General features: G+C 70.8%; 56 protein-coding genes, 1 tRNA gene and 1 pseudogene (2 of these 58 running past the window's edge). 32 read left to right on the forward strand and 26 right to left on the reverse strand.

The window, feature by feature from the left end:
- Together C8E83_RS16700 and C8E83_RS16705 are read left to right on the forward strand one after the other, a co-directional pair.
- Positions 1-815: pseudogene (locus C8E83_RS16700) on the forward strand (NAD(P)-dependent oxidoreductase) (its annotated part extends 73 nt beyond the left edge of the window); the annotation flags it as partial.
- Positions 816-952: 137 nt separating this feature from the next.
- On the forward strand, positions 953-2,218 hold the full coding sequence (locus tag C8E83_RS16705) for an FAD-binding protein (protein ID WP_121371228.1): 1,266 nt from the start codon (positions 953-955) through the stop codon (positions 2,216-2,218).
- Positions 2,219-2,322: 104 nt separating this feature from the next.
- Here the strand turns inward: C8E83_RS16705 and C8E83_RS16710 are convergent, their stop codons facing one another.
- Positions 2,323-3,750, reverse strand: a complete 1,428-nt coding sequence (locus C8E83_RS16710; protein WP_245981768.1) for an MATE family efflux transporter — start codon at positions 3,748-3,750, stop codon at positions 2,323-2,325.
- A 93-nt stretch (positions 3,751-3,843) separates the two neighbouring features.
- Complete coding sequence (locus C8E83_RS16715; RefSeq protein WP_121371230.1) at positions 3,844-4,290, reverse strand: MarR family winged helix-turn-helix transcriptional regulator; 447 nt, start codon at positions 4,288-4,290, stop codon at positions 3,844-3,846.
- Between the two features lie 172 nt (positions 4,291-4,462).
- Here C8E83_RS16715 and folE point away from each other — a divergent pair, with 172 nt between their 5' ends.
- The 4 genes from folE to C8E83_RS16735 all read left to right on the forward strand — a co-directional run bounded on the left by folE (position 4,463) and on the right by C8E83_RS16735 (position 8,222).
- Positions 4,463-5,116 carry a GTP cyclohydrolase I gene (gene folE / locus C8E83_RS16720; protein WP_121371231.1) on the forward strand — a complete coding sequence of 218 codons (654 nt, stop codon included), beginning with the start codon at positions 4,463-4,465 and terminating at the stop codon, positions 5,114-5,116.
- On the forward strand, positions 5,113-6,039 hold the full coding sequence (gene folP / locus C8E83_RS16725; RefSeq protein ID WP_245981770.1) for a dihydropteroate synthase: 927 nt from the start codon (positions 5,113-5,115) through the stop codon (positions 6,037-6,039). Before folE ends, folP begins: the two co-directional genes overlap by 4 nt.
- Positions 6,036-6,806: a pyrimidine reductase family protein gene (locus C8E83_RS16730; protein WP_121371232.1), complete on the forward strand. Its 771-nt coding sequence runs from the start codon at positions 6,036-6,038 to the stop codon at positions 6,804-6,806. Before folP ends, C8E83_RS16730 begins: the two co-directional genes overlap by 4 nt.
- 93 nt (positions 6,807-6,899) lie before the next feature.
- Positions 6,900-8,222 (forward strand): CDP-alcohol phosphatidyltransferase family protein, encoded by a 1,323-nt coding sequence (locus C8E83_RS16735; RefSeq protein ID WP_121371233.1) that lies wholly within the window; start codon positions 6,900-6,902, stop codon positions 8,220-8,222.
- A gap of 56 nt (positions 8,223-8,278) precedes the next feature.
- Here C8E83_RS16735 and C8E83_RS16740 read toward each other — a convergent pair whose 3' ends face one another.
- Positions 8,279-8,659, reverse strand: a complete 381-nt coding sequence (locus tag C8E83_RS16740; protein WP_121371234.1) for a hypothetical protein — start codon at positions 8,657-8,659, stop codon at positions 8,279-8,281.
- A 213-nt stretch (positions 8,660-8,872) separates the two neighbouring features.
- Between C8E83_RS16740 and C8E83_RS16745 the strand changes: the two genes are divergently transcribed.
- From C8E83_RS16745 to C8E83_RS16780, 8 genes are all read left to right on the forward strand, one after another.
- The gene (locus C8E83_RS16745) at positions 8,873-9,844 is read left to right on the forward strand and encodes an FAD:protein FMN transferase (protein ID WP_211331717.1); all 972 of its coding nucleotides are present in this window, start codon (positions 8,873-8,875) and stop codon (positions 9,842-9,844) included.
- A 16-nt stretch (positions 9,845-9,860) separates the two neighbouring features.
- Positions 9,861-10,463 carry a ferric reductase-like transmembrane domain-containing protein gene (locus C8E83_RS16750; protein WP_121371235.1) on the forward strand — a complete coding sequence of 201 codons (603 nt, stop codon included), beginning with the start codon at positions 9,861-9,863 and terminating at the stop codon, positions 10,461-10,463.
- Complete coding sequence (locus C8E83_RS16755; RefSeq protein ID WP_121371236.1) at positions 10,460-11,746, forward strand: NADH-ubiquinone oxidoreductase-F iron-sulfur binding region domain-containing protein; 1,287 nt, start codon at positions 10,460-10,462, stop codon at positions 11,744-11,746. The genes C8E83_RS16750 and C8E83_RS16755 overlap by 4 nt, the downstream gene beginning before the upstream one ends.
- Positions 11,743-12,024, forward strand: a complete 282-nt coding sequence (locus tag C8E83_RS16760) for a ferredoxin (protein ID WP_121371237.1) — start codon at positions 11,743-11,745, stop codon at positions 12,022-12,024. The genes C8E83_RS16755 and C8E83_RS16760 overlap by 4 nt, the downstream gene beginning before the upstream one ends.
- A gap of 30 nt (positions 12,025-12,054) precedes the next feature.
- The gene (locus tag C8E83_RS16765) at positions 12,055-13,017 is read left to right on the forward strand and encodes an SDR family NAD(P)-dependent oxidoreductase (protein ID WP_121371238.1); all 963 of its coding nucleotides are present in this window, start codon (positions 12,055-12,057) and stop codon (positions 13,015-13,017) included.
- 85 nt (positions 13,018-13,102) lie between these two features.
- Positions 13,103-14,812, forward strand: a complete 1,710-nt coding sequence (locus C8E83_RS16770) for a circularly permuted type 2 ATP-grasp protein (protein WP_121371239.1) — start codon at positions 13,103-13,105, stop codon at positions 14,810-14,812.
- Complete coding sequence (locus tag C8E83_RS16775) at positions 14,806-15,735, forward strand: alpha-E domain-containing protein (RefSeq protein WP_121371240.1); 930 nt, start codon at positions 14,806-14,808, stop codon at positions 15,733-15,735. Before C8E83_RS16770 ends, C8E83_RS16775 begins: the two co-directional genes overlap by 7 nt.
- A complete protein-coding gene (locus tag C8E83_RS16780) occupies positions 15,732-16,577 on the forward strand; it encodes a transglutaminase family protein (protein WP_121371241.1) in 846 nt (281 codons plus the stop codon). The genes C8E83_RS16775 and C8E83_RS16780 overlap by 4 nt, the downstream gene beginning before the upstream one ends.
- A 77-nt stretch (positions 16,578-16,654) precedes the next feature.
- Here C8E83_RS16780 and C8E83_RS16785 read toward each other — a convergent pair whose 3' ends face one another.
- From C8E83_RS16785 to C8E83_RS16800, 4 genes are all read right to left on the reverse strand, one after another.
- Positions 16,655-17,488, reverse strand: coding sequence for an endo alpha-1,4 polygalactosaminidase (locus C8E83_RS16785; RefSeq protein WP_245981772.1), 834 nt, complete (start codon positions 17,486-17,488; stop codon positions 16,655-16,657).
- A 43-nt stretch (positions 17,489-17,531) separates the two neighbouring features.
- Entirely contained in the window at positions 17,532-17,879 is a 348-nt protein-coding gene (locus C8E83_RS16790; protein ID WP_121371242.1) for a hypothetical protein, read from the reverse strand.
- A 102-nt stretch (positions 17,880-17,981) separates the two neighbouring features.
- The gene (locus C8E83_RS16795; RefSeq protein WP_121371243.1) at positions 17,982-19,331 is read right to left on the reverse strand and encodes an MFS transporter; all 1,350 of its coding nucleotides are present in this window, start codon (positions 19,329-19,331) and stop codon (positions 17,982-17,984) included.
- The gene (locus C8E83_RS16800) at positions 19,328-19,795 is read right to left on the reverse strand and encodes a MarR family winged helix-turn-helix transcriptional regulator (RefSeq protein WP_121371244.1); all 468 of its coding nucleotides are present in this window, start codon (positions 19,793-19,795) and stop codon (positions 19,328-19,330) included. Before C8E83_RS16800 ends, C8E83_RS16795 begins: the two co-directional genes overlap by 4 nt.
- 127 nt (positions 19,796-19,922) lie before the next feature.
- On the opposite strand from C8E83_RS16800, the gene C8E83_RS16805 reads away from it, so the two are divergent.
- The 3 genes from C8E83_RS16805 to lplAB are packed head-to-tail and all read left to right on the forward strand — an operon-like array spanning position 19,923 to position 22,716.
- Positions 19,923-20,675, forward strand: a complete 753-nt coding sequence (locus C8E83_RS16805; RefSeq protein ID WP_121371245.1) for an SDR family NAD(P)-dependent oxidoreductase — start codon at positions 19,923-19,925, stop codon at positions 20,673-20,675.
- A gap of 46 nt (positions 20,676-20,721) precedes the next feature.
- Positions 20,722-21,657, forward strand: a complete 936-nt coding sequence (locus C8E83_RS16810) for an alpha/beta hydrolase (protein ID WP_121371974.1) — start codon at positions 20,722-20,724, stop codon at positions 21,655-21,657.
- Positions 21,658-21,666: 9 nt separating this feature from the next.
- Positions 21,667-22,716, forward strand: coding sequence for a lipoate-protein ligase LplAB (lplAB, locus tag C8E83_RS16815; RefSeq protein WP_121371246.1), 1,050 nt, complete (start codon positions 21,667-21,669; stop codon positions 22,714-22,716).
- Positions 22,717-22,761: 45 nt separating this feature from the next.
- On the opposite strand, the gene C8E83_RS20115 is transcribed toward lplAB, so the two are convergent.
- From C8E83_RS20115 to C8E83_RS16830, 4 genes are all read right to left on the reverse strand, one after another.
- Positions 22,762-23,214: a DUF559 domain-containing protein gene (locus tag C8E83_RS20115; protein WP_121371247.1), complete on the reverse strand. Its 453-nt coding sequence runs from the start codon at positions 23,212-23,214 to the stop codon at positions 22,762-22,764.
- Positions 23,121-23,663: a hypothetical protein gene (locus C8E83_RS19645; RefSeq protein ID WP_170159980.1), complete on the reverse strand. Its 543-nt coding sequence runs from the start codon at positions 23,661-23,663 to the stop codon at positions 23,121-23,123. The genes C8E83_RS20115 and C8E83_RS19645 overlap by 94 nt, the downstream gene beginning before the upstream one ends.
- A 169-nt stretch (positions 23,664-23,832) precedes the next feature.
- Positions 23,833-24,375, reverse strand: coding sequence for a hypothetical protein (locus tag C8E83_RS16825; RefSeq protein ID WP_121371248.1), 543 nt, complete (start codon positions 24,373-24,375; stop codon positions 23,833-23,835).
- 115 nt (positions 24,376-24,490) lie between these two features.
- On the reverse strand, positions 24,491-24,775 hold the full coding sequence (locus C8E83_RS16830; RefSeq protein ID WP_121371249.1) for a GNAT family N-acetyltransferase: 285 nt from the start codon (positions 24,773-24,775) through the stop codon (positions 24,491-24,493).
- 101 nt (positions 24,776-24,876) lie between these two features.
- Between C8E83_RS16830 and C8E83_RS16835 the strand changes: the two genes are divergently transcribed.
- Entirely contained in the window at positions 24,877-25,731 is an 855-nt protein-coding gene (locus C8E83_RS16835) for a DNA-methyltransferase (protein ID WP_121371250.1), read from the forward strand.
- A gap of 1 nt (position 25,732) precedes the next feature.
- Here the strand turns inward: C8E83_RS16835 and C8E83_RS16840 are convergent, their stop codons facing one another.
- Together C8E83_RS16840 and C8E83_RS16845 are read right to left on the reverse strand one after the other, a co-directional pair.
- Entirely contained in the window at positions 25,733-26,236 is a 504-nt protein-coding gene (locus C8E83_RS16840; RefSeq protein ID WP_121371251.1) for a flavin reductase family protein, read from the reverse strand.
- 235 nt (positions 26,237-26,471) lie between these two features.
- Entirely contained in the window at positions 26,472-28,229 is a 1,758-nt protein-coding gene (locus C8E83_RS16845) for an MDR family MFS transporter (protein ID WP_121371975.1), read from the reverse strand.
- Positions 28,230-28,445: 216 nt separating this feature from the next.
- On the opposite strand from C8E83_RS16845, the gene C8E83_RS16850 reads away from it, so the two are divergent.
- Complete coding sequence (locus C8E83_RS16850) at positions 28,446-29,393, forward strand: amidase domain-containing protein (protein ID WP_121371252.1); 948 nt, start codon at positions 28,446-28,448, stop codon at positions 29,391-29,393.
- 67 nt (positions 29,394-29,460) lie between these two features.
- Here C8E83_RS16850 and C8E83_RS16855 read toward each other — a convergent pair whose 3' ends face one another.
- The 8 genes from C8E83_RS16855 to C8E83_RS16890 form a co-directional block, all read right to left on the reverse strand.
- Positions 29,461-29,985, reverse strand: a complete 525-nt coding sequence (locus C8E83_RS16855; protein WP_121371253.1) for a hypothetical protein — start codon at positions 29,983-29,985, stop codon at positions 29,461-29,463.
- Entirely contained in the window at positions 29,982-31,343 is a 1,362-nt protein-coding gene (locus C8E83_RS16860) for a DUF58 domain-containing protein (RefSeq protein WP_147430214.1), read from the reverse strand. The genes C8E83_RS16855 and C8E83_RS16860 overlap by 4 nt, the downstream gene beginning before the upstream one ends.
- A complete protein-coding gene (locus tag C8E83_RS16865) occupies positions 31,340-32,401 on the reverse strand; it encodes an AAA family ATPase (RefSeq protein WP_245981775.1) in 1,062 nt (353 codons plus the stop codon). The genes C8E83_RS16860 and C8E83_RS16865 overlap by 4 nt, the downstream gene beginning before the upstream one ends.
- Positions 32,398-32,955 (reverse strand): hypothetical protein, encoded by a 558-nt coding sequence (locus C8E83_RS16870; RefSeq protein WP_121371255.1) that lies wholly within the window; start codon positions 32,953-32,955, stop codon positions 32,398-32,400. Before C8E83_RS16870 ends, C8E83_RS16865 begins: the two co-directional genes overlap by 4 nt.
- On the reverse strand, positions 32,937-33,659 hold the full coding sequence (locus C8E83_RS16875) for a DUF4129 domain-containing protein (RefSeq protein WP_121371256.1): 723 nt from the start codon (positions 33,657-33,659) through the stop codon (positions 32,937-32,939). The genes C8E83_RS16870 and C8E83_RS16875 overlap by 19 nt, the downstream gene beginning before the upstream one ends.
- A gap of 108 nt (positions 33,660-33,767) precedes the next feature.
- Positions 33,768-34,604 (reverse strand): ferritin-like domain-containing protein, encoded by an 837-nt coding sequence (locus C8E83_RS16880; protein ID WP_121371257.1) that lies wholly within the window; start codon positions 34,602-34,604, stop codon positions 33,768-33,770.
- 48 nt (positions 34,605-34,652) lie between these two features.
- Positions 34,653-37,001: an SDR family oxidoreductase gene (locus C8E83_RS16885; RefSeq protein ID WP_245981778.1), complete on the reverse strand. Its 2,349-nt coding sequence runs from the start codon at positions 36,999-37,001 to the stop codon at positions 34,653-34,655.
- On the reverse strand, positions 36,998-37,819 hold the full coding sequence (locus C8E83_RS16890; protein WP_121371259.1) for a hypothetical protein: 822 nt from the start codon (positions 37,817-37,819) through the stop codon (positions 36,998-37,000). The genes C8E83_RS16885 and C8E83_RS16890 overlap by 4 nt, the downstream gene beginning before the upstream one ends.
- Before the next feature lie 79 nt (positions 37,820-37,898).
- Between C8E83_RS16890 and C8E83_RS16895 the strand changes: the two genes are divergently transcribed.
- The 3 genes from C8E83_RS16895 to C8E83_RS16905 are packed head-to-tail and all read left to right on the forward strand — an operon-like array spanning position 37,899 to position 41,271.
- Positions 37,899-38,732 carry an SDR family NAD(P)-dependent oxidoreductase gene (locus tag C8E83_RS16895; RefSeq protein WP_121371260.1) on the forward strand — a complete coding sequence of 278 codons (834 nt, stop codon included), beginning with the start codon at positions 37,899-37,901 and terminating at the stop codon, positions 38,730-38,732.
- Positions 38,729-39,565: a lysophospholipid acyltransferase family protein gene (locus tag C8E83_RS16900; protein WP_245981780.1), complete on the forward strand. Its 837-nt coding sequence runs from the start codon at positions 38,729-38,731 to the stop codon at positions 39,563-39,565. Before C8E83_RS16895 ends, C8E83_RS16900 begins: the two co-directional genes overlap by 4 nt.
- Entirely contained in the window at positions 39,562-41,271 is a 1,710-nt protein-coding gene (locus C8E83_RS16905) for an FAD-binding oxidoreductase (RefSeq protein ID WP_342768938.1), read from the forward strand. Before C8E83_RS16900 ends, C8E83_RS16905 begins: the two co-directional genes overlap by 4 nt.
- Positions 41,272-41,386: 115 nt before the next feature.
- On the opposite strand, the gene pgm is transcribed toward C8E83_RS16905, so the two are convergent.
- Complete coding sequence (gene pgm / locus C8E83_RS16910) at positions 41,387-43,006, reverse strand: phosphoglucomutase (alpha-D-glucose-1,6-bisphosphate-dependent) (RefSeq protein WP_121371261.1); 1,620 nt, start codon at positions 43,004-43,006, stop codon at positions 41,387-41,389.
- A gap of 128 nt (positions 43,007-43,134) precedes the next feature.
- Between pgm and pheA the strand changes: the two genes are divergently transcribed.
- The gene (gene pheA, locus C8E83_RS16915; protein WP_121371262.1) at positions 43,135-44,118 is read left to right on the forward strand and encodes a prephenate dehydratase; all 984 of its coding nucleotides are present in this window, start codon (positions 43,135-43,137) and stop codon (positions 44,116-44,118) included.
- Between the two features lie 64 nt (positions 44,119-44,182).
- Here pheA and C8E83_RS16920 read toward each other — a convergent pair whose 3' ends face one another.
- Positions 44,183-45,229: a diacylglycerol/lipid kinase family protein gene (locus C8E83_RS16920; protein WP_121371263.1), complete on the reverse strand. Its 1,047-nt coding sequence runs from the start codon at positions 45,227-45,229 to the stop codon at positions 44,183-44,185.
- A 95-nt stretch (positions 45,230-45,324) separates the two neighbouring features.
- On the opposite strand from C8E83_RS16920, the gene serS reads away from it, so the two are divergent.
- The 4 genes from serS to C8E83_RS16940 all read left to right on the forward strand — a co-directional run bounded on the left by serS (position 45,325) and on the right by C8E83_RS16940 (position 48,575).
- Positions 45,325-46,590, forward strand: coding sequence for a serine--tRNA ligase (serS, locus tag C8E83_RS16925; RefSeq protein WP_121371264.1), 1,266 nt, complete (start codon positions 45,325-45,327; stop codon positions 46,588-46,590).
- Entirely contained in the window at positions 46,587-47,474 is an 888-nt protein-coding gene (locus C8E83_RS16930) for an HAD family hydrolase (RefSeq protein ID WP_245981782.1), read from the forward strand. The genes serS and C8E83_RS16930 overlap by 4 nt, the downstream gene beginning before the upstream one ends.
- Before the next feature lie 111 nt (positions 47,475-47,585).
- On the forward strand, positions 47,586-48,296 hold the full coding sequence (locus tag C8E83_RS16935; RefSeq protein WP_121371265.1) for a hypothetical protein: 711 nt from the start codon (positions 47,586-47,588) through the stop codon (positions 48,294-48,296).
- A gap of 194 nt (positions 48,297-48,490) precedes the next feature.
- Positions 48,491-48,575 (forward strand) — tRNA-Ser (locus tag C8E83_RS16940).
- 98 nt (positions 48,576-48,673) lie between these two features.
- On the opposite strand, the gene C8E83_RS16945 is transcribed toward C8E83_RS16940, so the two are convergent.
- The gene (locus C8E83_RS16945) at positions 48,674-49,030 is read right to left on the reverse strand and encodes a metalloregulator ArsR/SmtB family transcription factor (protein WP_121371266.1); all 357 of its coding nucleotides are present in this window, start codon (positions 49,028-49,030) and stop codon (positions 48,674-48,676) included.
- Positions 49,031-49,096: 66 nt separating this feature from the next.
- Here C8E83_RS16945 and C8E83_RS16950 point away from each other — a divergent pair, with 66 nt between their 5' ends.
- From C8E83_RS16950 to C8E83_RS16970, 5 genes are all read left to right on the forward strand, one after another.
- On the forward strand, positions 49,097-50,050 hold the full coding sequence (locus tag C8E83_RS16950) for an NAD(P)H-binding protein (protein ID WP_121371267.1): 954 nt from the start codon (positions 49,097-49,099) through the stop codon (positions 50,048-50,050).
- 40 nt (positions 50,051-50,090) lie between these two features.
- Positions 50,091-50,615: a GNAT family N-acetyltransferase gene (locus C8E83_RS16955; RefSeq protein ID WP_121371268.1), complete on the forward strand. Its 525-nt coding sequence runs from the start codon at positions 50,091-50,093 to the stop codon at positions 50,613-50,615.
- A 37-nt stretch (positions 50,616-50,652) separates the two neighbouring features.
- Positions 50,653-51,360, forward strand: coding sequence for a histidine phosphatase family protein (locus tag C8E83_RS16960; RefSeq protein ID WP_121371269.1), 708 nt, complete (start codon positions 50,653-50,655; stop codon positions 51,358-51,360).
- A gap of 68 nt (positions 51,361-51,428) precedes the next feature.
- Entirely contained in the window at positions 51,429-51,989 is a 561-nt protein-coding gene (locus tag C8E83_RS16965) for a DUF3090 domain-containing protein (RefSeq protein ID WP_121371270.1), read from the forward strand.
- On the forward strand, positions 51,989-52,807 hold the full coding sequence (locus C8E83_RS16970; RefSeq protein ID WP_121371271.1) for an SCO1664 family protein: 819 nt from the start codon (positions 51,989-51,991) through the stop codon (positions 52,805-52,807). Before C8E83_RS16965 ends, C8E83_RS16970 begins: the two co-directional genes overlap by 1 nt.
- A gap of 13 nt (positions 52,808-52,820) precedes the next feature.
- Here C8E83_RS16970 and C8E83_RS16975 read toward each other — a convergent pair whose 3' ends face one another.
- Positions 52,821-54,887, reverse strand: a complete 2,067-nt coding sequence (locus C8E83_RS16975) for a vWA domain-containing protein (protein ID WP_121371272.1) — start codon at positions 54,885-54,887, stop codon at positions 52,821-52,823.
- Positions 54,877-55,123, reverse strand: partial view of a magnesium chelatase ATPase subunit I gene (locus C8E83_RS16980; RefSeq protein ID WP_121371980.1) — the 3' end only. The gene runs 1,142 nt beyond the window's last position; 247 of the gene's 1,389 nt are visible here — the last part of the coding sequence; its start codon lies beyond the right edge, outside the window; the stop codon is at positions 54,877-54,879. The genes C8E83_RS16975 and C8E83_RS16980 overlap by 11 nt, the downstream gene beginning before the upstream one ends.

Consider the following 55,123-nt stretch of genomic DNA (forward strand, 5'->3'; position numbering starts at 1 on the left):
GCGTGGCCCGCACGCTGCTCCGCGACGGCTTCGACGTCGCGGTCTGGAACCGCACGGCCGAGAAGGCCGCTCCGCTCGCCGACGCGGGCGCAACGGTCGCGGCGACGGCGGCCGACGCCGTCGAGGGCGCCGACGTGATCCTGTCGATCGTGTTCGACGCCGACTCCGTGCTTGCCGTCCTCGACGAGGCTGGGCCGACCGTGCCCGCGAACGCCGTCTGGGCGCAGTGCTCCACCATCGGCCTCGACGGCACGAAGGCGGTCGACGCGAAGGCGCAGGAACTGGGTGTCACCCTCGTTGAGGCCATGATGCTGGGCACGAAGACCCCGGCCGAGACCGGGAAGCTCGTCATGCTCGCCGCCGGCGACGCGAAGGCGATCGAGATCGTGCAGCCCGTGCTCGACTCGATGGGCCAGAAGACCGTCGTCGCGGGCCCCTCGATCGGCGACGCCTCGGCGCTCAAGCTCGCCGCCAATGCGTGGATCGCCACGATCACCGCCGGCACCGCGCAGTCACTCGCGCTCGCCGGCGCGCTCGGGCTCGACGCGAACCTCTTCCTCGACGCGATCTCGGGCGGCGCGTCCGACAGCCCGTACGCCCACGTGAAGGGCGCGTCGATGCTCTCCGGCGACTGGCCCGCCTCGTTCGCGCTGGACGGGCTGCGGAAGGACATCGGGCTCGCGGGCGACGCGGCTCGAGGCTCCGGAGTCGACACGACGTTCCTCGACGCCATCGACGCGGTCTACGCGCGGGCGTCGGCCAAGGGCCACGGCGGCGACGACATCGCGAGCGTCTACGCGGGGTTCCGCGACTAGAGACCCGACCGCCGGCGAGCCGCCCGCGCCGCCGCTTGCCGCCCACACACGCGCCGCCCGCGCGAAGCCCGCGCATTTGTTGTTAATCACAACAATTGGTCTTCCGCAGGGGCCGGGCGTCATGGCAGAGTGCTCCCATGACGTTCACCGCCGAACACGAGTTGAACTGGGCCGGTACCTACGCGTACGGCGCGACTCGCATCCTGAACCCGACCAGCATCCCCGAGCTTCAAGATCTGGTGGCCCACCAGCCCAAGATTCGCTCGCTCGGCACCCGCCACTCGTTCAACCCCGTGGCCGACGGGCCCGGAGTGCTCGTCACCACGCTCGGCCTGCCCGGCGAGGTCGTCATCGCCGACGACCGCCGCTCCGCCGTCGTGTCGTCGGGCCTCCGCTACGCCGACGTGGCGACGGAGCTCGAGGCGGCCGGCCTGGCCCTCCACAATATGGGGTCGCTGCCGCATATCTCGGTCGGCGGTGCCACCGCCACGGGGACGCACGGATCCGGCGTCGGCAACGGCTCGCTCAGCACCGCCGTGCGGGGGATCGAGTTCGTGGGCGCCGACGGGGAGCTCCGGTGGGTGCGGCGTGGGGATCCTGAGTTCGACGGAAGCGTGATCCACCTCGGCGTTCTCGGGCCGGCGACGCGCCTCGAGCTCGACGTGCAGCCCAGCTACCGCGTGCGACAGGACGTCTACCTCGGCGTGCCGTGGGAAGCCGTCGACGGCCCGAAGCTGCGCGAGGTCATGGGGCTCGGCTACAGCGTCAGCCTCTTCATGAACTGGGGCGACGACATCACGCAGATGTGGGTGAAGTCGCGGATCCCCGACAACGAGGCCGACATCGAGGTGCCCGACGAGTACTTCGGCGCGCCGCACCACTCCGAGCGCGCGTCGTTCATCGGCAAGGAGGACAACACCACGCCCATGGATGGCTCCGTCGGCCCGTGGTCGACGCGCCTGCCGCACTTCAAGATCGAGTCGACGCCCTCGAACGGCGACGAGATCCAGGCCGAGTTCTTCGTGCCGCTCGACCGCGGGTCGGAGGCGCTCGCCGCCGTGCGCACGCTGTCCGCCCGGATCCGGCCGCTGCTGCTCGTGACCGAGCTGCGGGCGATCGCCGCCGACGACTACTGGCTGAGCGAGACGCAGGGTCAGGACTCCCTCGCGATCCACTTCACCTTCGGCAAGCACCCCGACGAGGTCGAGGCGCTTCTGCCGCAGATCGAGGGCGTGCTCGAGCCCTTCACGTCGCGCCCGCACTGGGGCAAGGTGTCGTCGCTCACCCCCGAGCAGTACCGCGCGCGCTACTCGCGGATGCCCGAGTTCCGCGCGCTGGCCGAGAAGCACGACCCGGCCGCGAAGTTCGGCGGCGGCTTCGTCGACGCGATCCTCGAGCGCTAGCCCCGCTGCTCGCCCCTCCTCATCCCAAAAACGACTCTCCCGGCCATATTTCCGGTCGGGAGAGTCGTTTTTGGGAGGGGTAGAAGCACAACCAGGGCGCAGGATCAGGCGGGCTGCTCCTCGAGCATCGCGTCCGCGCGCTCCGGCGAGCCCTCGGCGAGGCCGGCCGCGATCGACCGACGCGACGCCGCCCACATCACGATCCCGGCGACGAGGACGAGCCCCTCGCTGACAGTCAGCGCCCAGATGATGCCGTCGAGGCCGAACCAGAGGTTCGCGAGGATGACGATCGGGATGAACAGCACGCCCTGCGTGATCGACATGATGGTCGCCGGCAGCGCCCGCCCGGTGGCCTGGAACATCGAGGTGATGAGCCCGGTGAAGCCGTTGAAGACCATCGAGACGAGCTGCGCCGTGAGGATCGTGGCGCCGACGGCCAGGTAGGCGGGGTTCGACACGAAGGCGGTGAAGACCTGGTCGCGGAAGACGAAGACCACGACCGCGAACAGCAGGGTGATGGCTCCTACGGCCACGCCCGCCCCGCGCATCGACGACCGCAGCCGCGCGGCGTCGCCCTTGCCGAACGAGTAGGCGAGCAGCGGCAGCACGCCGATGGTGATGCCCATGACGAGGAACTCCGGGACCTGGGCGATCCGCACGGCGACGCCCATCGCGGCGAGCGGTCCGTCGCCGTAGTGCACGGCGAGGTTGTTGAGCACGAGCGAGGTGACGATGAGGAACGCCGACTGCAGCAGCTCGCCGATGCCCACCCCGAAGACCGGCTTCATCACGGCGGGAGACAGGGTGAACCACCGCGGAGCGAGGCTCACGTGCTCGCTGTGCCTGGTGAGCCAGAAGGCGAAGTAGGCGACGGTGATGAGGTTCGAGAGGCCGATCGAGAGCGCGGCTCCTGCGACCCCCCAGTGCAGCACCAGGATGAACAGCACGTCGAAGACGAGGTTGCCCACGGTCGACGCGATCAGGCCGATCATCACCTGGCGGCTGGCGCCCTCGGCGCGCACGAGCTGCTCGAGGCAGAAGGCGGCGGCGAGCACGGGCACGAAAGCCAGCTCGACGCCGACGAAGGCGCTGGTCGCGGGCACCGCGGCGGCGTTCGCGCCGAGCACGGCGACCAGGGGGTGCAGGAGCAGCAGCCCCACCACCGCGATGACGGCCCCGACGATCACGGCGCCCCAGAGCGAGAACGACGAGACGTGCTTGATCTTGTCGGCCTCGCGCGGGTCGTTCTCGCTGGCTCCGAGGAGGCGGGAGATGAGCGACGATCCGCCGGCTCCGAAGACGCCGCCGACGGCCATGATCAGGCCGAGGATCGGGGCGCCGAAGGTGACCGCGGCGAGGAGGGTGGCGTCGTGCAGCGAGCCGATGAAGCCGGCGTTGACGACGTTGTAGACGGCGCCGACGATCATCGCGGCGGCCATCGGCACGCAGAGGTGCACGAGGGCGCGGACGATGGGGGCGGAGGAGAGGTACCAGCGGTCGCTGCGGACCGTGTCGGAAGACGTGGTGCTCATGGTGGTGCTCCTTTCGGGCATGCCCGTCTCCGGGCAGCGCTGTGCTGCCCGGTCTGTCGGGCGGAAGATGTGGGTGTCTGGAGGGGCCGGGCGCTAGCGCGTGGGGCGCGGAAGCCGGGCCGTGATCTTCGTGAGCAGGCCGATCAGGGTCTGCCGTTCGTCGTCGTCGAGGGGGCTCAGGATCTGATCCTCGAGCTGCTGGACGAACTCGTCGAAGCCGTCGATCATCGCCGCACCCTCGGCGGTCGCGTAGACGCGCTTGCTGCGTTCGTTCCCGTCTTCGGTGCGTCGTTCGATCAGCCCGCGGGCCTCGAGCCCCGAGAGGAGGCTCGAGACGCTCGCCGGCGTCGTGCGGGTGATGGTGGCGATGTCCTTCTGGATCGAGCCGGGGTTCTGCACCAGGTAGCCGAGCGCGAAGCTCTGCTGCTGGGTGAGGTCGCGCTCCTGCGTCCAGTCGCTGCCGGCCTTCATCTGCGCCCAGCCGATCCAGCGGAGCAGGCCGAGAGCGCTGGTGAGTTCGATCTCCGGTTCGTCGTTCATGATGAGAACTCTAACTGTTAGACATCAAACTGTCAAACCTCGAACTGAATTCTTCTCCGGTGGACGAGACGGGAAAGAATGTGCCCGCGGCCAGCGTTGTGTCGGGGGCTGGGGGTACTGTTCCCCCGGATTCCCCGCATTTCCTGGGGTACACGGAGGGGTACAGACGCTCATGGCAACCGACTTCGACCGGCCGCGACTCGAGGCGGCGGTCCTCGAGATCCTGAAGGCCATCGGCGACGACCCCTCGCGTGCCGGGCTGGCGGACACTCCTCGCCGCGTCGCCGACGCCTACGAGGAGTTCTTCGCCGGGCTCCGGGTCGACGTCCCCGCCCTCCTCGGCGGCAGCGTCGTGGCGGCCTCAGAGGGCGAGCTCGGCGAGCTGGTCATCGTGCGCGACATCGAGTTCCGGTCGGTCTGCGAGCACCACCTCCTGCCCTTCCTCGGCGTCGCGCACGTCGCCTACGTGCCCGGCACGCAGATCGTCGGCCTCGGCAAGATCCCGGGGCTCGTCGACGCCCTCGCTTCCCGTCCTCAGCTGCAGGAGCGCCTCGGCGAGGAGATCGCCGACGCCCTCTCGTCCGGCGTGGGCGCGGCCGGCGTGCTCGTGGTGCTCGACGCGGTGCACGGCTGCGTCACCTCGCGGGGTGCGCGCCAGACGCACAGCTCGACGGTCACCATCGCCAGCCGGGGCGTCCTCGCCGACGCGGCGGGGCGGGCTGAGGCCATCGCGCTGATCGGTTCGGGGCAGACGCCTTCGACCTACGCCTCGGCCGTCGCGACGGCCGACGTCGCCGGTGCCGTCGCGGGCGCGGGCCGCTCGTGACCGACGAGCTGCTCGAGCCGCCGGCCACGGCGCCGCCGGGCCCGCTGCTGCCGTCCCTCCGCAGCCCGATCCGCACGATCGGCCGCCGCACCTTCGACTTCGACCGTCAGATCGCCGTCATGGCGATCGTCAACCGCACACCCGACTCGTTCTTCGACCAGGGCGCCACCTTCGCCCTCGACCGCGCCGTCGAGGCTGCAGTCAGAGCTGCCGACGCAGGAGCCGACTGGGTCGACATCGGCGGCGTCAAGTTCGCGCCCGGGCCGGAGGTCCCCTCGCACGAAGAGGCCGAGCGCGTGGTGCCCGTGGTCTCCGCGCTGGCCGCACGCAGCGACGTCGTCATCTCGGTCGACACCTTCCGCGCCGACGTCGCCGAGGCGGCCATCGCCGCCGGTGCGAGCGTCGTCAACGACACGACGGGCCTCTCCGACCCGCGTCTCGCGCCGGTCGTCGCCGACAGTGAGGCGACGCTCGTCATCACGCACTCGCTCGCCGCGCCCCGGCAGCCTCTGCCCCATCCGCACTACGACGACATCGGGCGTCAGGTCCGCGAGTTCCTGGAAGAGCGCGTGGATCGCGCCCTCGCCGCCGGCATCCCCGAGTCGCGAATCGTCGTCGACCCGGGTCATGACCTGAACAAGAGCACCGTGCAGACCCTCGAGATCACGCGCCGCCTGGGCGAGATCGTCTCCCTCGGCTTCCCCGTGCTGGCCGCGGTGTCGAACAAGGACTTCGTCGGCGAGGCCCTCGAGCGCGAGAAGCCCGAGCGACTGGCGGGCTCGCTCGCCGCGGCGACCGCCTGCGTCCTGCTCGGAGCCCGGATCGTCCGGATGCACGCCGTGCCCGAGTCGGTCGACGCGATGCGCATGGTCGAGGCAATCCTGGGGTGGCGGGCGCCGGTCAACCCCGTGCACAACGTATGAGCGAGGGCGGGTCGGTGATCCTGCGCCTCGATGGCGACGGGGGATCGCGGCGTGAGCTGACCGACGACGATCTGCGCGAGCTGTACGCCCCGGCATCGCGCGAGGTGCCCCGGCTGCGGGCGAACTTCGTGGCGAGCGTCGACGGCTCGGCGACGGCTTCGGGTCTGAGCGGTGCGCTCGGCGGGCCCGCCGATCATCGCGTGTTCGCGGTCCTGCGCGAGCTGTGCGACGTGATCGTCGTGGCCAGCGGCACCGTTCGGGCCGAGGGGTACGCGGGGCCGCTCGTCGAGGGCGATGCGGCCGGGCGGAGGGTCGCGCAGGGTCTGCCCGCGCATCCTGCGATCGCTGTCGTCAGCGGCACGCTGTCGATGGACCCGGGGTCGGAGTTCTTCGCGACCGCTCCCGTCCGCCCGCTCGTGCTCACCTGCGACGCGGCGCCCTTCGATCGCCGCGAGGCGCTCGCCGAGGTCGCCGACGTCGTCTCGTGCGGCACCGACACCGTCGAGCCTCGCCGTCTCGTCTCCGAGCTGCTGGCCCGGGGCCTGGCGCAGATGCACTGCGAGGGCGGCCCGTCGCTGCTCGGGTCGCTGATCGAGGCCGACGTGCTCGACGCCCTGGCGCTCACCGTCAGCCCCTCGCTCGAAGGCGGGCTGGGCGGCAGGATCACGCGACGCGACGGCTCGCCGATCGACCTGCGGGCCCTCGAACTCGACCACGTGCTCGCCTCGGGGTCGATGCTGCTCACGCACTGGACACGTCGTCGCTGAGAGCGCCTGGCCCCTGACTCCTGAGAGCGCCCGGTCGTCTGCCTCTCCGAGCGCCTGGTCGTCCGTTCCTGGGAAACAGGGAAGAATGGTCCGGTGAGCATCCTCGACTGGCTGAACGACGAGCACGCCGTGCTGCCCGTCGCCGCGGCCATCATGGTCGCCGCCGTCGCCGCCCTGCTCGAGTCGGCCGTCGGCCTCATCGTGTGGGTGCCCGCCGCACCCGTCGTGATCGTTGCGGCCGCGGGGCTCGCGAGCGTTCCCCGCATCCTACTGCTGATCGTCGTGGTGGCGATCGGCAGGCTCGCCGGCGACAGCATCGCGTTCGGCTATGGCCGGCGGCAGGGTGCCCAGCTCGCTTCGTCGCCGATCGCCCGCCGCATCGGCCCCGAGCGCTGGCAGACCGCGACCCGGGTGCTCGACCGCCGCGGGCCGATGGCCGCGCTCCTCGTGCGCCTCGTGCCCGTGCCGCGCACCCTCACCCCCGCGATCGCCGGGGCAGGCGGCATGCCCGCCGGTCGTTTCGTCCCTGCGAGTGCCGTCGCGTCGCTGTGCTGGGCCGCCCTCTGGGTCGTCGTCGGAGTGCTCGCACGGGCGTCGTTCCACGTGACGGAGCCGTACCTCGGGGTCGGCGGCTGGCTCGTGGTCGCCGTGCTGGCCGTGATCGGCGCCGTCTACCTCGCCGTCCGCGCGCTCGTGCTGCGCCTGCCCGACGGCGACCCCCGGCGCGTCCTCGGCGACTCGTCGGTCGCGGGCATGGCGCCGCACCCCTCCGGCGACGACACCGGGCTGCGGGTGCGACTCTTCCACGAGGACGAGTGGCGGACGCTGCCGAACGTCATCTCGGCCATCCGGATCCTCCTGCTGCCGGTCTTCGGTGTGCTGCTCGTCGTGCACCACTTCTGGAGCGCCATCGTCGTGCTCCTGCTCGTCTTCGTGAGCGACTTCGTCGACGGGTTCATCGCGCGCCGCTTCCATCAGACGTCGAACCTCGGAGCCTGGCTCGACCCGGTCGCCGATCGGCTCACCGTCGTGTTCGTGGTCGCGGCGTTCGCGGCCTCGGGCATCGTGCCGTGGCAGCTGGTGCTGATCCTGCTGATCCCCGACATCCTCTCCGGGCTCTGGGCCGTGTTCTCGTTCAACGGCGCCCCCGACGTGAAGGTGTCGAAGGTCGGTAAGGTCCGCACGGCACTGCTGTTCGTCGGGCTGTTCATGATGCTCTTCGGCGAGGCCGTGCCGATGTTCGAGCGCGGGCTCGTCGGTGTCGGCTTCGCGTTCTTCGTGCTCGGCGTGGTCGGCCACTACATGGCGATGGCGCGCAACGCCCGCGGGCTGATCACGCTCTGGCAGCGCCAGGCGCTCGGTGTGCCGCTGTCGGCTCCCGCGGCGCCCGTGGCTCCGGCTCCGCGCGACTCTTAGGCGCTTCAGGGGGGCCGCCGACGCCGGCCACAGCGTGTCGGGTGAGGGTGGATGCCTCACCGACCCGGAGGAGCCCTCATGAACATCCGTGAACGCGGCCGCCGCAGCGCGCGTGCGGCCACAGCGGCCGTCGGCGTGCTCGGCGTCGGCATCGCGTCGTCGACCGGACTGCTCGTCTGGCACGAGTCGACGGCGGCGTCGGGCTCCACCTCTACGTCATCCGACTCGTCGACCACGAAGTCGTCGTCTTCGGGCGCAGGATCGTCGACGGACTCCTCGAGCACCGGCTCCTCGACCGGCTCGAGCTCGTCCTCCTCCACGTCCTCCGGCGGCTCGTCGAGCGACTCGAGCTCGTCGAGCGGCTCGTCTTCGGGCAGCAGCTCGTCGACCACCACGCCCGTCACGGGCTCGTCCGGCTCGTCGTCGCAGGCGACCACGACCGGCTCCTGACCCCGCCCCCCGCGCGACAAAACGCGACACCTGCGACGTGGCGATGCGTCGCAGGTGTCGCGTTTTGTCGCGGGGCGAGGGCAGGAACGGGCACCCAGCGAGCGTACGGAGACCTCATAGGGAAGCCACTGCGAGGCCAGGGCCACCCGCAAGCCGGCCCCGTCACAGTGGTCTTCCGATCGAGAGAAGGGACGGACCGGATGAACACCACCGCCATGACCCGCGAGGCCGTCGTCGACTGGCCGCTCTGGAGCACGACCGCCCGGATCGTGGTCACCGACGCGATGGCCCTGCCGAGAGCGAGGCAGATCGCCGACCGGATCCTGCTGGACGTCGAGATGGCCTGCAGCCGGTTCCGCCCGGACTCCGAGGTGTCGAGGATCGCTGGCCGTGCGGCCGACGGCGTCGAGGTGAGCGACATGCTCGCGGCCCTCGTCGAGCGCGCCCTCCTCGCGGCCCGCGACACGCAGGGCGACGTCGACCCGACGCTCGGCGGCGTGCTCGACGCGCTCGGCTACGACCGCGAGGTGCGCCTGCTGCCGCATCCGCAGCACGGCGACGAGGCGTCCTACTCGGTCAGCGTGGCGATGCCCCGCGACCCGGGCTGGAAGCGCGTGAGCCTCGTCGGGCGGACGCTCTTCGTGCCCGACGACCTCCGCCTCGACCTCGGCGCGACGGCGAAGGCCATCGCCGCCGACCTCTGCGCCCGAGCGATCAGCGACGAGCTCCACGTCGGCGCGCTCGTGGCCCTGGGCGGCGACATCTCGACGGCGGGGCCGTCGCGCGATGCGCGGGGCTGGACGATCACCGTGCAGGACCTCCCCGGCGATCCTGCGACCACCATCACCCTCGCCGACGGGTTCGCGGTCGCGACCTCGAGCACGCAGAAGCGCCGGTGGGTGCACGACGGCCGTCAGCTGCAGCACATCCTCGACCCGCGCCTCGGGTTCCCGTCGCCGCCGGTCTGGCGCAGCGTGACCGTCGCGGCGCACAACTGCTACCGGGCGAACGTGCTCACGACGTCGGCGATCGTCCGCGGTCGGAGGGCCCTCGAGTGGCTCGCCCGCGGCGACGAGCCGGCGCGCCTCGTCGACACCCACGGCAACGTCGTCCACCTCAACGGCTGGCCCGAAGAGCCCGCCCCCGAGATCGAGTGGCGGCACGCAGGATGAGCACCGGGAGCCTCCGGTGAGCGAGGCACTCTGGGCGATCGGTCGCGGCACCGGGATCGCATCGCTGATCCTGCTCACGATCTCGGTCGTGCTCGGGATCGTGACGCGCTCGGGGCGACCGCTGCCAGGCCTGCCGCGCTTCTCGGTGACGCTCGTGCACCGCAACGTGTCGCTCGCCGCCTCGCTCTTCCTCGTGGTGCACATCGTGTCGCTCATGTTCGACTCGTACGCGCAGCTCACGCTGCTCGACACCGTCGTGCCGTTCTTCGGCAGCTATCGGCCACTCTGGCAGGGCTTCGGCACGGTCGCGTTCGACCTCCTGCTCGTGCTGATCGTCACGAGCCTGCTGCGGCGGCGTCTCGGACCGCGCCTGTTCAAGGCGATCCACTGGGCCGCCTACGCGATGTGGCCGATCGCCCTCGCGCACGCGATCGGCAACGGGACGAACGGCACCGAGGGCTGGTTCCTCATGCTCGCCGGCGCCTCGGTCGCCGCCGTTCTCGGCGCCCTCGCCTGGCGTCTCACCACCCGTTTCATCGAGTACCGGGGCGTGCGCGCCGAGCTCACGCCCCGCATCCGGCCCACCGCACCCCCGCCGACCCGACTGGAGACCCGATGACGCTCACGCAGCCCATCCACACGACCGTGGCGCCGCCCGCCGGCGTCCGCCGCCTCTTCGCGACGCCCGGCGCCGACTGGCGCTCGCACCTCGACACCTACGGGCCCATGCCCGGCGACCACGACGAGGGGCAGCTGCTGGCAGAGCTCGAAGCGTCGGGGCTCTCGGGTCGCGGGGGAGCGGGATTTCCTGCCTGGCGCAAGCTGCTGGCGGCAGCGGCGGCTTCGCGTGACGAGGGGCGGGCGGGCGCGGGGAGCGGCCGGGCGGGTGGCGGGCGGGGTGCCCGCGGATCCTGCGCCCCCGTCGTCATCGCGAACGGTGCCGAGGGCGAGCCGCTGAGCCGCAAAGACCAGACCCTGCTCGCCCAGGCGCCCCACCTGGTGCTCGACGGGCTGCTGCTCGCGGCGTCGGTGCTGCGGGCGGGCGACACGGTGCTCTACGCGACCGAGGCGTCGCTCGGGCCCGTGCGTCGGGCGATCTCCGAGCGGCAGGATGCGACACGCGTGCGCCTGATCGTCGCTCCCCACGCCTTCCTCTCGGGGGAGGCCACCGCCGTCGTGCGCGCCGTCTCGGGAGGCCCGGCCCTGCCCCGCGACCACGCCTTCCGCCTCACGACGTCGGGTCTGGGCGGGGCGCCCACGCTCGTCCAGAACGTCGAGACGCTCGCCCACCTCGCCCTGCTGGCCCGCTTCGGCGCGGCGTGGTTCACGTCGGTCGGCGTGCCCGGCGACTCCGGGACCCGGCTCGTCTCGATCTCGGGCGACGTGCCGGTGCCGCAGGTGTTCGAGGTGCCCGGCGGGGTTCCGCTCGGCGAGGCGCTGCTGGCGTCGCGCGTGGCCCTGCCGTCGCTGCGGGCCGTGCTCGTGGGCGGGTACCACGGCGCCTGGGTGCCGGCGTCGGCGTTCGACGCGCCCCTGTCGCCCGTCGGGCTGGCTCCGTTCGGCGCCGCCCCCGGAGCAGGCATCCTGATGGCGCTCGGCGCGCATCGCTGCGGTGTCGCTGCGTCGGCGGAGATCGCGACCTACCTCGCCGCGCAGTCGGCGAAGCAGTGCGGACCGTGCGCCAACGGGCTGCCCCGCCTGGCCGAGGTGCTGCAGCGGGTCGCCCGCCGGGAGCGCGCACCGTGGCTCCGCGACGAGGTGGCCCGGCTCGCGGCGGTCGTGCGGGGTCGCGGATCGTGCCACCACCCCGACGGCACGTCTCGATTCGTGCTCTCGACGCTCGACGTGTTCGCGTCCGACGTGGCGGCGCACCTCGAGGGGCGTTGCGAGGTGGCGTCGTGACCGGCGGCTTCCGGCCGACGGGGTCGGGCAGCGTCAGGGCGCAGGATCGGCGACAGCCCGCCGCTCCCGACCCGTCGCTCCACATCGACTGGACCCTCTGCGACGGCCGCGGGCTCTGCACCGAGCTGCTGCCCGAGCTCCTGAGTCGCGACGAGTGGGGCTACCCGCTCTCGCCCGACGGCTCGGACGTGCGCGTGCCGCCCTCGCTCGTCCCGGCCGCTCGCGACGCCGTCGCCCTCTGCCCCCGTGCGGCCCTCCGCCTCCGCGGGGTTGCCTAGAGTCCACTCGAGGTGAGTAGCGTCAGCCGCATGACACGTCTCACCACGCCCTTCGGGGCCAAGACCACCGCCGCCGAAGTCCTCGAGGGGGTCGACCTCACCGTCCGCCGCGCCGTCGTCACGGGCGGCGCCTCCGGCATCGGCATCGAGACCGCCCGCGCGCTCGCGGGCGCCGGGGCGGACGTGACGCTCGCCGTCCGCAACCTCGAGGCCGGGGCCGCAGCGGTCGACGACATCGTGGCGACGACGGGCGCAGGTGCCGACACGGTCCGGGCGTCGTACCTCGACCTCTCCGACCGGTCGACTCTCACCTCGTTCGGGCAGCAGTGGCAGGGCCCGCTCCACATCCTGGTCAATAACGCCGGAATCATGGCGACACCCCTCACGCGCACGCCCGAGGGCTACGAGCTGCAGTTCGCCAACAACCACCTCGGCCACTTCGCGCTCGCCCTGGCGCTCCACGACGCCCTCGCGGCCGGTGCAGACGACGCAGGAGCAGCCGCACGCATCGTCAGCCTGAGCTCGACGGGCCACCTCCGCAGCGACGTGGACTACGACGACCTCATGTTCGAGCGTCGCGAATACGACCCCTGGGTCGCGTACGGCCAGTCGAAGACGGCCAACGTGCTCTTCGCCGTGGGCGCGTCGGCGAAATGGGCGGGCGACGGCATCACGGCGAACGCGGTGCACCCCGGCGGCATCATGACGAACCTGCAGCGCCACATGGACCCCGCGGAGTTCGTGCGGCGCGGCTGGGTCGACGAGAACGGCACGCCGAACGCCGTGTTCAAGACGCCCGAGCAGGGTGCGTCGACCTCCACGCTGGTGGCCGCCTCGCCGCTCGTCGAGGGTGTCGCCGGGCGCTACTTCGAGGACGCCAACGAGGCCCTCCCGTTCGACCCGTCGCGCCCCGGCAGCGGGGTCATGCTGTACGCCCTCGACCCCGAGTCCGCCGACCGGCTGTGGAAGGTCTCCCTCGACCTGATCGCCTGACCGCGAGGCCGCCGCGGGAGGAGCCGAAACAACCCCGCAGTGAGCCGGAAACACTCCCGCAACGCTCCGGCCCTAGGTTCATCACATGGGAGACCTCTTCGACGGATACGCCGGCTCCGCGAGCCGCACGATCCGGCCGGGTGGTTCGGGGGCATGGGACGAGATGTTCCAGGGTCCCGGCTCGCCCCGCAGCATGTACCGGGAGATCCACTCGGCGCTCGACAGCATGACCCAGGACGAACTGCGGGGGCGCACCGCGGCGCTCGCCGACTCGTACCTCGCTCAGGGCGTCACGTTCGACTTCGCCGGCGAGGAGCGCCCGTTCCCGCTCGACGCCGTGCCTCGGGTCATCGAGCAGGCCGAGTGGCAGGACGTCGAGAAGGGTGTGAAACAGCGCGTCCGCGCCCTCGAGGCCTTTCTCGCCGACATCTACGGCCCGCAGCGCTGCGTGGCCGACGGCGTCATCCCGGCGAGCCTCATCACGTCGTCGCACCACTTCCATCGGCAGGCGGCGGGCATCGAGCCGGCGAACGGCGTCCGGATCCAGGTCTCGGGCATCGACCTCATCCGAGACGAGGCCGGAGCCTGGCGCGTGCTCGAGGACAACGTGCGAGTCCCCTCCGGGGTCAGCTACGTGATCTCCAACCGGCGGGTGATGGCACAGACGTTGCCCGAGCTCTTCGTCTCGATGCGCGTGAGGCCGGTCGGCGACTATCCGAACCGGCTCCTGCACGCCCTTCGTCGCAGCGCCCCGGTCGGCGTGGAGGATCCGACGGTCGTCGTGCTCACGCCGGGCGTGTTCAACTCGGCGTACTACGAGCACACGCTGCTCGCCCGCCTCATGGGCGTGGAGCTCGTCGAGGGCCGCGACCTGTACTGCTCCGGCGGCCGGGTCTGGATGCGCACGACAGCCGGCCCGCAGCGCGTCGACGTCATCTACCGCCGCGTCGACGACGAGTTCCTCGACCCGCTGTCGTTCCGGGCCGACTCGGTGCTCGGTTCGCCGGGCCTGCTCATGGCGGCACGGCTCGGCACCGTCACGATCGCGAACGCGGTGGGCAACGGCGTCGCCGACGACAAGCTCGTCTACACGTACTTGCCCGACCTGATCCGGTACTACCTCGGCGAGGACGCGGTGCTGCCGAACGTCGACACCTGGCGGCTCGAAGACCCGGGCGCCCTCGAGGAGGTGCTCGACCGGCTCGACGAGCTCGTCGTGAAGCCGGTCGACGGCTCCGGCGGCAAGGGCCTCGTGGTCGGGCCGGCCGCCAGCGCGAAGGAGCTCGACGAGCTGCGCGCCCGCCTGCTCAAGGACCCGCGCGGCTGGATCGCGCAGCCGGTCGTGCAGCTGTCGACCATCCCCACGCTCGTCGACGACGGCCTCCGCCCTCGCCACGCCGACCTCCGGCCTTTCGCGGTCAACGACGGCGACGACATCTGGGTGCTGCCCGGCGGGCTCACCCGGGTGGCGCTGCCGGAGGGGCAGCTCGTCGTGAACTCCAGCCAGGGCGGCGGGTCGAAGGACACCTGGGTGGTCGGAGTCGACGCCGGCACCTGGTCGCAGGGCCAGAGCGTCAGCTCGCTCGTCACGTCGCAGGCGGCGCCGACCGCGTCGATCCCGATCGTCGCGGCCGACCACGTGCCCGACCACTCGCCCCAGGACGACCCCAAGCGCGACCAGCAGTCCCAGCAGCAGCAGGCGCAAATACCTGGCCCGCACAACGTCAGCCAGGACGAACAACAGCAACAACAGCACTGCAGGGCCCACGAGGCCCCGGAGAGGAAATCATGCTGAGCCGGATCGCCGAGAGCCTGTTCTGGATCGGCCGGTACATCGAGCGCGCCGACGGGACCGCCCGCATCCTGGACGTCCACCTGCAGCTGCTGCTGGAGGACCCCTGGATCGAGGAGGACGCCGCCTGCCGCAGCCTCCTCAGCGTCATGGGCTCCGACGCGCCCGCCGACGTCGAGATCACCCGCACCGACGTGCTCTCGATGCTCGCCGTCGACCGGCACAACCCGGCGTCGATCGCTTACTCGCTCGGCGCCGCCCGCGAGAACGCCCGACGCGCCCGCGAGATCGTCTCGACCGAGCTGTGGGAGTGCCTCAACACCACCCGCGCACGGATGCCGCGCAAGGTGTCGAGCGAGAAGGTGCACGAGTTCTTCGCCTGGGTCCGCGAGCGGTCCGCGCTCGCCGTGGGGATCATCGAGTCGGCGACCAGTCGCGACGAGGTGTGGCAGTTCTTCACCCTGGGTCGCTCGATCGAGCGCGCCGACATGACCGCGAGGCTGCTGGCCACGAGGACTCTGACCGAGGCGTCCGGGCCGTCGTGGACCACGATCCTGCGCTCCGTCGGCGCGTACGAGGCCTACCTGCGCACCTACCGCGGGGTGCCGAGCGCCCGGAACGCCGCCGAGTTCCTGCTGCTCGACCGGCTGTTCCCGCGCAGCGTGCTCTTCGCGATCTCGCGGGCCGAGTCGTGCCTGCGCGAGGTCGACCCGAACACGGCGCGGACGGCGTCGAGCGACGCGGGCGTCCGTATCCTGGGCCAGATGCGCTCCGAGCTCGAGTACAAGCCGATCGCCGAGATCCTCGACGACCTGCCCACGCACATGGACGCCGTGCAGTCGGCTACGTCCGCCGCGTCCGAGGCGATCCGCCAGCGCTACTTCCCGACCAGCGCCGCGCCGACCTGGGTCGGTGAGAGGTCGTGAGCAGGCTCAGGATCCGACACGTCACCGGCTTTCAGTACGACGGCGAGGCGAAGGCCTCCTACAACGAGGCCCGCATGCTGCCCGCATCGACCGAGAGCCAGTTCGTGCTCTCGTCGAACCTCCGGATCGAGCCGAACTCGGGCGCCCACGAGTACCTCGACTACTGGGGCACGAGGGTGTCGTCGTTCGAGGTGCTGCAGCCGCACCAGCAGCTCTCGCTCACGGCGACGTCGCTGATCGAGGTGCGCGGCTCGTCCCACCCCTCCCACGACGTGTCGTGGGACCAGCTGCACGACCTCGCCGCGAGGCGCTCCGAGTTCGTCGAACAGCTCGACCAGACGCCGCTCACCCAGCCGCCGGCGGAGGTCGTGCACCTCGCCGAGCGCGCCGTCGCCTCGACGACGACCCCGTGCGAGGCGGCCCTGCGGATCAACGAGGAGATCGGCGACCGCGTCCGGTACCTGCGCGGCGTGACCAACGTGAAGTCGACGGCGGCCGACGCCTGGAAGGCCGGCGCGGGGGTCTGTCAGGACATCGCGCACATCACGCTCGGTGCGCTGCGCAGCGTGGGGATCCCGGCCCGGTACGTGTCGGGGTATCTGCATCCGAAGCCCGACGCGGAGCTCCGTGAGACGATCGTCGGCGAGTCGCACGCCTGGGTCGAGTTCTTCTGCGGGTCGTGGACCGGCTTCGACCCGACGAACCTCATCGACATCGGCGAGCGGCACGTGGTCGTCGGCCACGGGCGCGACTACAACGACGTGCCGCCGCTGCGCGGGGTGTACGGCGGGAGCCGTACGTCGAAGCTCTTCGTCACGGTGGAGATCACCCGCGAGGCGTGACCCTGGACTTCGCAGTCAGCCGCGAGAGTCCGCGATCTGCTGATGTCGCCGGCTCGACATCAGCAGATCGTGGCTACTCAGCAGCTTCGGTAGACGTAGTCCTTCGAACCCGGCGTCGTGAGGTCGCGGTCGCGCAGCTCGGTCATCGGCGGCGTGTGCTTCCGGGCGCAGACCTGCGCGAACGTGCCCCGGAGGTCGTCGGTGTACTCGATGTCGATCACGTGCTTCCCGTAGACCCTCGTGTACTGGTCGCACTCGTCGAACGTATCGCACTCCTCCGACACCGCGAAGTCGTAGCCGATCTGCGTCTTGCCGCGCGACCCGAGCTGGTCGGTGTTCTTCTGCCCCGCGGCGAGGTCGCGGTCGTGCGCCTCCGCCACGAGCAGCTTCGCGAACGCGATCGCGTCGTCGAGGGTCAGCTGCTTCTTCGACCGCGTGTACGAGTCCAGGTTGTCGAACTCGACGGCACTGAAGCCCTTCCGCGCGCAGAGGTCGGTCGACTTGGCGATGATCTTCGCTGCGGCGGTCCGCTTGGCGGCCGTCGAGATGTCGATGATGTGCTCGTCGGGCCAGCCCGGGTCGACCAGCGGCGCACCCGAGGCCGCGTGCAGGATCAGATCGCTCGGCCACTTCACGTCGGGCTGCGTCTGGAACCCGTTCACGTAGCAGATCGAGTAGACGCCCTTCGCGGGCTTGGACGTCGAATCGCGGGTCACCACGGTGACGCCCTTCGGCGGCGTGTAGGCACCGCCGAGCTGGTAGTCGGCGGCGCCCGTGGTCGGCGGCAGCACTCTGTCGACGTGCTCGGAGTCGCCCTGCGGCGACCCGGCGCTGTAGCTGCATCCTGCGCCCGCCATCATCAGGCCCGACGCGATGGTCAGGGCGAGCAGGATCCGGGACGCGGCTTTCACCCTCGTACGGTACTCGACGCCCAGGCCGCGCCGCGGCCCCGCGTCAGTGCGCCACGCGGCGGTGCGGGTGCGTGTCGGCCACGGCGGGCGGGAGGGGGGTCGTGAGGCGGGAGCGGCGGTCGGCGCGATCGGCGAGGGCGGCGTCCCGCGCATCCTGCCGATCGAAGACGACCTGGGCGAGGGCCGCGATCGCGACGATCACCCCGGCGATGAGCAGGGCGACGCCCACGAGGAGCAGCCCCGCGACGGTGAAGTCGAGCTGCCGCCCGGTGAGGCCCGAGCTGCCGATCGCTCCGTCGGCGACGAGGTGCTCGTAGCTCCTGACGGTGAGCACGGCTCCGCCCGCCGCGCACACGGCGGCGATGCTGGCGCTGATGATCCCTCGGCTCATGTGCCGCTCCCTCGCGACGGTCGATCGCGTGGTGAGGCGATCTCGTGCCGTGAATCTAGCCCGTTGCGCCCTCGGAGGGAACCCCCCGAGCCCTGTCGGCGCCTACTGCCGCGCGAGCGACTCCTCGGTCTGGAGCCGCGCGGCCGCGGCCTCCTCGCGCTGGACCAGGATCGCCTCCGTCGCGGGCATCCCGTCGCCGTCGTGCCGCACGCGGAAGCTGAGCCCGTGGCCCACGTTGTGCCGCACGCGCAGGTGCTGGCTGCGCACCAGCCAGGTGAGGGCGACTCCCGCGGCCACGAAGCCGGCGGCAGCGCCGACCCCGATGGCCTCGCGGGGCCCGAACGTGTTCGCCACCCAGCCCACGATCGGAGCGCCGATCGGCGTGCCGCCGGTGAAGATCGCCATGTAGAGGGCCATGACCCGGCCGCGCATCTCGGGCGCTGCGCCGAGCTGCACGGTGCCGTTGGCCGTCGTCATGAGCGTGATCGACGAGAGGCCCACGGTGACGAGCACCGCCGCGAAGCTCCAGTACGTCGGCATGAGGGCCGCGACCGTGCAGGTGACGCCGAACGAGATCGACGCCATCACGAGGATCCGCATGCGCGGCCTCTCGCGCCGAGCCGAGAGCAGGGCGCCGGTGAGCGAGCCGACGGCCACGGCGCTGGTCAGCAGGCCGAAGCCGTCCGACCCGACGTGGAACGCCCCCGTCGCCATGGTCGAGGTGAAGATCGGGAAGTTCATGCCGAACGTGCCGATGATGAAGATCATGATGAAGACCACGATGAGGTCGGGACGACTGCGGACGTAGCCGAACCCCTCGCGGATCTGGCCCTTGGCCCGGACGACGCGCGGCTTGAACTCGAGCTCGCAGACCCGGATGAACCTCAGCGACGCCAGGACCGCCAGGAACGACGCGGCGTTGATGAGGAAGACGGGCCCCGTGCCCACGGCCGCGATCAGCACGCCGGCGACGGCCGGGCCGATGAGCCGGGCGCCGTTGAACGACGCCGAGTTGAGCGAGACGGCGTTCGTTAGCTTCTTCGGCGGCACGAGCTCCGAGACGAAGCTCTGGCGGATGGGAGCGTCGACCGCCTGGACGATGCCCATGACGAGAGCGAACGCCCACACCATCCACAGCTGGACGACGTCGGTCACCACGAGCAGGCCCAGTGCGAGGCCGAGGGCGCCCATCGACGCCTGGGTGACCATGAGCATCCTGCGCCGGTCGTAGCGCTCTGCGATGAGACCGGTGATGGGGATCATCAGGATCGGGGGCAGGAACTGCAGCGCCATCGTCACGCCGAGCGCCGTGGCGTTGTGGTTCGTCAGGTGCGTCAGCACGAGCCAGTCCTGGGCGGTCGCCTGCATCCACGTGCCCGTGTTCGACACCAGGGCGCCGCCGAACCACAGGCGGTAGTTGAAGACCCTGAGGCTCGAGAACATGGCGCTCACGAGCGGGCCAGCTCTCGCAGGATGCGCGTGGCGTCGGCGAGCGTCTTCCGCTCGTCGGGCGTGAGCTTCGCCAATCGCGGCACCAGCCACTCATCGCGCCGACGGCGGGTCTCGAGGATGAACGAGGCGCCCGCCTGCGTGGCGCGGAGGACGACCTTTCGCCTGTCGGCGTCGTCGGTGCCGCGCTCGACGAGGCCGAGCTCGACGAGCGCGTTGACCGTGCGGTTCATCGAGGGAGGAGTCACGCCCTCGTGCTCGCTCAGCTCGCCGATGCTCAGGGGCTCGTTGGCGACGATGTAGCCGAGGGCCGCGCCCTGGGCGTCGCTGACGTGCGTGTCGGCCTTCTGCTGCCGGAGTCGGCGCGAGAGGCGCAGCACCCCCTGTCGCACGTCGGTGGCGAGCTGCGCGTGCGGAACGGTGCGGATGGCACCGGTGGTCGTGGGCAGGGGAGTGAGGTCTGACATCGGTGCTTAGTCTAACAAATTAGTTTGGCTAACTACATAGCGATCCCGAAAGGCGTACGATAAACGACGGTTGTCGTCAAACGTGACGGCACGCGCGGATTTCACCAGCACCAGAACGAAGGAAGACATGAGCAGGTTCGAAGGCAAGGTCGCGATCGTCACCGGTGGCGGCTCCGGCATCGGCGAGGGCATCTCGAAGGCCCTGGCCGAGGAGGGCGCCTCGGTCGTCGTCGCCGACCTCAAGCTCGAGGCGGCGCAGCGCGTCGTCGACGAGATCACCGCCGCCGGCGGCACGGCCACCGCGTTCTCGGCCAACACCGCCAAGCCCGAGGACAACGAGGCGACCGTGAAGTTCGCCCAGGAGACCTACGGCGCTCTGCACCTCGCCGTCAACAACGCCGGCATCGGCGCCCCGGCCCACAACATCGGCGACTACGACATCGCCGCCTGGGATCGCGTCGTCGGCGTCGACCTGAGCGGCGTCTTCTACGGCCTGAAGTACGAGCTGCCCGCGATCGTCGCGGCCGGCGGCGGCGCGATCGTCAACATGGCGTCGGTGCTCGGCTCGGTCGGCATCGCGCAGAACGCCGCCTACGTCGCGTCGAAGCACGCGCTCATCGGCCTGACGAAGGTCGCGGCCCTCGAGTACACGGCCCAGGGCGTCCGCACGAACGCGGTCGGTCCCGGCTTCATCGACACTCCGGCCGTGCGCGCCGCCCTGTCGCCCGAGCAGCTCGCCGGGCTCGAGGCCGAGCACGCCTCGAAGCGCCTCGGCACCGACAGGGAGGTCGCGGCTCTCACGCTCTTCCTCCTCAGCGACGACGCCTCGTTCATCACGGGGTCGTACCACCTCGTCGACGGGGGCTACTCGGCTCACTGAGCCACCGGCTCCTGCGCCCTGCGGGGTCGTGGTGCAGACTCGCACCATGGCCCTCGCAGACGTCGCCCGCACCGACCGCACCTACGTCGACGCGTTCGGCGTCGAGATCACGTACTACGTCTGGGCTGCGCCGTCGCCCCGCGGCGTGGTGCAGCTGGCCCACGGCGTCGGCGAGTACGCGCTGCGCTACACCGAGCTCGCCGAGAACCTCGTGCGCGCCGGCTACACGGTCTACGCCGACGATCACCGCGGCCACGGGGCGACGGGCATCGCCCAGTGGGGTGAGGGCTCCGGCCGGCTCGGCCACCTCGGCCCGGGCGGGCTGAGGGCGACGCAGGATGCACTGCGCCAGCTGACCGGGATCATCCGCTCCGAGCACGACGAGACGCCCGTCGTCCTGCTCGGCCACTCGTGGGGGTCGCTCATGGCCCAGAACATCGCCAACGAGCACGCGTCGTCGTACGACGGGCTCGTCCTTACCGGGACCGCCTACCGGACGCCCGGCTCGATGAACGGCGGCGACCTCAACAAGCGCCACGCGCACCTGGGCACGACCGGGTTCGAGTGGCTCAGCCGCGACCCCGCCGTCGCGCAGGCGATGTCGGTCGACCCGCTGGCCGTCGAGGCGAGTGTGCTGAAGCTCTTCGGGCTCCGCGACTCGCTGCGGTTGTACGGCCGCCCCGGTCGAGATCTCGCCCGCGACCTGCCCGTGCTGATCATGGTCGGCGACGACGATCCGCTCGGCGGGGCCAAGAGCGCCGAGAGGCTCGCCCACGCCTACCTGAACCGGAGCCACCTGACCGACGTCGAGCTGATCGTCTACGACGGCGCGCGCCACGAGGTGTTCAACGAGACGAACCGGGCGGAGGTGACGCAGGATCTGATCGCCTGGCTGGACGACCGCTTCGCCGTCGGCACAGACCCTGCGGCCGACCCCGCCGCCGGCCCCGCCGCCGAAGACCCGTCCGCGCCCGCGGAATAGGCTGGCGTCATGCACGGTGAGTACAAGGTCCCCGGGGGAAAGCTGGTCGTCGTCGACCTCGACGTCGAGGACGGCCGGATCGCCTCGTTCCATCTCGCGGGCGACTTCTTCCTCGAGCCGGACGACGCGCTGGAGGCGATCGACCGGGCCGTCAACGGACTCGACGCCGCGGCGGACTCGACCGATCTGGCGGCCGCGATCCGCTCGGGTCTGCCCGAGGGCACGCAGATGCTCGGCGTCACGCCGGAGGCGATCGCCGTGGCGATCCGGCGCTCGCTCAGCCGTGCCACCGACTGGCGCGACTACGACTGGCAGATCGTGCACGACGGCCCGGTCTCGCCCAACATGCACCTCGCCCTCGACCAGGTGCTCACGGAGGAGGTCGGGGCGGGACGCCGCGGGCCCACCCTGCGTTTCTGGGAGTGGGACCAGCCGGCCGTCGTCATCGGCAGCTTCCAGAGCCTCAAGAACGAGGTCGACCCCGAGAACGCCGAGAAGTACGGCTTCGAGGTCGTCCGCCGCATCTCCGGCGGCGGCGCGATGTTCATGGACGCCGGCAGCGTCGTCACCTACTCGCTCTACGCGCCGGGCGACCTCGTGCAGGGCATGAGCTTCGCCGACAGCTACGCCTACCTCGACGAGTGGGTGATCACCGGCCTGAAGTCGATGGGCATCGACGCGTTCTACCAGCCGCTCAACGACATCACGAGCGCCAAGGGCAAGATCGGCGGGGCCGCGCAGAAGCGGCTCGGCAACGGCGCGCTCCTCCATCACGCGACCATGAGCTACGACATGGACGGCGACAGGATGGTCCAGGTGCTCAGGATCGGGCGCGAGAAGATGAGCGACAAGGGCACCACCTCGGCGGCGAAGCGCGTCGATCCGCTCCGCTCGCAGACGGGCCTTCCGCGCGCCGAGATCATCGAGCGCCTCAAGCAGACGTTCACCGGCCTGTACGGCGCGAGTACCGGTCACGTCACCGAGTCCGAGCTCGCCGCCGCCTCCGCCCTCGTCGAGTCGAAGTTCGCCACGCCCGCCTGGCTGGCGCGCGTCCCCTAGCCCGTCGCCCGAGGACTAGGGCAGACGTTCCGCGATCCTGAGCCCTCATCGCCAGGGGGCACCGGCCAATGCTCCGGCTACGCGCCGGACGAGAAGATCGGCATGGTCGTGCAGATCGGACTTCGTGACCCGGATGACACGCCAGCCTGCTTCGGCGTAATCCTCGCGACGGCGGATGTCTTTCGCGAACTGCGCAGGATCGGTGCGGTGCTGGTCGCCCTCGTACTCGACGACCACTCGAACAGCACGCCAGATCAGATCGGACTCGCCCAACCTTCGCCCTCGATCGTCGCGGACGATGCCGTTCACCTCGGGCTCGGGAAGCCCCCTCCTGAGCAGGAGGAGCCTCAGTGCGGTCTCCTGGGGTGAGCGGACCCCGGGCCGGGCGAGGCCCAGGGCTTGCCTCAGTGCTGTGATGCCGCGTCTGCCGCCCTGCTCGCGAGCGCGTCGACGAGCGCGGACTCGGGCAGCAGCCTTGCCTGAGCCAGCTTCGACCACCGTCCCATGAGTGCGTCGGCCAGGGCGACCAGAGCATCGAGTGACAAGGTCTCACCGCACTGGCACCAGGCCTCGATCGGTGACACGACGGGCAGGCCTTGCACCGTGAAGATGGTCGCCTGTACCAGCCGGTGACCTACTATTCCGGGACGCCGCGGCTCTCGGCCGTCCACGGCAGAGACATGCAGTGGCGTCTCGGGATGCCCCGGTGGCAGAGGCAGTCCCCACAATCGTGCGGCCGTGGCGTGGCTGAAGGCCTGACCCGGCAGCAGCGCCGGCGCATAGTCGAGGCAGAGGTCGGCGTGGGTCTTCGGTGGCTCGCGCGAGCGCATGCCGTGGTGCGGCGCCTGGAGGTCCTGCGAGCGGAGTCGCCACTGCGTGGCTCCCGCGAGGCGGGCGTGTGCGACTCGGAAGGCGGGCGCGGAGACGGGCAACGGCTGGCTTCTCATGCGTCGAGCCTGGCCGAACGAGGCCTGGTCGATGGCCCCTCCGCCCAATCTGTGGACAGCTCCCGCTCCCAACCCGACGAGCGTCCACAGATGGCGGAAAATGGTCGAGATTTCCGCCGTTTGTGGACGGTCAGCGGACGGGGGCGGGGGGAGGGGCAGAGCGCGCAGGCTAGAGGGGACGGAAGCCGATCACCTGGGCGGCGACGGCGCCGAGCACGCTCGGCTTGGCGGGGTCGATGGGCTCGGTGATGGCGCTGGCGCCCCGGGGAAGCTTGACGGTCGCGATGATCCGCTGGCCCTGCGGCGTCTCGCCGGGCGCACGACCGTGCACGCCGATCACGAGAGTCGCCTCGCCGTCGCTGACGCGGTACTCGGTGTATCCGCGGGTGCGCCAGGTGTTCGTGATGACGCCCTCGACCGCGCCGACGATCGCGTGGCGCTCGCTGGCGTCGATGAGCTCGGCGATGGTGTGCGTGGCCGCCTCCGGAGTGGTCGCCCGGAACGGCGCGCGGCTGAGGGCACGCAGGCGCTCGAACGGGTCGGCCCCCGCGGCCTCGGCCGCCTCCACGATCTCAGCGAGCAGGAGCTCCGCCTCCGCCGACGGAAGCGCGTTCAGGCGCTGGCGGAACACCGGCGACACGAACGCCCGGGCGTCCGGGTCGAACGAGTCGAGGAGCGCATCGAAGCGCGCGAGGAGGTCGGCGAAGGTCACTCAACAATCGTCCAGGAAGCGCCAAGTCGCCGTAAGTCCACGTTGGGGGGCTCCACGATCGGGGGGCACGCCGTTCCCCGGGTCCTGCGCCCGGATCGGCTACAAGCCGGCGCCGTCAGCGACGCGTGAGCTCTTGGTACTCGGGGTGGTTCTGCACCCAGGTGGCGACGTACGAGCACGCCGGCACCACGCGGAGGGTCCCGGACGCCTTGACGTCGTCGAGGGCGTAGCGCACGAGCTGCGAGGCGTAGCCCTTGCCCTGCTCTTTCGGATTCACCTCGGTGTGGGTGAAGGCGATCTCGCCGCCCGAGACCTGGTAGACGGCGAAGCCGACGGGCTCGCCGTCGGCCGTGATCGTGTACTGGTTCTGGGCTTCGTCATTGTGCACTTCGACGGACATGTCAGGCAGGCTACCCCGCGCCGGGTCGGAGGACGCCGGGAGCGACGTCACGACGGGCGCGGGACGCCGGGAGGCCCGCCGGAACCCGGCAGAATAGGAGGATGCCCGTCTCCTGGACTCCTGCGTCAGCCGACACGGTGGTCCACGGCGACAACCTCGACGTGCTGCAGACGCTGCCCGACGAGGCGTTCACGGTCATCTACCTCGACCCGCCGTTCAATACCGGCCGCAGCCAGACGCGTCACGAGACGCACTCGGTGCGGGGCACGCGGGCCGGCGCCGTCGCCGGCTTCAAGGGCGTGCAGTACGAGCGGATCCGCGGCGACCTCATGAAGTACGACGACCGGTTCGACGACTACTGGTCGTTCCTCGAGCCTCGTCTCGCCGAGGCCTGGCGGCTGCTCGCCGACGACGGCACGCTCTACCTGCACCTCGACTACCGCGAGGCGCACTACGCGAAGGTGCTGCTCGACGCGCTCTTCGGCCGCGCGAGCTTCCTCAACGAGATCATCTGGGCGTACGACTACGGCGCGAAGAGCCAGCGGCACTGGCCGACGAAGCACGACACGATCCTGGTGTACGTGAAGAACGCCGCGTCGTATCACTTCGACTCGTCGGCGGTCGACCGCGAGCCCTACATGGCGCCGGGCCTCGTCACCCCCGAGAAGGCCGCGCGCGGCAAGCTGCCGACCGACGTCTGGTGGCACACCATCGTGTCGCCGACCGGTCGCGAGAAGACCGGCTACCCCACGCAGAAGCCCGAGGGCGTGCTGCGGCGCATCGTGCAGGCCTCGAGTCGCGAGGGCGACTGGGTGCTCGATTTCTTCGCAGGATCAGGCACCACCGGCGCCGTGGCGACCGCCCTCGGCCGGCGCTACCTCCTCGTCGACGAGAACCCCGAGGCGATCGCTGTCATGCGGCAGCGTCTCCCCGGGGCGTCGTTCGAAAAGGCGTGACCTAGGCCGACTTGAGCAGCTGCTTGAAAGCGCTTCCGTGGAAGACGAGGGGCTCGAGCGACGCGTCGGTGTAGAGGCCGGTGACCTCGAGCAGGATCATCTGGTGGTCGCCCGCCGGGTACTCGGCGTACGCCTTCGTCTCGAGCCACACCGGCGACCCGTGCACGAACAGGGCGCCCGAGTCGCTGGTCTCGAGCTCGAGGTTCTCGAAGCGCGTCGACTTGTCCTTGGCCGCGATCTGGCGTGCCGTCTGGCCGTGGGTCTCACCGAGCACGGAGATGCCGATGCGGTCGGCCTTCTTCAGCGTGGGCCAGGTCGTGGACGTGTTCTGCACCGAGAAGGCGACGAGCGGCGGCTCCATCGAGACGCCCACCGTGAACGACGACGCGACCATGCCCTCGCGCTCGCCGTCGACCTCGGCGGCCAGCGCGACGACGCCGGACGGGAAGTACGAGAAGGTCGTGCGGAGCAGCTGCGAGTCGGGGGAGTACGGGGTCAGAGCCATGATCGAGTCCTCTTTCGGGGTGGTGCGTCCATGGTGGCACTCGATTGTTGAATTCAGATTACGCCGATGCAAAAAAGGTGTATCGAATGGTTCAATTCGTGCGTATGGGCCGCTGATGCCCGAGATTCCGCGGATCCTGCGCCCGTCATAGTTCGTAAAGCCGGTGTCGACCGCCGGCGCGGGCGCGACGCGAGAGGGCTTTCCGCCACCCCGCGAGGCCGTTCGGCGGCGCTCGTCAGCGACCGGGGATGCGGATGCTCCCCGTGTCGGGCGCGACCGGGGAGCCCATCCGGTTGGCGGCCTCCTGCGCCTTGAGGGCTGCCTCTTCGGCCGAGATGGTGTCGGCTGCGGCGTCCTTCGCATCCTGCGCCGCCGCCTCGTCGAGAGCCGAGCGCGTGCGGAGCGGGGCCGGCCGCAGGAAGAAGCTGAGGATGAACGCGATCACGACGACGGCGAGCGCGATGGTGAACACCGTGACGCAGGCGTTCGCGAACCCGTCGAGGAACGGCGCCTTGAGAGCCAGGGTCGCCTTGTTGAGGAACGACGTGTCGCCGTTCAGCGCGTTGCCGAGCGCCGAGAAGTCGCCCGTCGACGCCTTCTTGAGCAGGGCCAGCAGGGTCGCGTTGTTCGGGTCGGAGAGCACCGACGGGTCTTTGAGCGCCGCCGCCTGGTTCGCCGCGAGCGTCTTGTCTTTGAAGGCGTCGGGGATCGTCGTGCCGAGACGCGAGAACAGCACCGAGAACAACACCGCGGTGCCGAGGGTTCCGCCGATCTGCCGGAAGAACGTCGACGACGACGTCGCCACGCCGATGTCGCGCGGCCCGACCGAGTTCTGCGACGCGAGCGTGAGCGTCTGCATCAGCTGACCGAGACCCAGACCGACGAGCACCATGCCGATCGAGAGGTACCACCACGGCTTGTCGTAGGTGAGCTGCGTGAACCAGGCGAAGCCCAGGATCATGAAGCCGGTGCCGATCGGCGGGAACATCTTGTACTTGCCGGTGCGCGAGATGATCTGGCCCGAGACGATCGACGAGATCATGAGGCCCAGGATCATCGGGAGCATCTGGAATCCCGACTCCGTCGGCGTCGACCCGTTCACCAGCTGGAGGTACAGCGGCACGGTCAGCAGGGCGCCAAACATGCCGAAGCCGACGAACACTCCGAGGACGGTGGCCATGGAGAACGTGCGGCTGCGGAACAGCTTGAGGGGGATCAGGGCGGCGTCGCCCATCCTGCGCTCGGTGGCAATGAACGCGATGATCGCGAGCCCGCCGATGATGTAGCAGGTGAACGCCGCGGCGCTCGCCCAGCCCCACGTGCGGCCCTGTTCGGCCACCAGGAGCAGCGGAGCCGCCGCCACGATCACGAACACCGCGCCGAACCAGTCGATCACGACATTCGCCTTGCGCTGCTGCCCGGGGATGTGGAGGAACAGCGACACGATCACGAGAGCGATCACGCCAATCGGCACGTTGAGCAGGAACACCCAGCGCCACCCGGTGATGAAGAGGATCTGGTCGGCTCCTGCGAACAGCCCGCCGATCAGCGGGCCGATCACGCTCGAGATGCCGAACACGGCGAGGAAGTAGCCCTGGTACTTCGCGCGCTGACGAGGAGCGAGGATGTCGCCCATGATCGTCAGCGGCAGAGCCATGAGGCCGCCGGCGCCGAGCCCCTGCAGACCGCGGAACGCCGCCAGCATGTACATCGACGTCGAGAACGACGCCGCGAGCGAGCCGACCAGGAAGATGCCGATCGCGATGAGGAACAGCGGCCGCCGGCCGAACAGGTCGGAGAGCTTGCCGTAGATCGGCGTCGCGATGGTCGAGCAGATCAGGTACGCGGTCGTCACCCAGGCCTGGTGGTCGAGGCCGTGGAGGTCGTCGCCGATCGTGCGGATCGCGGTTCCGACGATGGTCTGGTCGAGCGACGACAGGAACATCCCCGCCATCAGTCCGAAGATCACGAACAGGATCTGCCGGTGGGTCATCAGGCCCTGCTGCTCGACCGGCGAGGTCGTCGTGTCGACCGTCTCTCCGCGTGCTGAACGGCTGCGTGCTGAACTGGCGCTGGACATCGTCTACCTCTGATCCTGGTGTGAGAGTTGCGCGTGAGGCTCACGGTACGCGCGAGACTGCGATGTTGTTTTGGTAGCGTTGCGCCCGGCTTCCGGGGTGATTCCGCTCTCGGGGCGGAGAGGTGTCGGATGAAGCGCAGGGCGTTCCTGGCGGGTGGCGTGGCTGTGGCGGCGACGGCTGCGCTCGCGGCGTGCACGGCGGCTTCGGCGGGTTCCGGTGCGTCGAAGGGGGCGGGCGCAGGATCGGCGACTGCCGTCGCGACTCCCGCTGCTCCTCGCGTCACGTCGCTCTCCTCCACGTCGGGGTCGCTCGTCGGCGGAGAGACCGTGGCCCTCGCCGGCGTCTCGCTCACCGGCGTCACGCGCGTCGTGTTCAACGGGGTCGACTCGCCGTCGGTCACGGCCGTCTCCGCGACATCGGTGAAGGCCGTCGTGCCGAGCGCCGTGAACTTCCAGCCGTCGTCGGGCGGCGTGGTCGCGTACAGGGGGACGACCGTGGTCGCCTCGGCTCGCGCACTCACCTACACCTGGGCGCCTCGTACGGGCGTCGACAAGCAGATGCAGTACGCCTTCGCGCACTGGAACGCGCCCACCTACAACCCCGCCTACCTCAACTTCGACTCGGTCGGCGGCGACTGCCAGAACTTCGTGTCGCAGTCGCTCCTCGCGGGCGGTCTGCCGAAGTCGTCGTCGTGGTTCTACGACTCGGCCTCGTCGCACTCGTCCTCCTGGGGCTACGCGCCGGCCTTCAACGACCTCGCGCCGTCGCTCGGCTTCACCCGGCTGACCAGCGCACAGGAGTCGCAGGTGCAGATCGGCGACCTCGCCTACTTCGACTGGAACGGCAACGGGATCCCCGACCACGTGATGATGGTGAGCGCTGTCTCCGCGGCGGCGACGTCTTCGGGCTCGGGCTCGTCGGCGAGCGGCTCGACGAGCGCAGCGAGTTCGAGCACCATCATCAAGCTCGTCGGCCACAACCTCGACTACGACTACCGCGACCTCCAGACCACCATCACCAAGGACCACCCCGGCGCCACCGTCTGGTTCTACGCCCTCCCGAAGTCCTTCCGCTAGCGCCGAGTGTCCGCATTCGGCGGAATTCGGGGCTGATTCCCGCCATTCCTGGACTCTCAGCGGGCGTTTACCGGGCGGGGCGGAGAAGTGCGGGGACGAGCACCAGGGCCGCCAGGGCGAGGGCCGCGACGGACGCGACGACGGCGAGCCAGACGACGCCCTGTGCCCCGGGCGCCAGCAGGGTGAGCACGGCGAACGCGATGGCCTGGCAGGCGACCTGCACCGCCACGTAGCGGAGGAGCGGGGCTCGCAGGAGCCGCAGCTGCACCCGCGCCCGCAGCGGAAGCCAGGCGCACAGGCTGCCGAGCGTGAAGAGCAGGTGCCCGGCCGCGAGGACGACGGCGAACTGCCACGTGTAGCCGCGAGGGCCTGCCACGACGAGCGCGAACGCCCACTGCAGGGTCAGCAGGGCGACCATCGGCCCGCGCGGCAGGAGCATGGCGCCGAGGATCAGCAGCAGCGACACGACCAGCCAGCCGCTGACTCCGATCGCGACCCAGGCACCCAGGATCCCGACGACACCCGTCGCCGCGGTGAGGACGAGCGCCGGCATCGTCCGCCCGAGCGCGGGGAACCCGGGGGCGCGGCTCATCGCACCCTCCTGGGTCGGCTCAGCATGCGCAGCTGCACGCTCGCCGGCATCGACGAGGGGCCCGTGCCGCCCTTCAGCGGCTGCCAGCGCACCGGCTCGACGCCCGAGGCGACCATGCCGTCGATCCGATCGTTCCGCTCGACCATGATCAGGCTGTAGGCGGCGCGTTCCTCGTGGGTGAGGCGCCGCACGTCGGGCTCCGGCAGGGTGTCGACGGCGATCACCCGGTGCCCGGTCGAGGCCCAGGAGATGGCCATGGTCGCGGCGGGGTCGTCGAGGAAGGTCGACAGGACGATCACGAGCGAGGACGCGGGCACGAGCGGGGTTCGCGCGTTGCGCACGGGCTCGCCGGTCGGCGCCGCGAGGGCGATCGTGGACTGCAGGCGCTCGAGGTGCCGGGTGCTCCCGCCGGGCTCGACGGAGCGGGCAGTCCCCGCGAGGTCGCGCAGGCCGACCCGGTCGCCGGCCGCGATGTACGCGGCGGCGAGCGACGACGCGGCCTCGCGGCCGAGGTCGAGGGAGGTCGCGTCGGCCGTGGCGCCGCGCGCTCCCGACCAGAGCGAGACGTCGGGGCCGAGCTCGTCGCGATCGTCGAGCACGAGCATGACGATGGCGTCGGCGGTCGAGAAGCTGCGGCGCACGTAGAGCTCGCCGGGCCGCTGGGAACGCCTCGCGGTCGCCTTCCAGTCGATCCGGCGGAGCCGGTCGCCCGGGGCGAAGAGCGCGATGTCGCGGAACTCACCGCCGTCACCCGGGGTCGCCGACGAGTGTGCGCCGGTGATGCCGACGACCCGGTGCGGCAGCGGGAGGCTCTCCATGCGCAGCCGCGGCGGCGGGATCAGCCGTCGGCTCGCGGGGCCGGGGTCGGGCGACGTGAGGGCGGTGCCGCGGGCGCCGAGCAGCGAGTAGTGCAGGCGGACTATCTCTTGCGGGCCGGAGTGGGTGACCGGGATCCTGCCGCCCACACCCGCCCTGGCCGTCTCGGCGTCGACGGCGAAGCGGTGCGTGAGGTTGTCGGCCGAGACCAGTTGCACGGCGACGCCGTCGACGGCGTCGGGCAGGTCGAAGGTGATGCGGTACCCGACGCCGGTGGCGTCGTCGTCGGGGGCCAGGCGCGTGCCGACCGTCACCTCGGCGTCGCGCCGGGGCCGCCGGTCGAGGCCCAGAGCGATGCCCAGGATCGCCGGGAGCGCGAGCAGGGCGAACTCCGCGCGGCCCGAGACGAGCGCCACCCCGAGCAGCAGCGCGACTCCGGCCCCGCTGAACGCCACGGGCGGAGTCACCGACCAGCGTGGGCGCTCGCGCGTGGTGTCGGCAGGCGGGGCGGGCGGGCCGGCGTCGGGGGGTGGGGGTGTCACGCGGGCTCCTGCGACCCGGTCGAGAGCGCCCCGCCGACGGACGGCGCGGCCGCCTGCGAGCCGGCACCGCGAGCCCCGACCGCGGGCGGGCCGGCGACCTGGGCGACGATGCCGGTGACGACGGCGGCCGCGTCGACGCCGTTCGCCCAGGCCTGCGGCGTCAGAGAGATGCGGTGGGCGAGGACGGGGACGGCGGCGGCCTTGACGTCTTCCGGGGCGACGAAGTCGCGGCCCTCCATGACCGCGCGGGCGCGGCCGACGAGCATGAGGCCCTGGGCGCCGCGCGGCGAGGCGCCGACCTGCACGTCGCGGTGCGTCCGGGTGCCGTTGACGAGGTCGACGCAGTACAGAGCGATGTCGGGGTCGACGTGCACGCTCTCGACGGTCGCCTGCATCGAGCGGAGGGTCTCGGGCGTGATGACGGCCTCGACGCTGGCGACCTCGCGCTGCCGGGCGACGCGGTTCAGGAGCACGCGCTGCTCGCTCTCGCGGCTCGGGTAGCCGACCGACAGGCGCACCATGAAGCGGTCGAGCTGCGCCTCGGGCAGCGCGTAGGTGCCCTCGTACTCGATCGGGTTCGACGTCGCTATGACGTGGAACGGGCTCGGCAGCGGGAAGCTCTGCCCCTCGACCGTCACCTGCCCCTCCGCCATCGCCTCGAGGAGCGCAGACTGCGTCTTCGGCGACGTGCGGTTGATCTCGTCGGCCAGGAAGAGCCCGGTGAAGACCGGGCCGGGCCGGAACACGAACTCAGCCTCGGCCGGGGCGTAGAGGAACGAGCCGGTGATGTCGGCGGGCAGCAGGTCGGGCGTGCACTGCAGGCGACGGAAGTCGAGGCCGGTCGCCTCGGCGATGCTGCGTGCGGCGAGCGTTTTGCCGAGACCCGGGACGTCCTCGAAGAGCACGTGACCGCCGGCCAGGATGCTCGCCAGGGCCAGCTCGAGCGGCTCGCGCATTCCGACGACGACGCTGCCGACCTGCTCGAGGATCGCGGCGGACAGTCGCGAGACGTCGCCGATCGAGAGGGCGGGCTCGGTGGAGGGGGTGGACGTCGTCACGGGCGGAAGTGCCTCTCGGTGCTGGTGCCGGCGTGTCCGCCGGGCGCGGACGGGCTGCCGAGCCGCTCGAGGGCGGTCAGGCAGCGCGTGAAGGTGGACAGGTTCAGATTGTTCTGAGACGGCGTGAGCAGGATCCGCACCACACCCGGCGCGAGATACCTCTCGACGGCCTCCCGGTCGGCGGGGTCGTACAGGTCGAGGCCGTAGAGGAAGAGGAGTCGGTGCCGTGTCGCCTCGCGGACCCGGGCGAGCGACTGCCCGCCGACGCCGCCGCGCGTCTTCATCGACCAGCTCAGCGTCTCGAGGTCGCGCCGAGCGCCGGGCGTGCGGCGAGCGGGAGGCTTCGGCCAGTCGATCTTCTCGCCCTCCTGCACGGCGATCCAGGTGGCGCCGACCGCGGCGAAAGCGACGGCCACGAGGGCCGACTGCGGGATTCCGAGGCCGAAGTACCAGACCACCCCGCCGATGACGACGGCGAAGACGATCACCGCGACGGAGAGCCGGCGCAGCGGGGGAGCGAAGAACCGCACGCCCTTCACGACGTGGCCGCCCATTGCCGCTGCAGCGTGAGGAGGGCGGAGCGCGCCGTGTCGACGTCGTCGTCCGTGGCGACGTGGTCGCCGAACCGAACACCGAGATAGAGGCGCCGGAGCTCGGCGAGAGCCGCCGGGTCGACGTCGACGCGCCGGAGGATCCTCGTCGTGAACTCCGTCGGCGTCTCGGCGCTCTGGCGCTGGAAGCCCGCGTCCTCCGCAGCCTCCTGCAGGCCGAGCCACGCCTCGACGATCGCGTCGGTCGGCCGACGACCACCGTCGAGCGCATCGAGCGCTCGCTCGAGGCCGCGCCGCAGGTAGGGCATACTCGTCTCGATCGAGGGGTCGTCGGGGAGGCTCTCGAGGTCGGGCACGGCCTGGAGCTCGCCGCCCGTCCCGTCCGGCCGGCGACGCCGGTTCAGCAGCCAGCGCACGACGAAATAGGCGATCGCCGCCAGGAGGACGACGCCGAGCACGATCGCGATCCAGCCCAGGTTCGGCACGTGCACCGCGGTGACCGGGGGCTTCGGCGTCGGGGTGCCTGACCCCTGCGGCATCGGCGTGCTCGTGATCACCGCCCTGGTGGGGTGGAAACCCGGAAGCCAGCGCGGCCCGGTGAAGTTCAGGGAGCCGCCGACGGCGGCACCGACGGCGATGAGCACGCCCAGACCGCCGGCCACGAGCACCGCGACCGGCGCTCGCCGCTCGGTCGTGGGCTCCGCCATTCCCGAAACGCTACCCGACGGGGCTGTGGCGACCGTCGCGCGCGGCGGTCACCTGTGGAGAACTCGAACGATGCACACGACCCAGACGGATCGGATGACGAGGACGGCTCAGACGGCCGCAGGCACGCCGGCCCGCAGGGGAGCCGTGGAGGACGCGGTGATGCCGAGGCCGTCGAGCGCCTTCTCGAAGATCCGGAGACCTTTCATGCCGGGCAGGCCGGCGATGTTGGCGTCGAGCTTCTGGATCTCCTTGCGACCCTCGGGGCCCGACATGATCTGGTTGAAGACGAACTGGACGTCCTCGCGCTCGCTGATGCTCGAGCCGACGGGCGCCCAGAATTTCGAGAGCAGGAGTCGGGTGAGCTTCTGTGCGCGGGTGCTCTTGAGCAGGCGCTCGCGGGCCTGCGACACGTAGAAGGCGACGTGACGCGTCTCCTGCTTCGCGATGCGGCGCAGGAGCTCGCCCAGCACCGGATCGGTCTCGAGGTCGGCCATGCGCTTGTACGCGCTCACGGCGGACCACTCGTTCGCCGCACCCCACGACATGTGCACGGCAACGAAGTCGCTGCCGACGATCTTGCCGAGCATGGACTGCTTGATCGGGTCGAGGCGGTCGCGCCAGCCGAGCTTGAGGCGGGAAGCCCGGAGGGCGTCGTAGTCGACGGTGATGCCGTGGACGTCGAGGACGGCGCCGAGAGCCTCGCCGTGCCAGAACTCCTCGCGGTTCCACATCGTCATGAACGTGGAGATGTCGCCCTCCTTGTGCGAGGGCGTGGTGAGGAGGTCACGGGTGTAGCAGACGGTGTGGTACTCGACGTCGCACATGTACCGGAGCACACGGAGCGACTCGGGTGAGAGCGGGTTCTGCCGGAAGTGATCGAGATCGAGGTCGTCCCAGCCGAGGCGCTCTGAGCCGGCGGCGTACTTGTCGATGTCGAATGCCATTGCATACCGGAGGCGGCATATATTGCCGACTCCTGCTCCTTCCGGGTTCTACGCGTCTGCGACGCCTGTCGACGATTGTATGTACTTCGAGGTCTCGCCGTAAGGGCCTCGCTTCCAGTTTCGGATCGCCCACCTTCTTCGGAGGGCCTCCCGAGACAGATTGGGGTCGGGGTTCACCGCACTGGGATTTCCCAGGAGTTCCAGCCAGACGAGGTCGGAGTGGCTGTCTCCGTAGCCGTACGAGGAGGCCAGATCGAAGCCGTTCCGTTCGGCGTACTGCTTCAGCCAGGCCGCCCTCGCCTCGTCGACGAGCGGCGGTGCCGCGAGGTACCCGGTGAAGATGCCGTCACGGGCATGCATCGTTCCGGCGACGACCTCGTCGAAGAGCCCGGCCAGCGGCTGCGCGAGCGTGCCGATTGAGCCGGTGACCAGGATCGTGCGATGGCCGGCCGCGCGGTGGGCCGCGATCCGCTCCAGCGCCTCGGGCATGGTGTGCCGCAGCATCGTCTGCGCGAAGCCCTTCGAGACGACCTCCTCGAGCCGCGCGACGGGCATCCCCTCGTAGCGCCTCAGGAACGACCGGATGAACTCGCCGCGGTCTCGCTGCTCGGCGCGGAGGTAGCTCGGCAGGGAGGCCAGCAGGGAGGCGACCTCGCCCGGCCAGGCGGCCTTCCCGAATCCTGCGCCCCTAACCCAGAGGTACTGCTCGACGATGTTGGAGTCGACGACGGTGCCCTCGAGGTCGAACACCGCCACGATGTCGCTGCGCTGGGGCAGCGGCGGCTCGGCCCGCTCGACGGAGCCGCCGCGCACGGAGAACGCGCGGGTCATCGTCGTGATCGCCGGGAAGTGGATCTCCTGGAAGAACTGCTCCCAGTCGATGTCGGTCACGTCGAAGCCGACGTCGACCGACACCTCGGCCGGCTGCGTGGCGACGAGACGGGCCTGGAGGGCCTTCGTGTGGCCGTCGTCGAAGATGATCTCGGACTGGATGTAGTGACGGTAGAGGTCGGTGAGGCTCTGCAGCGACTCGAGGTTGCCTCGCCGCTCGTCGACGTCGGCCAGGATCCGCCTGGTCCGGTCGCTCGCGGGCAGCCGGACCACGAGGCGCTCGCGGGCGTCGTTGATCCGAGCCCGGAGGCGGACGGCGCGCTCGACGCGACGGACGCCGGGGAACCGCCAGTCGGCGGCCTCGATCGAGCCCTGGTCGGGCGTCGGCACCGGGTGCGCCGTGAAGAACCGGTTGAGGTTCGTGAACATCCGGTGGATCGGGAACGGGTTGCTCGCACCCGACGACGAGTGGAAGTACTGGGGCTCGCCCGCGGGAGCGGGATTCGCGGCGACGAGCAGGATCACGTTCACGACGAAGTCGACCGGGATCACGTCGAGGACGCTGTCGGGCACGCCAGGGAACTCGGGCAGCATGCCGCGGCCGTAGGCCATGATCAGCGGGTCGGCGACCTTGAACCCGTCGATCCAGCCTGGGTACGGGTGCCGCAGGGCGCTCTCGACGATCGCGGGCCGCACGAACGAGAGTCGGTGGCCGGCGGCAGCCCACATCTGCTCGGCGGCGCGCTCGGCGAACGCCTTGGTGAGCGTGTAGACGTCCGTCCAGCCGAGGCTCTCCGCGCGGGTGCGGCCGTGGTCGACGAGCTTCGCCTTGACCCAGGCGACCCGCGCCTCCTCGGCGTGGCTCGAGACCGCGAGCGGCCCCTCCTTGCCGTGCTTCGCGCGCGCCTCGGCCAGGAAGCGCCGCAGCACCTCGGGCTGGCGCGACGCAAGCTCGACGCGGGAGCGCGCGGCCCGGGCGGCTTCGAACTCGGCCCGCCAGTCGACGTCGTGCGTCAGCGACGCCTCGGGGAAGATGCCCTTGCGCAGGCCGCCGACGTAGGCGGTCGACACGTGGACGACGTGCGGGTCGGTGCCCGTCGCGAGCAGCGCCTCGTAGAGCCCGACCGCGCCGCCGACGTTCGTCTCGAACGCCTGGTCGATCGGCGGGTCGAACGACACGCTCGACGCCGAGTGGATCACGAGATCGAGGTCGTTCGGCAGGGGCGGAACCGAGTCGAGCCCGCCCTCGAGCACGCGCAGGCGCTCGGCGATGGCCTTCTCGACGCCCTCGGCCCCGACCTCCTCGCGCCAGCGCTTGAACACCGGCTTGCGCAGGAGGTGGCGCAGACGGTCGTCGCCCGAGGTCGAGCCTTTCGTGCGGATCAGCAGCGAGACCGTGGTCGCAGGATGATCGGACAGCAGCCGCTCGAGAATGGCCTGGCCGACGAACCCGGTGCCCCCGGTGAGCAGCACGTGCGCCGACCCGAGCGAGACCCCGAGGCCCTCGAACGCGAGGCCGTCGTCGAACGCCGGCACAGCTGGCCCCTTCGGTGCGCGCGGGCTCACGGGAGGAGCTTCCGGGTCGTCGCCTGGCCGACGCGCGCATCGAGACCGGGCAGCCCGGCGACGCGCGAGCCGATGCTCTCGGCCGCGGCGAGCCCTTCGGCGTCGCCGAAGACGTAGCGCTCGAACATGTCGCGGTCGGCCGCGGCACGCTCGACGGCCCCGATCGGCCAGACGGCCGTCAGCAGGGCGGCGCGCGTCTGGCGCACGGCGCGGGTGGAGTCGCGCAGACGCCAGTCCGCCTCGTCGGCGAAGAACGCCTCGTGGCGGGTCTTGATGTGCTGGATGCGCTCGAGGGTGGCGACGAGCGCCGGCGAGCCGGAGTTCTGTTTCACGCGGTCATATGCCGTTCGAAGTATCCATTCGTCGATGAGGCCGAAGGTCATGTGGGTGCAGACGATGGGAGCGCCGAGGCCGACCGCCGCGAGGGCCCGTCGGACCGGCCCGGAGCGCTGCACGATCTCGTCCGCCGAGCGTCGGGGCGACCCCTCCGGCACGGTCTTCATGCGGGGCATCCCGTTCGCCTCGACCACGGCGTCGAGGGCGTCGGCCATCCAGAACTTCTCGAAGGCCCAGGTCACGAGGAAGGCGGTGACGCGGGCGTCCTTGTGGGTCGCGGTCACGAGCAGGTTGCGGAGGTGCTCCATGGTCGCCGACTCGAGACGGGTCAGATAGCGCAGCATCTCGAGGGTGGCGGTATCGAGGGGAGCCGACTCGTACGCGGCCAGGTCGAGCTCCGACCGGAAGTTGCCCTGCGCCGTGCGCGTGAACTCGCGGATGTCGAACGCGCCCGCGTTGCCCGCAGAACTGCTGGTCGTCATGGATGCTGAACCTCTCGGGGCCGGTCTTCGGCAGTGATCGATGCACGAAGATGCCCGAAGGCACCGTATCGTAAGCGGCATGGCTGTAGCGCTCGTGACCGGGGGCACGTCCGGCATCGGTGCCGAATTCGCCCGCCAGCTCGCACATCAAGGGTACGACCTCGTGCTCGTGGCCCGAGACGAGGCGAGGCTCGCGTCGATGGCGACGGAGCTCGCAGCGCGCGGTCGCGCCGTCGAGGTGCTCGTGGCAGACCTCGCGAGTCGAGAAGACGTGCAGCGGGTCGCCGAGAGACTCGAGGATCCTGCGCGCCCGGTCGACCTGCTCGTGAACAATGCCGGTTTCGGCATGCACGTGCCGCTGACCTCTCCTGATGTCGCCGCGCACGACCGCGGCTTCGAGGTCATGTGCCGAGCCGTGCTCGTTCTCTCCGGCGCAGCGGCGCGCTCGATGAGGGCGAGGGGCCACGGCAGGATCGTGAACGTCTCCTCGACCGCGGGCCTCCTCGCCATGGGCACGTACTCCGCCATCAAGTCGTGGGTCACGTCGTTCTCGGAGGGCCTCTCGGTCGAGCTCCGGGGCACCGGCGTCACCGTGACGGCCCTCCTGCCCGGCTGGGTCCGGACCGAGTTCCACCAGCGCGCCTCGATCGGCACCTCGAAGATCCCCAACTCCCTGTGGCTCGGCACCGAAGAACTCGTCAGCGCATGCCTGCGCGACGTCGAGAAGGGCAAGGTCATCTCCGTTCCCACGATCCGCTACAAGGCCCTCGTCGGGCTCCTCCGCCACGCGCCCAAGGCCGCCGTCCGGGCGGTGTCGGCGGCGATCTCGTCGAGCCGGTCCAGCGAGTCGGCGGGGCACGAGCCGGGCGCGCCCGTGGGCTCGGCCGGCGACGCTCACCAGGCGGGGTCGTGACCGTGAGCGAACGCGACGACGAGCGCGAAGAGGCCCCGTCGGCTCCTGAGGCCCCCAGTCACCCCCGGCTGTCGCGGGTCGCCGACCGCGTGAGCACCACCGCCGTCGACATCAACGACCGCTTCAGCTCGGGCCTGCACGCCTCCGCGCGCTTCGTCGCGCAGCGCTGGGTGATGAAGCCGACCGTGTGGTCGATCACCAACGTCACCGTGCTCGGCCGCGAGAAGCTCAAGGGCCTCGAGGGCGGGTTCGTGCTGATCGCGAACCATTCCAGCCACCTCGACGCGCCGCTCATCGTCGGCGCCCTGCCTCGCAAGCTCTCGCGCTACCTCGCGACGGGCGCGGCGGCCGACTACTTCTTCGACGTGTGGTGGAGGCGGGGGCTGACACGTCTCTTCTTCAACGCATTCCCGATCCAGCGCTCCGGCAAGGCCAAGAAGAAGCGGAGCTCGCGGGAGGACCCGTCGGTGAGCGCGGCGTCGCTGCTCCAGCGCGGATTCCCGGTGCTGGTCTTCCCCGAGGGCACCCGCTCGAAGGACGGCACCATGGCCCGCTTCAAGCCGGGCGCCGCGCGTCTGGCCGCCGCCTGCGACGTGCCGATCGTGCCGCTCGCCCTCATCGGCGCCAACATCGCCCACCCGCGCGGATCCCACTGGCCGCGACCCGGCCGTCTGCCGGTCGGCGTCGCGTTCGGCGAGCCGATGCGGCCGATGGTCGGCGAGAACCCGGTCGCGTTCTCCGAGCGGCTCCGCGACGAGATCCTCCGACTCAAGAGTCAGTATTCCGCCGATATCCTTGGCGAGTCCGCACCGTCCGAAGGAGCACACCCGTGACCGATCTCAAGCCGAAGACCGCCCCGGGCGCAGCGACCGGCCCCGACGTCAAGCACATGAAGTGGTGGGGCTGGGGCGTCGAAGGGGTGGCCTTCCACCACGAGGACAAACCGAACTTCGCCCCCTTCGTCAAGAAGATGGTCGGCGTCGACCTCTGGGCCGATGCCGTCACCGGGGCGCCGTCGTTCGACGACCTCGACATCCCCGCGTCTCACCTCACCGAGCCGGTCGCCTCGGCCCTGGCCACCATCGTCGGCGAGGGCAACGTCGTCTCGGGCGACCTCGAGCGCGTCGTCCACACCTACGGCAAGAGCATCCGCGATCTCTTCCGCATCCGAGGCGGCGTGTTCCCGCGCGTGCCCGACGTCGTGGTCTACCCGGCCACCGAGTCCGAGGTGGCGAAGATCGTCGCCGCTGCGGTCGAGCACGACCTCGTCCTGATCCCGTTCGGCGGCGGCAGCAACATCGCGGGTTCGCTCGAGCCGATGGCACAGGAGCAGCGGACCGTCGTCTCCCTCGACATGGGCCGCCTCGACCGCGTCCTCGACATCGACGAGGACGCCGGTCTCGCTCGCATCCAGGCCGGCGCCCAGGGCCCCGACATCGAGGAGCAGCTGAACGCCAAGGGCTGGACCCTCGGCCACTTCCCCGACAGCTTCACGCACTCGACCCTCGGCGGCTGGGTCGCCACCCGCTCGTCGGGCATGCAGTCCGACAAGTTCGGCGACATCGCCGACATCACCCGCGGCCTGCGCGTCGTCCGCCCCGAGGGCGTCGTCGTGCTGCGACCGCTGCCGTCGACGTCGACCGGGCCGAGCCTGCGCGAGATGATCCTGGGGTCGGAGGGGCGGCTCGGCATCATCACCGAGGTCACCGCCCAGGTGCACCGCATCCCCGAGAAGCGCGAGATTCTCGCCTACTTCTTCCCGACCTGGGAGGCCGGCCTCCGCGCCATGCAGGCGATCGCCGAGAGCGACGCCACCCCGTCGGTCACGCGCGTGTCGAACTCGTTCGAGACCGAGATGTCGCTCGCGACGTCGAAGGAGTCGAAGGGCATCTCGGCGCTGCTGAACCAGGGCGTGCAGAAGTTCATGCAGCTCAAGGGCTGGGACCTCTCGAAGATCTGCCTCTCGTTCATCGGCTACGAGGGGTCGTCCGAGCACGTCGACCGCAACGAGAAGCTCGTGTCGAAGATCGTCAAGAAGCACGGCGGCTTCGGCGTCGGCAAGGGCCCGGGCGTGCTCTACGACCAGAAGAAGTTCGACACCCCGTACCTCCGCGACTTCTTCATGGACCACGGCGGCGCGGCCGACGTGTCCGAGACCGCTGCCCCGTGGTCGAAGCTGCTTCCGCTCTACAACGAGGTCTACGCCGCCGCGGGCCGAGCCTTCGAGAAGATCGGCGTGCAGGGCCTGCTCATGGCGCACCTGTCGCACTCGTACCACTCGGGCGCGTGCCTCTACTTCACCTTCGCCTTCGAGCATGGCGACGACGCCCTCGGCCAGTACGACGTGGTGAAGAAGGCGATCCAGGACGCCTTCATCCAGGAGGGCGGCACGCTCAGCCACCACCACGGCGTCGGCCTCGAGCACGCTCCGTGGCTCGCCGACGACGTGTCGGCGGCGGGTGCGGGTCTCGTGCAGACGCTCTTCGACGCGACCGACTCGCAGCGCATCTTCAACCCGGGCAAGGTCACGGGCCACTAGCCCGCTCGCCCTGCGACAAAACGCGACAATCGCGACGCTCTGAGGCGTCGCGATTGTCGCGTTTTGTCGCGCAGGGCCCGCTACGAGGCTCGGGGGCCCCCTGCGGACGGCGAGGTCAGGCGCCGAGGGCGGCGTCGACGATGGTCTTCGCCTGCTCCTGCACCGTCTTCAGGTGCTCCGCCGAGACGAACGACTCGGCGTAGATCTTGTAGACGTCTTCGGTGCCCGACGGCCTGGCCGCGAACCAGGCGTTGTCGGTGACGACCTTCACCCCGCCGACGGCCGCCCCGTTGCCGGGAGCCTCGGAGAGCTTCGCGGTGATCGGGTCGCCGGCCAGCTCGGTCGCGGTGATGTCGGCGCCCGAGAGCTTGCCGAGGCGCGCCTTCTGCTCCTTCGAGGCGGCGGCGTCGACCCGCTGGTAGATCGGCGCGCCGAATCGCTCGGTGAGCTCGTCGTAGAGCTTCGACGGCGACTTGCCCGTCACCGCGAGGATCTCGCTCGCGAGGAGCGCCAGGATGATGCCGTCTTTGTCGGTGGTCCACACCGAGCCGTCGCGACGGAGGAACGACGCACCGGCGCTCTCCTCGCCGCCGAACGCGACGGATCCGTCGACGAGCCCGGGCACGAACCACTTGAAGCCGACCGGAACCTCCCAGAGGCGACGGCCGAGCGACTCGGCCACGCGGTCGATGATCGACGACGACACGAGCGTCTTGCCGATCGCCGCGTCGGGGCGCCAGTCGGGCCGGTGCGCGTAGAGGTACTCGATCGCGACCGCGAGGTAGTGGTTCGGGTTGAGGAGGCCGCCGTCGGGCGTGACGATGCCGTGCCGGTCGGCGTCGGCGTCGTTGCCGGTCGTGATGTCGAACTCGTCCTTGCGAGCGACGACGCTGGCCATGACCGAGGGGCTCGACGGATCCATGCGGATCTTCTCGTCCCAGTCGAGCGTCATGAAGCGCCAGGTCGGGTCGACGCCCGGGTTCATGACGGTCAGGTCGAGGCCGTACGCGTCGCGGATCGCCGCCCAGTACTCGACGCTCGCCCCGCCGAGCGGGTCGGCGCCGATGCGGATGCCGGCCTTCCTGATCGCGTCGAAGTCGATGACGTTGGCGAGGTCGGTGACGTACGAGCGGAGGAAGTCGTGGCGGCCGGGGCTGACCATGCTCTTCTTCACCTCGGCGTTGCCGCCTGCGATGATCTCGTTCGCGCGGTTCGCGATCCACGAGGTGGCGTCGCTGTCGGCGGGGCCGCCGTGCGGCGGGTTGTACTTGAAGCCGCCGTCGCGGGGCGGGTTGTGGCTCGGCGTGACGACGATGCCGTCCGCCTCGTCGTCGTGCGAGGCGTCGTTGTTGTAGACCAGGATCGCGTGAGACACCACCGGCGTGGGCACGTACCCGCCCTCCGCGTCGGCCAGCACGCTCACGCCGTTGCCTGCGAGCACCTCGAGCGCCGTGCGCTCGGCCGGCCCCGACAGGATGTGAGTGTCGCGGCCGATGAAGAGCGGCCCGGTGATGCCCTGCCCGGCGCGGTACTCGCAAATCGCCTGCGTGATCGCGGCGATGTGGGCCTCGTTGAAGGCGGTGTCGAGCGACGACCCGCGGTGGCCGGAGGTGCCGAACACGACCCTCTGGGCCGGGATCGAGACGTCGGGGATCAGCTCGTAGTAGGCCGCCGACACCTCCTCGGGGTCGATGAGGTCGCTGTCTTCGGCGTAGGTTCCCGCGCGGTTGGTCATGGGATCATCCTGGCACCCCGCGAGGCTGCGCGACCCAGGCGCGGGCACGCGGGCGCGGGGCGACGGCGCGGTCGCGCCGGGCGCGGGCCCCCGCCGGGTCGGGCGGGTGTGCCGATAGGCTCGGACGCATGCCAGAGCCCGCCTCCGATCCTGCGACCACCTACTCGTACCTGGGGCCGGCCGGGACCTTCACGGAGGCCGCGCTGAAGCAGGTGCCCGAGGCGCAGGGCAAGACCTGGCGCAGCGTCAACAACGTGGGCGAGGCGCTCGCCGACGTCGTGGCCGAGCGCAGCGTCGCGGCCATGATCGCCATCGAGAACTCGATCGACGGGGGCGTCTCGGCGACTCAGGACGCGTTGGCCAACGTGCCGGGCCTGCGGATCCTGGGCGAATATCTGGTGCCCGTCGACTTCGTGCTGGTCGCGCGCCCCGGCACGACGCTCGATGACGTGCGCGTCGTCAACGCGCACCCGGTGGCGTACGCGCAGACGAGGCTCTGGCTCGAGCGGGCACGCCCCGACCACGAGCACCTGCCGGCGACGTCCAACGTCGCGGCGGCCGTCGCCCTGCTGCCCGCGGTGGACGATGCGGGGCCAGGATCAGTGGGTCCGCTCGCTGACGCCGCAGTCGCCCCGCCCGGCATCACCGACCACTACCCGCTCGAGGTGCTCGCCCGATCGATCGGCGACAACCCGAACGCGGTGACGCGCTTCGTGCTCGTCGGCCGCACCGGCGCGGTGCCGCCGGCCACCGGCTCCGACAAGACGTCGATCATCGCCGAGCTGCCCGACGACCGCGCCGGCGGTCTGCTCGACATGCTCGAGCAGTTCGCCACGCGCGGCATCAACATGAGCCTGCTGCAGTCGCGGCCGATCGGCGACGCCCTCGGCCGGTACCGGTTCGTCATAGACCTCGACGGGCACATCCTCGACGAGCGGGTAGCTGACGCGCTGCTCGGGCTCAAGCGGTTCAGCCCGAACGTGAAGTTCCTCGGGTCGTACCCGCGCGCCGATCGCGAGCAGGTGACGGTCGTGCCGCGCTACGACAACACGGCGTTCGTCGAAGCGCGCGACTGGCTGCGCGCTCTGGTCGCGGGCGAGCCCGGCGACTGACCGGCAGGGTGCGGGCGAGCCCGGCGACTGACCGGCAGGGTGCGGGCGAGCCCGGCGACTGACCCTACGCCGGCACCCGCACCGTGAGCGCGAGCGGGTCGATGCGCGCCCTGATCGCGACGGCCATGCCGTGCGAGTCGCCGTCGAGCTCGAAGTCCTGCGGCGAGTCGAGGCGCACCACGAGCTCGGAGCCCTTCATGTAGCGGACCGTCTTGAGGTCGGGGGCGAGCCGCATGATCTGGCGACCCGCGCGGCTCCGGCGCAGAATGCCGTTCTCCCACACGATCTTGACCCAGATGCCGATCCAGTCGATCTTGCGCTCGGGGCGCAGCGCGACGATGTCGAACAGGCCGTCGTCGATGGCAGCGTCGGGCAGCAGCAGCAGGTTGCCCGGCAGCAGGCCGCAGTTGCCCAGGATGATCGTGTGCGTCTTCATCGACTTCCGCTCGCCGCCGTCGAGTCGGTACTTGATGGTGAGCGCGTTGTTGTCGCGCAGGCTGCGCGCGATGGCGTCGACGTAGGCGAGCCAGCCGACCCGCTTCTTCAGGCGGTCGTTCGTGTTGGCGAGCATCTGCGCGTCGAGACCGAGCCCGGCCATGACGACGAACACGCGCTTGTCTCGGGTGCCGTCGGGGTTCTCGATCTCGACGAGGCCGAGGTCGATGCGCCGATCGGTGCCCGAGAAGGCCGTGCCGATCGACGAGTCGAGGTGGTCGAGGGTGAGCTTGAGGTTGCGCGCCAGCAGGTTGCCCGTGCCGGAGGGCAGCAGCCCCAGCGCGACCTGGGTGCCGCGCAGGGCCTCGGCGACGTTGCGCACGGTGCCGTCGCCCCCGGCGGCGATGACCATGTCGGCGCCCGCCTCCATGGCGGCCTTGGCCATTCCGAGCCCAGGATCGTCGACACTCGTCTCGTAGAAGAGCGTCTCGGCCCACCCCGCCTTCTTCTGGTGCTTCCGCACCGACTTCTTCAGTTCGGCGAGGTTGACCTTGATCGGGTTGTAGACGACGGCGGCCGTGCGCTTCGGCGTCTCGTCGGTCGCGGGCTCACCCGCCGCCTGGTCGCGCGGCCGCGCCGGGACGGCGGGCGCGGGAGGGGACGGCGGAGTGCTCATAGGCCCCACCGTATTCGACGCCGAGGCACGCCGCGTTACACCTGTGGAAAACGTGAGCCCACCCATGCGCCATCCGGACTCCTTAGACTGGCACGGTGATCGATCCGCAGCTGCTCCGCGACGCCCCCGACCTCATCAAGAAGAGCCAGAGGGCACGCGGCGACTCCGAGACCGCGGTCGACGACGCAGTGGCGGCCGACCTCGCGCGCCGCGAGGCGATCACCGCCTTCGAAGAGCTCCGCGCCGAGCAGAACGCCTTCGGCAAGACCGTCGCGAAGGCCCCGAAAGACGAGAAGAAAGAGCTCGTCGCCCAGGCCCAGCTGCTCGCCGGTCGCGTCAAGGAGGCGCAGGCGGCCCAGGTCGACGCCGAGGAGCGCTTCGACGTCGCGATCCGGGCGATCGGCAACGTGATCATCGACGGCGTGCCGTCGGGCGGCGAGGAGAACTTCGCGACCCTGCGCACGCACGGCACCCCGAAGACCTTCGACTTCGAGCCGCTTGACCACCAAGACCTCGGTGAGAGGCTCGGCGCCATCGACATCAAGCGCGGCACCAAGGTGTCGGGCTCGCGCTTCTACTTCCTCCGCGGCGTCGGCGCCCGCCTCGAGCTGGCGATGATGAACATGGCGCTCGACAAGGCCATCGCCGAAGACTTCACGCCGCTCATCACCCCGACCCTCGTGCGCCCCGAGGTCATGGCCGGCACCGGCTTCCTCGGCTCGCACGCCGACGAGATCTACTACCTGCCCGCCGACGAGCTCTACCTCACCGGCACGAGCGAGGTCGCGCTCGCCGGCTACCACGCCGACGAGATCCTCGACGTCACCGACGCCCCGATCCGGTACGCCGGGTGGTCGACGTGCTACCGGCGCGAGGCCGGTGCGGCAGGGAAGGACAATCGCGGGATCCTGCGGGTCCACCAGTTCAACAAGCTCGAGATGTTCAGCTACGTTCACCCGGACGTCGCCGAGCAGGAGCACGATCGGCTCGTGTCGTTCCAAGAGCAGATGCTGCAGGCCTGTGAGCTCAGCTACCGCGTCATCGACGTCGCGGCCGGCGATCTCGGCTCGAGCGCCGCGCGCAAGTTCGACATCGAGGCCTGGGTGCCGACTCAGGGGACGTACCGCGAGCTCACGTCGACGTCGAACTGCACGACGTTCCAGGCCCGCCGCCTCGACATCCGCTACCGCACCGAGTCGGGCAAGACTGCCCCGGTGGCGACTCTGAACGGCACGCTGGCGACCACGAGGTGGCTCGTCGCGATCCTGGAGACCCATCAGCAGCAGGACGGCTCGGTGGTCGTGCCCGCAGCGCTGCGGCCGTACCTCGGCGGCCTCGAGGTGCTGGAGCCCGTGGCGTGACCTCGCAGCACGTCGAGGTGGGCGCAGGATCCGAGAGCCCGACCGTGGCCGGCGCCGCTCCCGTCGAGGGCGCCCGCCTGCGCGACGACGCCTGGCTGGTGGCGCTCGACGTCGACGGCACGATCATGCTCGAGGGCGGCGAGATCCCGTCGACGTCCGCCGCCGAGATCTCACGGCTGCACGACGCCGGCCACCAGGTCATGATCGCGACCGGTCGATCGGTGGCGTTCACCCTGCCCGTCATGGAGCGCCTCGGGCTCGTCTCCGACTACGTCGTGTGCTCGAACGGTGCAATCACACTTGGCCGTGATGACACCAGCGAGACCGGTTACCGCGAGGTCTACATCGAGGAGTTCGACCCGGGCGAGGTGCTCCGCACCATCAACGACCGCCTGGCCGACGCGAGCTACGCCGTGGAAGACGCCGCGGGGCAGATGTTCTACAAGGGCACGTTCCCGTCGGTGGCCTTGACCGACGACAGCCACTCGGTCACCTTCGACGAGCTCTGCGGCATCTCGGCCACGCGAGTCGTCGTGCTCTCGCCGTCGCACAGCCAGGAGGAGTTCCTCGGCATCGTCGAGAGCATGGGCCTCCACAAGGTCTCGTACAACGTCGGCTGGACCGCCTGGCTCGACATCGCGCCGTTCGGCGTGACGAAGGCGACGGCCCTCGAGCGCGTGCGGTTGTGGCTCGGCGGCACCCCGGCGCGCACCATGGCGGTCGGCGACGGCCGGAACGACATCGACATGCTGCAGTGGGCCTCCCGCGGCGGTCGCGGCGTCGCGATGGGGCAGGCGCCCTCCGACGTCATCGACGCGGCGAACGAGGTGACCGGCGCGGATCGCGACGGCGGACTCGGCGCGGTGCTCGCCACCCTTCGCTGAACGCTCGCGCCCTGCCCTTCGACGCTCGCACCCTGCCCTAAGATCTGGTGTGGGGGCCGCTGCTGTCGGGCACGGGCGCACGACCGGTCCCGGGGGAAGGTCGCACTGGGCATGGCACGCTCGTCTCGCATCCTGATCGTCTTCGGAATCGCCGCGGCGCTCGTCCTCGCCGCGGCGGGCGGCGTGTGGAGCTACGGCTACGGCCACTCGCTCGGCGTCACACTCGCGAGAAGCGCCGACCCGAAATCGCTGACGGTCGCGCAACTGAAAGCCGAGCTCGACCAGCCCCAGAACTTCATCAAGAAGGACTGGTCGACCGACTGGACCCGCACGTTCCGGTTCACGGAGGTCGATGACGCGGATGCCTGTCGCCTCCAATTCGACGACGTCGACCGCCTCGCGGGCCTCAAGGTCGTCGTCGAGCGCGAACTCCACGAGACGTCGACGACGCACCAGGTCAATCAGTCCGTCGGCTACACACCGCAGGCTGCGCACGTCGTCGCCGCCGAGAAGGAGTCGTTGTCGGGCTGCGGGTCGAGCGAGGAGTTCATCAGCGACAAGGGTGAGCCCGCCACGTTCGCCATGTCGACGATCACACCGGCCTCGATGGGTGTCCCGGCGTCAGACCCGGCGGTGTGCCGCACCGAGAAGGCGACGTCGAAGGACTACGAGTGGAGCTTCTCGGGCGACTACTGCACGATCGCGATCGGCCGCCACGTCCTCCAGGTCCAGGAGCTCACAGCCGACCCCGACGCGCCGGTCACCCGGGTCGGCTTCGGATCGATCGTGAAGGCGGAGTCCGCCGAGGTCGCTCGCGGCTGACCCGGCGGTCGCTTCGTGCGTCGCACAAGGTTTCGGCCATGGTGCCAGCGGACTTTCGCTGGTCGCATGGCCGAAACCTCGTGCGACATCGGTCGCGCCGGGGACGGCATGGGCAGCAGGAGCCGCGCCACGCGTCCGGCAGGTGCCGTCCGATAGACTCGCCCCGGCTGGCGAGCGCGTGCGCATGCCCGCCGGGAGGGCTGTCCGAGCGGCCGATGGAGCTTGTCTTGAAAACAAGTGGGCAGAAATGTCTCGTGGGTTCGAATCCCACGCCCTCCGCCCTCTGACGTCGGGCGACGTCCGCTGGCGTTCGGCCGACGCGGCCGGGCCGGAAGCGCCCGGGCCGGAAGCGGCCGGGCCGGCAGCGCCCGGGCGGCTCAGGCCTCGGCGGTCGTGACCGTCGCCGCGGATCCTGCCGCCTTGGATGCCCCGCCGCGCTTGCGCACCTCGCGCAGGACGATCTGCTCGGGGCACACGGTCGACAGGAAGTCGCCGACCGACAGCGCGAGGCGGTCCGTGACGAGCGAGTACAGGATCCGGTTGGCGTCGCGCCGCTCGGAGACCAGGCCGGCCTGACGCAGCACGCTCAGGTGGCGGGAGATCGTGGGGCCCGAGGCGGCGAACTTCGACGCGATCTCGCCGGCGGCGAGCTCACCGTCTTTCAGGTCTTGCAGGATCTGCCGCCGGGTCGGATGGGCCAGGGCGGTGAAGATCTCGCTCGCGGAATCTGCCATGGTTGCACTTTAGCACCTTAGCTAGATACAGTTTAGCTCCATTGCGAAATAGCGAAGGAGCGGGTCATGAAGATCGCGATCACAGGCGGTACCGGTTTCGTCGGGCGGCACCTCGCCGCCGAGTTCGGCGCACGGGGCGATGACGAGGCGGTCGTCGTCTCCCGGCGCACCGGAGTCGAGATCGACGATGTCGACGCCCTCGCAGCTGCGCTCGCAGGCTGCGACGCCGTGGCGCACTGCGCCGGAATCAATCGCGAGATCGGCTCGCAGACCTTTCAGCGCGTCCATGTCGACGGCACGGCGGCGGTGATCGAGGCCGCTCACCGCGCCGGGGTGCGGCGGATCGTGCTCCTCAGCTTCCTGCGGGCGCGACCCGACTGCGGCTCTCCGTATCACGAGACGAAGTGGGCGGCTGAAGAGCTCGTCCGCGTCTCGGGCCTCGACCACACGATCCTGAAGTCCGGAATGATCTACGGGCCGGGAGACCACATGGTCGACCACGTCACGAAGGCCGTGCGCACCTTCCCGATCTTCGCGACCGTCGGGTTCCGCGAGCGGACGGTGCGGCCGGTGGCGGTCGACGACGCGGTGGACGTCCTCATCGCCGCCCTGCACGGGCGCATCGCCGAGCCGACCGTCGCCGTGATGGGCGCGGAAGAGCTCGAGCTCGGCGCGGCGGTGCGGCGCATCGCCGACCTCGCCGGCGGCCACGCGCTCTACGTGCCGGCGCCGCTGTGGTCGATCCGGCTCCTGGCTCGGGTCGCCGAGCGCGTCATGGTCGTGCCGCTCGTCGCCAAGGCCCAGGCGATGATGCTCGGCGAGGGCGTCAGCAGCCCCCTGCCGCTCGCCCCGGAGCCCGAGCCGCACCTGCGCCCCGCACACGGACTCGACCCCGACCGCATTCGCGCCGCGCTGCCCGAGGGCGGGTTCACGGCGCGCGACCTGCGGGTCGTCGCCTGGCTGGCGCGGCGCCGACGGTTGCGCTCGGGCACGACGGTGCGGCCCGCAGGGTCGCACTAGCGAGGCCGAGGGGCGCCGGAGCCGCCGATACACTCTCGGCATGCCCGTCACGCTCCGCGCCGTCCTCGCCACCGACCTCCCCGCCCTCTCGCAGTACCGCCTCGACGCGGCGAAGGAGACCGGGTTCGAGTTCTTCGGCTTCACGGCGGCGAACGCGCTCGAGCGTCGATTCGCCCAGGACGGCCTCATCTCCGACGCCATGGGCACGCTCGCAGTGATCGACCACGAGGGCGCGCTCGCGGGGAGCGTCGGATGGTTCGCCGTGCAGCACGGCCCGTCGACGTCGGCCAGGGCTCTGAACGTGGGCATCGGGCTCCTGCCGGATTCGCGCGGTCGCGGCATCGGCACGGCGGCCCAGCGGCTCCTCGCCGAGTACCTCTTCGAGAACACGCTCATCGAGCGGCTCGAGGCGGCGACCGACGTCGAGAACGTCGCCGAGCAGCGCTCGCTCGAGAAATCGGGCTTCACGCGCGAGGGCGTGATGCGGCACGCGCAGTACCGTGCGGGCTCCTGGCACGACATCGTCCTCTACAGTCGCCTGCGCGGCGACGTCGCCCCCGCCTGACGGCGGGTCGCCCAGGGGCGCCGCCTAGGCTGAGAACATGGCCACCGTCCTCCTCGTCCGCCACGGCCGCACCACCGCGAACGCCTCCGGGGTCCTGGCCGGCCGCACCGCCGGCGTCCGCCTCGACGAGACCGGCCGCCGCCAGGCCGCCCGCACGGCCGAGCGCATCGCCGCCGTCCCGCTCGCGGCGGTCGTGTCGAGCCCCCTCGAGCGCTGCCGCCAGACCGCGAGGTTCATCCTCGAGGCGCAGGCGGCGCAGGAGCCGGCGAACCCCCTCGACCTCGCCATCGACCGCGCCATCACCGAGTGCGACTACGGGCAGTGGCAGGGCCGCGCCATCAAAGAGCTCGCCCAGGAGAAACTCTGGTCGATCGTCCAGCGCCAGCCGAGCGCCGTGACGTTCCCCGGCGGCGAGTCGATGGCCACGATGCAGTCCCGCAGCGTCGCCGCCATCCGGACGCGCGACGCCGCCATCGAGAGGGAGCACGGCGCAGGAGCAGTGTGGGTCGCCGTCAGCCACGGCGACATCATCAAGTCGGTGCTCGCCGACGCCCTGGGCATGCACCTCGACCTGTTCCAGCGCATCAACGTCGGCCCCGCGTCGATCTCGATCGTCCGCTACGGGGAGTCGCGCACCGACGTCGTCGCGACGAACTCCGACGCGGGCGACCTGTCGTGGCTGCGGGCCGCGCCGCCCGCGCCCGAGGCGACAGTCGGGGGCGGGGCGGGCAACGCCGCGGGGTGATCGAAGGGGGCCCCGAGAGGGCCTCCTGATCCTGAGCCGAGGCACAGCGGCCCTCGTAGAATGGGGGCATGCCCACCATCGTCCACGGGTTCGACTGGCCTGACCGTCTCGTCGTCGGCACCATCGGCGCGCCGGGCGCGCGCTCGTTCTACCTTCAGGCCCGCGACGGCTCACGCGTCGTCAGCGTCGCGCTCGAGAAGCAGCAGTCGGCTCTGCTCGCCGAGAAGGTCGACGAGATCCTCGACCAGCTCCGCGAGACCGAGGGCAACCGCTGGAGCGTGCCGCAGGCCACCCCGGTCGAGCTCGTCGACAACGACCCGCTCGACCAGCCGGTCGAGCCCGAGTTCCGCACCGGCGCGATGACTCTCGGCTGGGATCCGACGACGGCCCAGGTCGTCATCGAGGCGTACGCGTTCGACGACTCGCAGGAGGAAGCCGACCCCGACTGGCCCGACGCCGAGGCGCCCGAGCCGACCGAGATGATGCAGATCCGGATCCCCGTCGGCACGGCGCGCGCCTTCGCGACGCGCACCCTCGAGGTGGTCGGGCAGGGCCGGCCGATCTGCGATGTGTGCGGGCACCCCATCGATCCTGAGGGCCACACCCACACGTTCTCCGACGAGGTCTGATGTCGGCGGAGGCCGCAGCGGGAGGCTCGGAGGCCGCAGCGGGAGGCCCCGTGGGCGCCGACGCCCTCGACACCGAGCCGCTCGAGATCGCCAGCCGCATCACCATCGCGTCGAACGCGACGTTTCTCGGCACCATCGCCGGCACCCCCGTCGTCTACAAGCCCGCCGCGGGCGAGAAGCCGCTCTGGGACTTCCCCGACGGCGACCTCGCCGACCGCGAGCGGGCGGCGTACCTCGTCTCGGAGGAGTTCGGCTGGGACATCGTGCCCCGCACCTGGCTCCGCCACGGCCCACTCGGCATGGGCATGGTGCAGCTCTGGCAGGACGTCGATCCGGCACAGGATGCAGTCGACATCGTCGCGCCCGAACTCGTCCCATCGACGGGCTGGAGACACGTCTTCGAGGGCTACGACGAGCGCGACCGGCCGGTGGCGCTGATCCACGAGGACTCCGAGGCGCTGCGCCGCATGGCGGTGTTCGACGTCGTGGTGAACAACGCCGACCGAAAGGGCGGGCACATCCTCGAGATGCCGGGCGGCCACCGGTACGGGGTCGACCACGGGCTCACCTTCCACGTCGAGCACAAGCTCCGCACGGTGCTGTGGGGGTGGCTCGGCGAAGAGCTCACCGACGCCGAGCTCGCGGCGGTCGCGCGGGTGAGGCGCGCCCTCGACGAGGAGTTCGGGCTCACCCTCGTCGACCTGCTCGACGACGACGAGATCGACGCGTTCGCGAGGCGGTGCGACCGGCTCCTGCGCGACGGGGCGTTCCCCGAGCCGCACGGTCGGATGCCCGCGGTGCCCTACCCGATCTTCTAGAGCCTGCCGTGGGTCACCACGACCGCAGGCCCCAGCCGCGCCCGCCGAACAGGTCGTCGAGCCCGCCGCCGCCCGAGCCGAAGCCGCCGTAGCCTCCGCGCCGTGAGCCGAGGTACGACCCCACGACCGCCGCCCCGAGATCGTCGGCCTCGGGGGCGACGACCGAGCCGTCGACCCGCCTCGCCATGGCGTCGATGAAACGCGCGAGCCCGGGGTCCTCGCCGAGCCGGAAGAACGTCGTGTGCGCGCCGATCCGGCGCGACGCGTCGAGCTCGCGCACCGTGTGCGCCACGGTCAGCGGGTCGGGCGGGTAGCTGAACCAGGCCTGCCCGTCGGGCTCGAGGTGAGCGGTGGGCTCGCCGTCGGTGACGATCAGCAGAACGGGCTGCTCATTCGGGTGCTTGCGGAAGTGACGATTGGCCAGCAGGAGCGCGTGATGCAGGTTCGTGCCCTTGTCCCATTCGGCCTCCATGCCGACCAGCTTCTCGATCTCGATCACGCTGGCATGCCGCCCGAACTCGATGAGCTGCAGGTCGTCGCCGCGGAACCGCGTCGAGATGAGCGTGTGCAGCGCCAGCGCCGTCCGCTTCATCGGCACCCAGCGGTCGTCCATCGCCATCGAGAACGAGGTGTCGACGAGCAGGGCGACGCAGGCCTGCGTGCGCGCCTCGGTCTCCTGCACCTCGATGTCGGCCATCTCGAGTCTGACGCCGCCGCCGTCGAGGCCGCCCTCGCCCGCGGTGCGGACGATCGCGTTCGTGATGCTGCGGGTGACGTCCCACGGCTCGGTGTCGCCGAACGCCCACTCGCGGGTCGCGCCCGAGCGATCGCCAGCCGCGCCCGCCTGACGCATGTCGCGCGCGCCCTGGCGGCCGGACATCGTCTCGGCGATGTCGCGCAGCAGCGACTTGCCGAGCTGCCGCATCGCCTTGGGCGAGAGCTTCAGCTCGCCGTCCGAGCCGCGCTTGACGGCGCCGGAGTCGCGAAGCGCCTTCTCGAGCTGCTGCAGCGTGCGCGCGTCAACCGCGGCGTCGTCGCCGAGCTGTCGTCGCAGGGCCTCGAGGTCGAGGTCGTCGAGCTGCGACCCGGGGCGCGACTGAGCCAGCTGCTCGGCGAGCTGGTCGAGGTCCGCCAGGTCCTGGAACACGCCCGTGCCGTCGCCCAGCCCGAGCCCCTCCTGCCCGTCCATGCGCTCGGAGCCGCCCCAGTTCTCGCCGGGGCGGAGGTCGCGGAGGGCGTCGTCGAGCTGACCCAGCTGCGACATGAGGTCAGGGCTTCCGAAGGCCTGCATGGCGAGTTCGTCGAGCTCGTCTCGCTGCTCCTGCGTCATCGAATTGCGCATGCGCTGCGCCGCCGCCGCCCGGGCCGCGAGCGAGTCGATGAGCTCGTCGATGTTCTGCGGGTTCTCGGGGAACTGGTCGCCGTGCTTCTGCATGAAGTCGTCGAAGTCCGCCTGGGTGTCTTCGCCGCGACGGTGCTTGTCGAGGAGGCCGTTGAGGTCTTGCAGCATCTCGTTCACGGCGGCCCGGTCGGCGTCGGTGGCGTTCTCGAGGGCCTGCTTCATGCCGGCGAACCGCTGGTCGAGCATCTCGCGGCCGAGCAGGTCTTTGATCTTCTCGTAGTCCTGCTTCGCGGCGGGGCTCTGCCACTGGTAGTCGCTGAGCTCCGACACGGCGGCGGCGGGCGAGGGGGAGAGGCTGTCGAGCTGCATCTCGGCGAGGGCGCGGTCGCCGTCGTCCATCATCGCGTCGCGGGCGAGCTGCTTGCGCTCCTCCAGCACCGCGTGGTCGAGCAGCTGCTTGATCTCGTTCAGCGTGCCGTCGAGGTTGTGCTTCTGAGCCAGCTCGCGCCGCTTCTCGGCGACGCGCCGGGCCAGGTCGTCGAGGCCGGGCCGCCGGTTGCCGCCGCGCCGCAGGAACTCGCGCATCGCGTGCTCGGGTGAGTACCCCGCCATGACCTCCTGCCCGATGGCGTCGAGCGCCTCGGTCAGGTCGACCGGCGGGGCGAGCGGGTCGGGCCCGCCGTCGTACCGGATGTAACGGCTGCCGCGATGCAGCCGGCGGTTGCCTCTAGAAGCCATATGCCGCCTCGCCGTCGCCGCTCTCCTTGCTGATGCGCCGTGCCAGGTACAGCCCCTCGAGCGCGAGCTCGATGGCGCCGGCGCGCTCGCCGTCGTTCGTGGCCGACAGTCGCGAGCAGATCTCGTCGTACAGCTCGCTCTCGCCGAGCGACGGGAGGCCGGCGAGGAAGTCTCGGGCGGCCACCTGCTCGCCCGTCGTCACCATCGACCCGTTCTCGAGCGCATCCACCAGGATC

Origin of the sequence: Frondihabitans australicus (assembly GCF_003634555.1) — a bacterium.
In the GTDB taxonomy this organism is placed as follows: Bacteria; Actinomycetota; Actinomycetes; order Actinomycetales; family Microbacteriaceae; genus Frondihabitans; species Frondihabitans australicus.

Bases quoted from the DNA above. Each gene is read 5' to 3' on its own strand.
- C8E83_RS16705 (WP_121371228.1), top strand. From the start codon at position 953: ATGACGTTCACCGCCGAACACGAGTTGAACTGGGCCGGTACCTACGCG.
- C8E83_RS16710 (WP_245981768.1), bottom strand. From the start codon at position 3,750: ATGAGCACCACGTCTTCCGACACGGTCCGCAGCGACCGCTGGTACCTC.
- C8E83_RS16715 (WP_121371230.1), bottom strand. From the start codon at position 4,290: ATGAACGACGAACCGGAGATCGAACTCACCAGCGCTCTCGGCCTGCTC.
- folE (WP_121371231.1), top strand. From the start codon at position 4,463: ATGGCAACCGACTTCGACCGGCCGCGACTCGAGGCGGCGGTCCTCGAG.
- C8E83_RS16730 (WP_121371232.1), top strand. From the start codon at position 6,036: ATGAGCGAGGGCGGGTCGGTGATCCTGCGCCTCGATGGCGACGGGGGA.
- C8E83_RS16745 (WP_211331717.1), top strand. From the start codon at position 8,873: ATGAACACCACCGCCATGACCCGCGAGGCCGTCGTCGACTGGCCGCTC.
- C8E83_RS16755 (WP_121371236.1), top strand. From the start codon at position 10,460: ATGACGCTCACGCAGCCCATCCACACGACCGTGGCGCCGCCCGCCGGC.
- C8E83_RS16765 (WP_121371238.1), top strand. From the start codon at position 12,055: ATGACACGTCTCACCACGCCCTTCGGGGCCAAGACCACCGCCGCCGAA.
- C8E83_RS16770 (WP_121371239.1), top strand. From the start codon at position 13,103: ATGGGAGACCTCTTCGACGGATACGCCGGCTCCGCGAGCCGCACGATC.
- C8E83_RS16775 (WP_121371240.1), top strand. From the start codon at position 14,806: ATGCTGAGCCGGATCGCCGAGAGCCTGTTCTGGATCGGCCGGTACATC.
- C8E83_RS16790 (WP_121371242.1), bottom strand. From the start codon at position 17,879: ATGAGCCGAGGGATCATCAGCGCCAGCATCGCCGCCGTGTGCGCGGCG.
- C8E83_RS16800 (WP_121371244.1), bottom strand. From the start codon at position 19,795: ATGTCAGACCTCACTCCCCTGCCCACGACCACCGGTGCCATCCGCACC.
- C8E83_RS16805 (WP_121371245.1), top strand. From the start codon at position 19,923: ATGAGCAGGTTCGAAGGCAAGGTCGCGATCGTCACCGGTGGCGGCTCC.
- C8E83_RS16810 (WP_121371974.1), top strand. From the start codon at position 20,722: ATGGCCCTCGCAGACGTCGCCCGCACCGACCGCACCTACGTCGACGCG.
- lplAB (WP_121371246.1), top strand. From the start codon at position 21,667: ATGCACGGTGAGTACAAGGTCCCCGGGGGAAAGCTGGTCGTCGTCGAC.
- C8E83_RS19645 (WP_170159980.1), bottom strand. From the start codon at position 23,663: ATGAGAAGCCAGCCGTTGCCCGTCTCCGCGCCCGCCTTCCGAGTCGCA.
- C8E83_RS16830 (WP_121371249.1), bottom strand. From the start codon at position 24,775: ATGTCCGTCGAAGTGCACAATGACGAAGCCCAGAACCAGTACACGATC.
- C8E83_RS16835 (WP_121371250.1), top strand. From the start codon at position 24,877: ATGCCCGTCTCCTGGACTCCTGCGTCAGCCGACACGGTGGTCCACGGC.
- C8E83_RS16840 (WP_121371251.1), bottom strand. From the start codon at position 26,236: ATGGCTCTGACCCCGTACTCCCCCGACTCGCAGCTGCTCCGCACGACC.
- C8E83_RS16845 (WP_121371975.1), bottom strand. From the start codon at position 28,229: ATGACCCACCGGCAGATCCTGTTCGTGATCTTCGGACTGATGGCGGGG.
- C8E83_RS16850 (WP_121371252.1), top strand. From the start codon at position 28,446: ATGAAGCGCAGGGCGTTCCTGGCGGGTGGCGTGGCTGTGGCGGCGACG.
- C8E83_RS16855 (WP_121371253.1), bottom strand. From the start codon at position 29,985: ATGAGCCGCGCCCCCGGGTTCCCCGCGCTCGGGCGGACGATGCCGGCG.
- C8E83_RS16870 (WP_121371255.1), bottom strand. From the start codon at position 32,955: ATGGGCGGCCACGTCGTGAAGGGCGTGCGGTTCTTCGCTCCCCCGCTG.
- C8E83_RS16875 (WP_121371256.1), bottom strand. From the start codon at position 33,659: ATGGCGGAGCCCACGACCGAGCGGCGAGCGCCGGTCGCGGTGCTCGTG.
- C8E83_RS16880 (WP_121371257.1), bottom strand. From the start codon at position 34,604: ATGGCATTCGACATCGACAAGTACGCCGCCGGCTCAGAGCGCCTCGGC.
- C8E83_RS16890 (WP_121371259.1), bottom strand. From the start codon at position 37,819: ATGACGACCAGCAGTTCTGCGGGCAACGCGGGCGCGTTCGACATCCGC.
- C8E83_RS16895 (WP_121371260.1), top strand. From the start codon at position 37,899: ATGGCTGTAGCGCTCGTGACCGGGGGCACGTCCGGCATCGGTGCCGAA.
- pgm (WP_121371261.1), bottom strand. From the start codon at position 43,006: ATGACCAACCGCGCGGGAACCTACGCCGAAGACAGCGACCTCATCGAC.
- pheA (WP_121371262.1), top strand. From the start codon at position 43,135: ATGCCAGAGCCCGCCTCCGATCCTGCGACCACCTACTCGTACCTGGGG.
- C8E83_RS16920 (WP_121371263.1), bottom strand. From the start codon at position 45,229: ATGAGCACTCCGCCGTCCCCTCCCGCGCCCGCCGTCCCGGCGCGGCCG.
- C8E83_RS16935 (WP_121371265.1), top strand. From the start codon at position 47,586: ATGGCACGCTCGTCTCGCATCCTGATCGTCTTCGGAATCGCCGCGGCG.
- C8E83_RS16945 (WP_121371266.1), bottom strand. From the start codon at position 49,030: ATGGCAGATTCCGCGAGCGAGATCTTCACCGCCCTGGCCCATCCGACC.
- C8E83_RS16950 (WP_121371267.1), top strand. From the start codon at position 49,097: ATGAAGATCGCGATCACAGGCGGTACCGGTTTCGTCGGGCGGCACCTC.
- C8E83_RS16955 (WP_121371268.1), top strand. From the start codon at position 50,091: ATGCCCGTCACGCTCCGCGCCGTCCTCGCCACCGACCTCCCCGCCCTC.
- C8E83_RS16960 (WP_121371269.1), top strand. From the start codon at position 50,653: ATGGCCACCGTCCTCCTCGTCCGCCACGGCCGCACCACCGCGAACGCC.
- C8E83_RS16965 (WP_121371270.1), top strand. From the start codon at position 51,429: ATGCCCACCATCGTCCACGGGTTCGACTGGCCTGACCGTCTCGTCGTC.
- C8E83_RS16970 (WP_121371271.1), top strand. From the start codon at position 51,989: ATGTCGGCGGAGGCCGCAGCGGGAGGCTCGGAGGCCGCAGCGGGAGGC.
- C8E83_RS16975 (WP_121371272.1), bottom strand. From the start codon at position 54,887: ATGGCTTCTAGAGGCAACCGCCGGCTGCATCGCGGCAGCCGTTACATC.